This window comes from Nocardiopsis trehalosi NBRC 14201 (assembly GCF_001552555.1).
Lineage (GTDB): Bacteria > Actinomycetota > Actinomycetes > Streptosporangiales > Streptosporangiaceae > Nocardiopsis_B > Nocardiopsis_B trehalosi.
Genome location: NZ_BCRK01000002.1, coordinates 1 through 57,126 on the forward strand (window position 1 = coordinate 1; position 57,126 = coordinate 57,126).

Below are 57,126 nucleotides of genomic sequence, written 5' to 3' on the forward strand. Positions count from 1 at the left end.
CCCGGCTCCGGGCCGCCCGCCGGATCAGGGCAGGGGCACGCGCACCCGCTCCGGCGCGGGGGCCGGCGCCGGCGCCAGCCACTCCCCGGACAGCAGCACCGCCAGCGTGTACAGGTTCCACACCTGGCTCGGGCGGACCAGCGGTTCGGCGGACAGCAGCTCCTCGGCGCGCCGCCGGTCGACCAGCTCGAACAGCTCCGGGGTGGCCAGGACGCGGTCGCGCATCAGCGCCACGTACTCGGGTCCGGGGCGGCGCCGCCAGTCGAACCCGCCCGCCGCCGTCGCCGCGCGCAGCACGCCCCGGCGGGTCCGGGCGCGGCGGTGCAGCGGGTTGAGCATGCGCCGGTGGTCGAACCGCCACGGGCGGTCGGCCACCGGCAGCCGCGCCAGCGGCGGCGCGAGGTCGGCGATCAGCCGGAACACCACGTCCTCCGACCAGCGCCACGTCGGGTCGAGGCGCATCGCCTCCCAGCGCACCCGGTGGTCCAGGAACGGGTGGTACATGAAGTAGCCGATGAGGGTGGCCGTGCGCGACCCCGGCAGCCACCGCCCGCTGCGGTAGCGCAGGAACATCCGGTCCAGGCCGCGGACGAGGTCGCCGCCGCAGCCGTCGAGGTGCTCGGCGTGCAGCCGCTCGGCGGTCGCGGCGGCCTCGGGGGCCATCAGCGCGGACTGCGCGAGCGTGATGGTGCGCAGCCGGGCGGCGAGCGACGCGGGGTCGAGGTCCTTCTGGTCGTTGAGCCAGCCGCCGCGCAGCGCCTCCCCGCCCGACCCGGACAGCCGCGCCTCGGGCAGGAACGCCGTCGGCGAGATGACGTTCTCGAACGCCGAGTTCATCCCCTCGGTCATGCGGACCAGCCGCAGCGTGCGCGGCAGCGGGTGCTCGGCGAGCAGCGTCGACGCGTCCTCGCGGGCCGGTTCGGCCACCCGGTGGTCGGCCACCCCCAGGGCGGCGCAGATCCGGCCGGCCAGGATCACGTCGGGGTGGTCGGGCAGCCCCCGGGTGGTGGCCCGGAACGGGATGCCGGCGGCGTGCAGCACCGCGGCCACCAGGCGGCTGTCGCGGCCGCCGGTGAGGGACAGCGCGATGGCCTCGTCGTGCCGGCGCACGGGCACCACCGACGCGGTGAGGGCCTCGGCCAGCGGGCGCAGCCGGGCGCGGCGGGCGCGCGGGGTGCCCGGGTCGGGCTCCGGCTCGGGCAGCGGCCGGCGCAGCACCTCGGCCCGCCCCTCGCGGACGCGCAGCGTGGCCAGTTCCGGCAGCGCCGCCACCCCGGCGAACGGCGTGTCGTCGCTGATGTAGAAGCCGTGCCGGACCAGCGCCTGCATCGGGGCGATGTCGTAGCGGGGGGCGGGCGGCAGCGGCGCGCCCGGCCCCTCCTCGGCGGCGCGGGCGGTCAGGTGGACGAGCGCGGCCCGGTTGCCCGCGATGTGCAGCCCGGCCGCGCGGGTGGTGTACACGGGGTCGGTGCGGGTCAGGGAGGTGACCGCGTCGAAGCCGGACGCGACGGCCCGGAACAGGCCGAAGGCGCCGGAGGTGCGGTCGAGCAGCGGGCCGGGGTCGGCGGCGGTGCGGAGGCGGTCCAGGTCGGCGGGGTCGGCGAGGTAGCCGGTGGTGCCCAGCACGCCCGCCTCGGCGCCGTCGGCGGCCGACAGCAGGGGGGCGGGCAGCCAGGGGTGGACCGGCTCGTTGGTCCAGGCCAGCAGCGCGGTGCCGCCGCCGGGCGCCGACCACGCGTCGTGGCGCAGCGTGTCGGCGGGCACCGGCAGGACCAGCCGGGCCAGGGCGCGCGCCGCCGCCGTGACGTGCTCGGGGACGGGCGCCCGGCCTCCGGGCGCGGCCGAGCTGATCGCGAGGTAGAAGCGCATGGGGTCCTCCGCGGTCGGGCCGGGGCGCGCGGCCGCCGGCGGTCACACCCCAGTGGACTCCCCCCGCGCGCGCCGGGTTGGCCGGAACAGGCCGAGTTCACGGACCCGACCCGGGAAGTTCACCGCCCCGGCGCGTGCCCGGTCAGGGCCCGTAGCGCTCCTTGACCTGGGCGAGGTGCACCCACGTCTCCGAGAGGCGCACCCCCGGCAGGGCGCGCAGCCGCTCGTAGACGGCGTGCAGCCCGGCGATGGAGCCGGCGGCGACCGTGCCGATCAGGTCGGCGCGGCCCAGGCAGCGGGTGAGGAACTGGACGTCGTCCCACGCGGCGATCTCGGCCGCGGCGTCGGCGGACCCGGTCAGCCGGGCGGCGAACCCGCCGTGCCGGTCGCGGCCCACGGCACCCGGGTCGAGCAGGGCGGTGACGTGGATGGCGCGACCGCGCAGCAGCCGCATCACCCGGGTGCGCACCGCGCCGGCCGACAGGCCGACGTGCCCGGCCAGTTCGGCGAACGACAGCCGGCCGTCGCGCTCCAGCAGGCGCAGCAGCCGGGTGTCGACGGCGTCGGGCGCGATCTCGGGCGGGGCCGTCGCGGCGAGGTACGGGTCCTTGACGACGCGGGTGTAGACCGAGGTGGACACCTCGCGCACCCCCGGCAGGCCGCGCACCCGGTCCACCACCTCGGTCAGCCGCGCGAGGTCGTGCCCGCGCACCTCGGTGATCAGCGGGAACCGGCCTGACGTCAGGCTGACCAGGGTGGCCTCGGGCAGTTCGGCGACCGCGGCGGCGACGGGGGCGGCGGCGCCGTCGACGCCGATCGACAGGTGCGCCAGGGCGCCGATGTCGCGCACCGCCGGGTGGAGCACCCCGACCACGCGCAGCGCGCCGGTGTCCAGGAGCCGCCGCACCCGGAGCCGGGCGGCCGCGCGCGACAGCCCGACCCGCTGGGCCAGCGTCTCGAAGGGCAGCCGGCCGTCGGCCTGCAGCTCCCGGACGAGGGCCGCGTCGACGCGGTCGAGTTCCATGGTGCTCCCGGTTCTCCTCGGGGGATGAACATCCCAATTCTGCCCAAGATCACGCGTGTTCCCGGGAATGGGCGGTGCGGGGCGACTTGACACCCGGCCCGCCCGCTGCTCAGCGGCCCGGCCGGAGCCCGCGCGGTGCGGGCATCGGACGGGCACCGGGCGGGCAGCGGACAGGCACTGTGCCGGCACCGTGCGTCCGCGCCGCTGCGGGGTAGGCCTTCCGGGTGAGGCCCCGGGACCACCGCGCGGGGGACGCGGCGGCGGGACCCCCGCTCCTAACGTGGCGGACACGGCGCCCGCCCGGTGGCCGCGGACGGGGGCGACGGGCGGCGCGCCGCCCCCGGGGGTGCGGACGCACCCCGGCCCGGAGTAGAGCGGGCACCACCCCCGGCCGGGTGGTGACGGTATCGCCCGGCCGCGGGATGTCTCCGTAGCGTTCATCCCGAGGACGGCGCGACGTGCGCACGACCGGGGATCAGGAAGGGGTGACCGTGCCGCAGCGACCAGGGAACGGCCCGCGCCACGGGGCGTGGCGGCCATGATGTGGCCGGTGCTGCTCGCGCTGGCCGGGGCCTTCTGCCTGGCCCTCGGCTCGGCGCTGCAGGAGCGCGACGCCGTGCGCGCCCCCGGCGGCAGCGTGGCGCGCCCGGGCCTCCTGCTCCACCTCGCCCGCCGGCCCCGGTGGATCCTCGGGACGGCCGCCGCCGGAGCGGGGGTCGCCCTGCACCTGGTCGCCCTCAGCGGCGCCCCGCTCACCATCGTGCAGCCGATCGGCGTGTCCGGACTGCTGTTCGCCATCGTGCTGTCGGCCGTGTTCACCCGGCGGCGGGTCCGGATCGGCCAGGTCGCGGCGGGCGCCGCCGTCATGGTCGGCCTGCTCGGGGTGGTCTCGCTCTTCCCGCACACCTCCGTGCCGCCGCACCTGCCGCTGGGCACCGCCCTGGTGCTGGCCGGGGTGGTGGCCGCCGCCGGGACCGCGGCCCACGTCGCCGCCCCGCTGTTGCCCGCCGGGCCCCGCGCCGTCCTGCTCGCCGTCATGGGCGGCGCGGCGCTGGGCACCACCTCGGCCCTGGCCCGCGTGGTCGCCGCAGGGGCGGCCCGCGACCCCGCCGCGGTGCTGAGCTGGCTGACCGTGCTCGCCGTCGCGGTCGCCCTGTTCGGCGGGCTGCTCCAGCAGAACGCCTACCGCACCGGGCACTTCGCGGCCGCCTACGCCACCCTCCTCATCGCCGACCCGCTCACCGGGGCGGGGATCGGCGCGCTGCTGCTCGGCGAGGACCTGCCCGCCGACCCCGCCGCCCAGGTCGTGGCCGCGGGCGCCGCGCTCCTCGCCATCGCCGGCACCGCCGTGCTCGCCCGCGCCCGCGACCGCAACCCCGAAGCCCGAGCGGAGCCGCCGGCTCCGCCGCCGAACCAGGAGAACCGACATGACGCCGTTGACCCAGCGAGCCCGCCTCCGCACCGGCCGACCGGCCGCAGGCGGTGACCGGCTCCGCGTCCTCGTCGCCGCCGACACCTACCCGCCGGACGTCAACGGCGCGGCCTACTTCACCCAGCGCCTCGCCACCGGCCTCGCCGCGCGCGGCCACGACGTGCACGTCGTCTGCGCGTCGCCCACCGGCGCCCCCGACGTCGTCGAGGAGGACGGCGTGGTGCTGCACCGGGTGCGGTCGGCACCCGTCCTCGTCCACCCGACGATGCGCACCGCGGTCCCCCTCGGGCTCTCCGGCCACGTCGCCCGCCTCATCGACCGGCTCGCCCCGCACGTCGTCCACGCGCAGAGCCACTTCACCGTCTGCCGGACCGCCGTCCGACGCGGCCGGCAGGCGGGCGTGCCGGTCGTGCTGACCAACCACTTCATGCCGGACAACCTGTTCGCCCACGCGCACATCCCCGGCCCGCTGCACACCCTGGCCGGCACCCTGGCCTGGCGCGACATGGTGCGGGTGGCCTACGACGCCGACCACGTCACCACCCCCACCGAGCGGGCGGCGGCGCTGCTCAACGGCAAGGGCTTCACCCGCCCGGTCGAGGCCGTCTCCTGCGGCATCGACCTGCGCCGCTTCCACCCGCGCCCGGCCGAGCGGGCCGCCGCGCGCGCCCGCTTCGGCCTGCCCGACCGCGACACCATGGTGTTCGTCGGCCGACTCGACGCCGAGAAGCGCATCGACGAGCTGATCCGGGCCCTGCACCGCGTGGTGGCGGTGCGCGACGCCCAGCTCGCCCTCGTCGGCACCGGTCAGCGCGAGGGGGAGCTGCGCCGCCTCGCCGCCGACCTCGGGGTGGCCGACCGGGTCCACTTCCTGGGGTTCGTGTCCGACGCCGACCTGCCGCTGGCCTACGTCGCGGCCGACCTGTTCGCCATCGGCGGCGTCGCCGAGCTGCAGAGCATCGCCACGCTGGAGGCGATGTCCAGCGGGCTGCCGGTCGTGGCCGCCGACGCCATGGCGCTGCCGCACCTGGTCGAGCAGGGCGGCAACGGCTACCTGTACCCGCCCGGCGACGTGGACGTCCTCGCCGAGCGGCTGCTCGCGGTGCTCGGGGCCGGACCGGCGCGGGCGGCCATGGGCGAGGCCAGCCGGCGCATCGCGCTCACCCACGACCTCGGGCGCTCCCTGGACCGCTTCGAGCGGATCTACGCCGAGGTCCGCCCCCTGCCGGTGGCCGGCCTGGTGCGCGGCCGCCCGCCGCGCACGCGCAGCGGCACCGCCATGGCAGCGTGAGGGGCGCGCCACGCCAGGCAGAATAGTCGCTTTTAGTGTTCTTTACGGCGCGTTCGGTGACCATGGTGCATAGGCGGATAGACGCCCCGTGTGTGGTTCGTAGGGACAGAGCGGACGAACGCGGCGGCGCGCCTCGGCGGCGTCGCCGCCCGGCTGCGGCGGCTCGAAGAGGAGGCGGACCGGCACGACACCGCGCTCGACCGGCACCGGCGGGCGCACGGTGAACTGGACGTGCGGGTCCGCCGCCTCGAAGTCGAACTCGAGGAACTGCGCCGGGAGCGGCTGGAGGCGTTCACCGGGCTGTGGAACGCGCGCCAGGACCGCGACCGGTGCCGGCACGTCGCCCGCCGGCTGCGGCGCCGCGCCGAGCGCCTCCGGCGCCGGACCGGCCCCCTCGACCCCGGTCCGGGGTAGGGCGGCGCCGGTCAGTCCAGCACCTCGCCCAGTCGGCCGCGCACCTCGGCCGCCGCGCCCTCCAGGGCGCGCAGCGTGGCGCTGACCGCGGGCCGGCGGACGCTCGCGGACCGCACCACCGCGTAGACCTCGCGTGCCGGCGCCGTCTCCGGCAGCCGCCGGAACGTCAGGCCGGGGGCGCCCCCGATGAGCGCCAGGGCGGGCACCGCCGCGATGCCGATCCCGCGCGCCACCAGGCTCAGGATGGTGCCCAGCCCCTCGAACTCCCAGGCCGCCGCCGGGGCCCCGCCCACATCGGCGAGCAGCCGGTCGGTGGCCGCGCGCGACGGCTCGCCCTGGGGCGCCGCGATCCACGCCTCGTCCACGAGGCCGCGCAGCTCCACCGGCCGGTCGGGGTCGGCCAGCCGGTGCCCGGCGGGCACCGCCAGCACCATCGGGTCGTGCAGCAGGTGGACGTGGCGCAGCCGCCCGCCGGCGTGGTCGGGGCGGCGGCCGGACCAGTCGTCCACCAGGGCCACGTCGACCTCGGCGGCGCTCACCTGGCGCACCCCGGTGTTCTCGGCGGCCTGGCGCAGGACCAGCTGCATGGCCTCGTGCCGACGCAGGCTCTCGGCCAGCAGCGGGGCGAACGCGACGGCGGCCGTGGGGAAGGCGGTCACCGTCACCCGGCCCAGCGCGACACCGGTCTGCGCGGCGAGCACCGCCTCGGCGGCCTCCACCATGGCCAGGATCTGCTCGGCGTGCGCGGCGAGCAGCCGCCCGCTGTCGGTCAGCTCGGCACTGCGCGCGGTGCGGTCGAGCAGCGCCGCCCCCGCCTGGCGCTCCAGCGCCGACAACTGCTGGGAGACCGCGGAGGGCGTGTAGCCGAGGGCCTGCGCGGTGGCCGCGATGGTCCCGCGCGCCGCGAACTCGGTGAGGATCTGCAGTCGGCGAAGGTCGAGCATAAGTCGACCTTACGGTACCCATCGATAAGACGCGCTTGTACTTATGGCGCATTGTGGGCAGTGTGAGGGGTGCGACCTCCGGGAGACAGGTCCCGGCCTGCGTTTGCGTCGTCCTACGCGCACGGAGTTGATGCGCCCATGTCTGTCACCGTTTCCGCCACCCTCGCCGTCAATGAGGCCCTCGACGACCAGAGGCGGCGGGGGGTGCGCGTCCTGCCACTCGGATTCGGCGAGGCGGGTCTGCCCGTCCACCCGGTCCTGCGCGACGCCCTGGCGGCCGGCGGCGACCGCAACGCCTACGGCCCCGTCGCCGGCGGGCCCGAACTCCGCGCCGCCGCCGCCGGGTACTGGGAGCGCCGCGGCCTGCCCACCGACCCCGGCCTGGTCGTCGCCGGGCCGGGCAGCAAGCCGCTGCTCTACGCGCTGCTGCTGTGCATCGGCGGCGACACCGCCATGGCCGCCCCGAGCTGGGTCAGCTACGCGGCGCAGACCCGCCTCGCCGGGCACCGGCCGATCCCGGTCCCCACCGCCCCGGGCGAGGGCGGCGTCCCGCGCCCCGACCTGCTGGCCGCCGCCGTCACCCGGGCCCGCGCGGCGGGCCGCGACGTGCGCACCGTCATCGCCACCCTGCCCGACAACCCCACCGGCACCGTGGCCGGCGTCGGCACCGTGCGCCGCCTGGCCGAGGTGGCCCGCGACCTGGACCTGGTGATCATCTCCGACGAGATCTACCGCGACCTGGTCCACGACCCCGGCACCGCCGTGCACAGCCCCGCCGAGTTCGCGCCCGAGCGCACCGTGGTCACCACCGGCCTCAGCAAGAGCCTGGCCCTCGGCGGCTGGCGGCTCGGGGTCACCCGGCTGCCCGACAGCCCGCTCGGGCATCGCATCCGCGCCGGACTGCTCGGCGTCGCCAGCGAGATCTGGTCCAGCCCGGCCGCCCCGGTGCAGCAGGCCGCGGCCATGGCGTTCGGCGAACCCGCCGAACTCGCCGACCACGTCGCGCGCAGCCGGCGGCTGCACGGCATCGTCGCCCGCGCGGCGGCCGACCGGTTCACCGCCGCCGGGGCCGAGGTGCCCCCGCCCGCGGCGGCGTTCTACCTCTACCCCGACTTCGGCGCGGCGCGCGACCGGCTGGCCGCCGACCACGGCGTCGCCACCGGCGCCGACCTGGCGGGGCTGCTGCTGCGCGACCACGGCATGGGCGTGCTGGCCGGGTCGGAGTTCGGCGACGACCCGCGCGCGCTGCGCATGCGGGTGGCCACCAGCCTGCTCTACGGCGACACCGAGGCCCAGCGGTTCGCGGCCCTGGCCGCCGACGACCCGGTGGCGCTGCCGTGGATCCGCGCCCACCTCGACCGCCTGACCGAGATCCTGGGCGTGCTGGGCACCGCGCCGCGCGTGCCCGCGGGGTCGGGCGTCTGAGACCCGTCCGCGGTAGGGCCGACCGGGGGGCGGTCCGCCGCGGGCGGCGGCAGCGGGGCCGGTCATCGCGGAAGGGCCGGCCCCGCTCCCGCGCCGCGGGCAACAGTAGCGGGACGCGCCCGGCGCCGCCCACCCGGGTCGGGCGCCGGCCCCGCCGTCAGCGCCGCCCGACCGCCGCCGCGGCCGTCCGCGCCCCGGGCACCGCCGCCGCGGCGGGCACCCCGCCCGGCGCCACCACGGCGCGGTAGTGCCCGATCAGCTCGTCACCGATGACGTCCCAGGTGCGCCCCCGCACCGTCGCCCGCGCCCGCTCGGCCATGGCCTGCCGCAGCGGGGCGTTGTGGACGAGCCGGCCCACCGCCACCCGCAGCTCGCGCACCGAGTCCGGCGCGTACAGCAGGCCGTTGTGCTCGGGGATGACCAGGTCCAGCGGGCCGCCCGCCGCGGGCGCCACCACCGGCACGCCCGACGCCAGCGCCTCCTGCACCGCCTGGCAGAACGTCTCGTCAGCGCCGGTGTGCACGAACACGTCCAGCGAGGCGTGCAGCCGCGACAGCTCCGACCCGGTCCGCTGCCCGGTGAACACCGCGCCGGGCAGCCGCCGCCGCAGCCGTGCCCGGTCCGGGCCGTCGCCCACCACCACCAGCCGCACCCCGCGCAGCCGCGCCACGTGCGCGAGCAGGTCGACCCGCTTGTCCCGGGCCAGGCGGCCCACGAACCCGACCAGCACCTCGCCGCCGGGCGCCAGCCCGCGGCGCAGCTCCGCGTCGCGGTGCTCCGGGGCGAAGCGGACGGTGTCCACCCCGCGCTGCCACACCGCCAGCCGGGGGAAGTCGCGGTCGGCGAGCTGGCGCAGCGTCGCCGACGACGGCACCAGCGTCCGGTCCACGGCGGCGTGCAGTCGGCGTAGCAGCGGCCACAGCACCTCGGGCGCCGGGACCCGGTTGCGCGCCGCGACCCCCGGCAGGTCGGTCTGGAACACCGCGACCGTGGGCAGCGCCCACCGGCGCGCGGCCTCCACCGCCGTGGACCCCAGCAGCGCGGGCGACGCCAGGTGCACGACATCGGGGGCGAAGCCGCGCAGCGCGGCGGCCACCAGCCGGCGCGCGGGCAGGCCCAGCGCGAACGACCGGTAGCCGGGCAGCGGCACGCTGGGCACCCGCACCACCGGGAACCCGGCGAACGACGCGGGCCCCGCGCCGGGGGCCAGGATCATGGCGCGGTGGCCGCGCTCGGCCAGGTGCTCGGCGATCCGGCACACCGAGTTCGTGACGCCGTTGACCTGCGGCAGGAACGACTCGGCCACGATCGCCACGCGCAGCGGGGCGTCCGGGCCGGGGACGGAGGACGGGGGGACCGGGGGCATGACGCTCTCCCAACGCCGGGGGCACTCCTGGCCGCAGGCTAGGCACGGCGCGTGAATGCGCCCGTACCTGCGGTGGGCGCCGGGGCGACGGTTCCCCGCCCGGGACGCGACGGGCGCTCCGGCGGCGTCCGCCCCCGGCGCGGGGATTGGCCGTAGGATCGCCAACTGTCGTCCCACCCGCCACCCGCGACCCGTCAGGAGCCGACGATGACCCTGGTCGAATGGGCGCAGCACGTCTGCGCGGAACTCGAACTCCCCGAGGAGATCGTCAAGGCCGACGTCGACCGCATCCTCGACCTCGCCAAGGACGCCGCCCACTCCGTGGCGCGGCCCGCCGCCCCCCTCACCACCTACCTCGTGGGCATCGCGGTCGGCCGCGGCGCCGACCCGGTCGAGGCCGCCGAGCTGATCGGCCGCCTCTCCCGCGCCCAGGCGACCGGCGACGGCGCCTGAAACACGCTGGTCATCCGGCCGCCGCACGGCGGCGGCGCAACCAGCGTGTGGAGCAAACGTGACGCGTATGTGACGAATCGCTGTGAGCCTTTCCGTGTGCGGCACGCCCCGCGCCCGAGCGCCGCCGCCACCCTCCGGAGCACCGCGCACGGGCGGCGGCGGCCGCCCGTCCCCCCACCCCGGACATCTCAGGGAGTACCACCATGGATGCGCTCCAAGCACTACTCGACCGGATATCAGGCATCGTCTGGGGTCCGTTCGTCCTCATCCCCTTGCTGCTGATCACCGGCGTCTACCTGACCATCCGGCTGCGCGGCCTCCAGTTCCGCGTCCTCGGCCACGCGCTGTGGCTGGCCCTCGTGCGCCGCACCGAGGGCGACAAGGAGGGCAAGGGCGTCGACGGCGACGTGTCGCACTACCAGGCGCTGAGCACGGCGCTGGCCGCCACCGTCGGCGTCGGCAACATCTCCGGCGTCGCGCTGGCCATCGGCGTCGGCGGCCCCGGCGCGCTGTTCTGGATGTGGGTCACCGGCGTCCTGGGCATGGCGACCAAGTACAGCGAGGCCCTGCTCGGCGTGAAGTACCGCCGCCCCGACAACGCGGGCGAGATGAGCGGCGGCCCGATGTTCTACCTCAGCCGCGGCCTCGGCGGCGGGCTGGGCAAGACCCTCGGCCTGCTGTTCGCCCTCTTCGGCGCGGTGGCCTCGTTCGGCATCGGCAACATGACCCAGGCCAACGCGGTCGCCGGGCAGATCGACGAGGTGTGGAACGTCCCCACCTGGATCACCGGCATCGTCCTCGTGGTCATCGTCGCCGCGGTCGTCCTCGGCGGCATCAAGAGCATCGGCCGGTTCGCCTCCGGCGTCGTGCCCCTGATGATCGTGCTCTACGTGGTCGCCGCCCTGTTCGTGCTGATCGTCAACGTCGGCGCGCTCCCCTCGGCCATCGCCCTCGTCTTCACCGACGCGTTCACCGGCACCGCCGCGGTCGGCGGCTTCGCCGGGTCGGCGTTCATCATCGCCGTCCAGCAGGGCATGGCGCGCGGCATGTTCTCCAACGAGTCCGGCCTGGGCACCGGCGGCATCGCCGCGGCCGCCGCCAAGACCGCCCAGCCGGTCCGCCAGGCCATGGTGTCCATGACGCAGACCTTCATCGACACCATCATCGTCGTCACCATGACCGGCATGGTCATCATCGTCACCGGCGCGTGGAGCGCCGACGCCAACAGCGGCGACGGTGCGCTGATGACCTCGTGGGCGATGCGGGAGGCGTTCGGCAACGTGTCGTCGGGGCTCGCCCCGGTCGGCTCCTACGTGGTCGCCATCAGCCTCATCTTCTTCGCCTTCACCACCCTCGTCGGCTGGTGCTACTACGGCGAGCGCTGCATGGACTTCCTCATCGGCCGCCGCGCGGTGGTGCCCTACCGCCTGGTCTTCGTGGCGGTCGTCTACGTCGGCGCCACCACCGAGCTGACCATCGCCTGGGGCTTCAGCGACATCGCCAACGGCCTCATGGCGCTGCCCAACCTCGTCGGCCTGCTGCTGCTGTCGCCGATCGTGGTGGCGGAGACCAAGAAGTACTTCGCCAACCCCGACTGGAAGAACCCCGAGAGCGCGGTCATCAGCGACGTCCGCGACTGACCCGCCCGCCCGCGACGGGGTGCCCCGCCAGCCGGCGGGGCGCCCCGCCGCGCGTTCAGGCCGCCGCCCACCAGGCGTGGAAGTGGTGGACCGGGCCCTTGCCGGTGCCCGCGTCGAGGAGGTCGGCGTGGCGCAGCGCCTCGGTGAGGTAGGCCTTGGCGTCGCGGACCGCCGCGGGGAAGCCGTCGCGCCGGGGGCGCAGGGCGGCGATGGCCGACGACAGCGTGCACCCCGTGCCGTGCGTGTTCCGCGTCGCCACGCGCTCGGCGGAGAACAGCTCGGCGGTGCCGTCGCGCCCGACGAGCAGGTCGGTGCTGCGCGGGCCGCCCAGGTGGCCGCCCTTCAGCAGCACCCGGCGGGCGCCCAGCTCCAGCAGCCGGTCGGCCTGGCGGCGCATGGCGTCGAGGCCGTCCGCCTCGGCCGTGCCGAGCAGGTCGGCGGCCTCGGGCAGGTTGGGGGTGACCAGGTCGGCGCGCGGCAGCAGTTCGGCGCGCACCGCCTCGACCGCCTCCGCCGCCAGCAGGCGGTCGCCGCTCTTGGCGACCATGACGGGGTCGAGCACGACGTGCGGCGGCCGGTAGGTGTCGAGCGCCTTGACCACGGCGGCCACCACGTCGGCCGTGGCGAGCATGCCGATCTTCACGGCGTCCACCCGGGCGTCCGCCAGCAGGGTGTCGAGCTGGTGGGCGACGAAGTCCGCCGGCACCTCCAGCACCCCGGTCACCCCGCGGGTCGACTGGGCGGTGAGCGCCGTGATCACCGTCATGCCGTACCCGCCGAGGGCGGAGAACGCCTTCAGGTCGGCCTGGACGCCGGCACCCCCGCTGGGGTCGCTGCCGGCGATGGACAGGATGTTGGGTCCGCTCACGGGCGTTCCTTCGCTAGTACGAGCTAGATCAGGTTCGACGGGTGTGTTCTCAGCCGGAGAGGTCTGGCCCTCCGGCACCCCGCGCCTTGGTTCGCGCCCACAATGTCTCACACCGCGTGTCCCGCACCGCCCTCGGGGCGGCGCAACGGGGGGGAGGGCCTCCGGGGGGTCCGCGTCCGCCCGGTCAGGCCGGGCGCAGCGTCTCCAGGACGGCGGCGCGCTGGTCGGCGGTGGCCTCCCAGCGGTCGGCGGGCGCGCTGAACAGCGCCATCGCCGCGCGGCCGTCCGCCGCGCGCACCAGCACCGCCGTCGACACCGCGGCCCGGCCGTCCTCGGTCGACTCGTACGTCCAGCGCGCGGCCGCGCCGCCGGGGGAGTCGTCCTCCTCCAGGGTGATGGTGCGGAACCCCGGCGCGCCGGTGCGCGCGTCCGCCGCCGCCTCCAGGTGCTCCAGCGGGGACCGGTCGGCCAGGTCGACCGGTTCCAGGCGGACGGTCGCGGCGCCGTCGGGGGCCGCGGCGGTGAGGACGCCGTCGGCGTCGTCGTGCGTCCAGTCCTCGGGCAGCGCCAGGCGGAACCCGGCGCCGGCGCGCTCCGCGTAGCCGTCGGGGACCGGGGGCCGGACCGCGTTGGCGCTGTCGGCCTCGGTGCTCTGCGCGGAGGGCTCGGGCTCCGGCTCGTCGGGGATCAGCACGCTCGACAGGTACTCCACCAGCAGCGGGGCCAGGATCAGCGTGATGAGCCCCGCCACCAGCGACACCAGCAGCCGGACCCAGCCGCGCCGGCCCAGCCCGCCCGCCGCGGGCGCGGTGGCCGGGGAGGCCGGAGCGGGGGCCGCCGGGCCGGAGGCCGCGGCGTGCACCGGCAGGCCGCCGGAGACGTCCAGCCGGGTGGGCGTGGCGTCGTCGGCGGAGGTGCCGTCGACCACCCGTGCCAGGGCGGCGTCCAGCGCCGACCCGCCCAGCCGGTGGTCGGGGTCGCGCTGCAGCATGCCGTTGAGCACCGGTCGCAGCGGGCCCGCGCGCCGCGGCGTGTCGGGCAGCTCGGCCATCGCCGCGTTCAGCCGGGCCGCTGTGGACGGCCGGTCGTAGGCGGCCCGCCCCTCGACCGCGTAGTACAGGGTGGCGCCGAGCGACCACACGTCGGCGGCCGGGGTCATGGCGTTCTCGGCCAGCCGCTCGGGCGCCACGTAGCCGGGGGAGCCCGGGAGGCGCCCGGTCAGGGTCAGCCGGTCCTCGCTGTCGGACACCGCGATGCCGAAGTCCGACAGCACCGCGCGCCCGTCCGGCAGCAGCATGACGTTGCCCGGCTTCACGTCGCGGTGCAGCACCCCCGCGCGGTGCGCGGTGCGCAGCGCGTCGAAGAGCTGCCGGCCGATCTCGGCCGTCCGCCGCGGCGACAGCGGGCCGTCCTCGGCCACCACCCGGTCCAGCGGGCGGCCCGTCATCAGCTCCATCACGATCCACGGCCGACCGCCCTCGCGCAGCACGTCGTGGACGGTCACGATCGAGGGGTGGCCGCTCAGCCCCGCGCAGATGCGGGCCTCGCGCATGGTCCGCGCCAGCAGCTCCTCGCGCGTGGCCGGGTCGAGGCCGCGGGCGACCCGCACCTCCTTGATCGCCACCCGGCGGTGCAGCAGCTCGTCCTCGGCCCGCCACACCGTGCCCATGCCGCCCTGGCCTATCGGTTCGAGGAGCCGATAGCGGTCGGCGAGGACGTGGGAGGCCATGGTCCCCGACCTTAGCGTCCGGGGCCGCCCATGGGCACGGGCGGCCGCCCCCCTTCCCGGTCGCCCCGCGCGGCGCCGGTCAGCCCCGCGCGGCCCCGCCGCGCGCCACCCCGGCGGCCCACCGGTAGTCCTGCTTGCCGACGGCCGTGCGCCGCACCTCCGCCACGACGTGGACCGATCGCGGCACCTTGAACCCCGCCAACCGGGTGCGGCAGAACGCCCGCAGCGCCTCGTCGCCCGGCCGCCGCCCCGGGGCGAGCGCCACCACCGCCGCGACCCGCTGGCCCAGCCGCTCGTCCGGCGCCGCCACCACGATGGCGTCGTCCACGCCCGGGTGGGCCTTGAGCACCGACTCGACCTCCTCGGCGTACACCTTCTCCCCGCCGGTGTTGATCACCGCCGCACCCCGGCCGAGCAGCACGATCGTCCCGTCGGCGGCGACCGTCCCGTAGTCGCCGGCCATCACCCAGCGCCGCCCGTCGGGCCCCGTGGGGAACGTGGCGGCCGTCTTCACCGGATCGTTGTAGTAGCCGAGGGGAATCCGCCCCGTGCGGGCGATGCGGCCGATGCGCCCCGTGCCCGCCGGCAGCGGGCGCAGCCGCTCGTCGAGGACCGCGACGCTGTGCCCCATGGTGAACCGGGGCTCGGCGCCGCCGCCGTCGGCCGCCCCGCACACCCCGGTCTCCGTTCCGCCGTAGCTGTCGTGGACCGCGACGCCGCCGCGCCACGCCCGCCACAGCTCGCGCACGGCCGGGGTCAGCGGGGTGCCGCCCGAGGTGACCCGGGACAGCCGCGGGCACCGGTCGGGGGCGGTGAGCAGGTGCCGCGCGAGCGGCCGGGCCATGGCGTCGCCGACGAGCTGGAGCTGGTCGGCCCCGGTGCGGTCGGCCAGGTCCACCACGCGCGCGGCGTCGAAGGTCCGGTCGGTGTTGAGGACGACCGTGCCGCCCGACAGCAGCACGCTCAGCGCGTTCCACTGCCCGGCCGCGTGCATGAGCGGGCCCAGCACCAGCATCCGGGTGGGGCGGGTCTCCCGCGCCCGCGCCCCGACCTCCTCGGGCGACGCGGCGCGCGGCGCCCCGGGGCCGCGGCGCTCCAGGGCCGCGTGGAACACGTCGGCCTGCCGCCACATCACCCCCTTGGGCACCCCCGTGGTGCCGCCGGTGTAGAGCAGGTAGCGGTCGTCCCCGGAGGTCGGCGGCAGCTCGACCGGCGGCGCCGCGGCGAGCGCGGCCTCGTAGTCGGCGCCCGCCACCGGCGCCGGGCCGGAGCCGTCGTCGAGGAGCAGCACGTGCCGCAGCCGGGGCAGGCCGGGCAGCAGCCCGGCGATCGGGCCGGCCAGCGAGCGCTCGCATACGAGCGCCACCGCGTCGGAGTCGGCGAGGACGTGCCGCAGCTCGCCCGCGACGTAGCGGTAGTTCACGTTGACCGGGACGGCGCCGGCGCGCAGCGCCCCGAACGCGGTCTCCAGCCATTCGGCGCGGTTGAACGCGAGCACGGCGACGTGCTCGCCGGGCCGCACGCCCGACGCGGCGAGGTGCCGGGCGACGCGGGTCGCCCGCGCGTCGAGCGCGGCGTAGTCGAGCCGCCGCCCGCCCGCGAGGACCGCGTCGCGGTCCGGGACGGCGGCGGCCACCGCCGCCAGCAGCCGCGCCAGCGCCAGCGGGCCCGCCTCCGGGCGGTCGCCGCCGCCTGCGCTGTCGGCGTGGCCGGTGCCGCCGGTGCGGTCGGTGCGCGAGGTCGTGTCGGTCATGGCTCCCCCAGTCCTCCGGTGTACCCGCCGAGGGTCATGAGGTCCGATCCTGAGGCTATGGAGCACGTCACAGCAGGGCGGGGGGTGCCTTGGCGGTCCGCGCCGGGGCCCGGAGACGCGCGGCGGAGCGCGGAGCCGCCGCCCGCCGCCCGCCGGGAGCGGCCGACCGGCGCGGCCCCCGGGGCGCCCGGCCCCCCTTGATTCGCGCGGTGCCTTCTGTTCTCCTGCTGGAGGCCGCCCGCGCGGGCGCTTCGCAGGATCACCGAGCGGGTATCCACGTGATCGACACCACGATCAACGGCGATCGAAGGGAACCTGGATGAGCGACACCCGCCCTCTGGGACGACGGGACTCCGGCGGCGACCCCGCCGGTCCGGCCATCTCGACCACCGACCACATCGGCCTGGCCGAGACCCACTCCGCCCACAACTACAACCCGCTGCCCGTCGTGATCGCCGAAGGCGAGGGCGCGTGGGTCACCGACGTCGAGGGGCGCCGCCTCCTCGACTGCCTCGCCGGCTACTCCGCGATGAACTTCGGCCACCGCAACCCCGAACTGCTCGCGGCGGCCCACCGGCAGCTCGACCGCGTCACCCTCACCAGCCGCGCGTTCTACAACGACCAGTTCGCCCCGTTCGTCAGCGCCCTGTCCGGCCTGGTCGGCAAGGACCGGGTGCTGCCCATGAACACCGGCGCCGAGGCGGTCGAGACCGGTATCAAGCTCGCCCGCCGGTGGGCCTACGACGTCAAGGGCGTGCCCGACGGCGAGGCCACGATCATCGTCGCGGGCGGCAACTTCCACGGCCGCACCACCACCATCATCTCCTTCTCCGAGGACCCCGAGGCCTACGGCGGCTTCGGCCCCTACACCCCCGGCTTCCGCGTCGTGCCCTACGGCGACGCCGCCGCCATCGCCGCCGCCATCGACGCCACCACGGCCGCCGTCCTCATCGAGCCCGTCCAGGGCGAGGCCGGCGTCATCGTGCCGCCGCCCGACTACCTGCCGCGCGTGCGCGAGCTGTGCGACCGCGAACGCGTCCTGCTCATCGCCGACGAGGTCCAGTCCGGCCTCGGCCGCACCGGCACCGTCCGCGCCTGCGAGCACACCGGTGTCACCGCCGACGTCTACCTGTTCGGCAAGGCCCTGGGCGGCGGCATCCTGCCGGTGTCGGCGGTGGTCGCCGACACCGACGTGCTCGGCGTCATCCGCCCCGGCCAGCACGGCAGCACCTTCGGCGGCAACCCGCTGGCCTGCGCCATGGGCCGCACCGTCGTGGGCATGCTCGCCGACGGCCCCTACCTGGAGAACGCCCGCCGCCTCGGCGAGGTGCTGCGCGCCCGCCTCAAGGGCCTCGTCGGCGACGGGGTCGTGGCCACCCGCTCCATCGGCCTGTGGGCGGGCATCGACGTCGACCCCGCCCTGGCCGGCGGGCGCGAGCTGTGCGAGCGCCTCCTCGCACGCGGCGTGCTGGTGAAGGACACCCACGGTTCGACCATCCGGCTGTCGCCGCCCCTGTCCATCAGCGAGGACGACCTCGGCTGGGGCCTGGACCAGCTCGACGCGGTCCTCACCGACCTGCGCGCCGCCCGCGCCTGACCCCGCGCGGCGGAGGGGCCCGCCCCTCCGCCGCGCCCGGCCGGCGCGGGTCAGTCGGTCTCGGCGGCCAGCACGTCGGGGCTCGCGTTGGCCACCGTCGCGCGCGACGCGTACAGCTCGCGGCCCGGGCCCTCCTCGATCCGGGTCCCCACGCGCCCGGCGAGCGCGTTCTGGCCGTCGGCGGTGGGGTGGAAGGTGCTCCGGTCGACGGTGACGCCCTCGGTGAGGTCGCGCAGCAGGATGCCGTTCAGCCACGGCTCCTCGCTGCCCAGCTCGTGGCCCTTGAGCGCGGTGAACACGTCGACGTACTCCACGCTGCCGACCTGCCCGGCGTCGGTGATCTGCGCGTCGATCTCCTCGGCGGCGTCGCGCACCTGCCCGTTGAACCGGTCGAGGGTGGTGTTGAGCCACTCCTGGTCGTTGGCGGTCAGCGTGTAGTACATGCCCTCGGGCGCCTCCGGGAACAGTCGCGGGTAGCCCAGCACGAGCACCCGGGCGTCGGGCGCCCGGTCGCGGATCTCGGCGACCAGCTCGGAGAAGGTCTCCTCGAACCGCCGCATCCGCCGGTCGATGTCCTCCTCCTGGTCGACGCAGGCCGTCGTGTCGACCAGCGGCAGCCGCACCATGCAGGTGCGCAGCACCGACGTGAAGCCGAGGTCGTTGCCGCCGATCCCGATGGTCACCAGTGAGGTGTGCGGGGTGATCCGGTCGATCTGGGAGTCGTCGGTGCCCAGCTCGTCGAGCATCGCGTGGCCCCGCTGGCTGCTGCACGCGTAGAAGCCCAGCTCGCCCGCGAAGTCGAAGGTGTCCGCGACCCGTTCGGGGTAGGCGTTGGCCGACCGCCAGCAGCCGCCCGCGACGGCGGTCTCGCGCGCGTAGTCGTCGGCGCCGTCGCCGGAGGAGTAGGAGTCGCCCAGGGCCGCGTAGTGCCCCCACGTGGCGGCGTCGACCGGCGCCATCCGCAGCCGCCAGCCGGACTCGCCCGGTTGCGGGCCGCGCTCGCCGGGGAGCTGCGGGCAGCCCGCCCCCGTCAGCTCGCACCACAGGTCGAGGGCCCCGCCGCGGGTGGCGGGCACGGCGAGGACCGCGGCGCAGACGAGGGCGAGGACGACCGCGACGGCGCCCAGCAGGCCCCTGCGCGTCCTGAGGTGGCGCATGCTGCCGCTCCGCGTCTCGGTCTCGGGGTCCTCCACCCGTCGGCGTGCCATCAGCACGCAGATTACCCGCAGCCCGGCCCGCCGCGCCCGCACCGCGGCCCGCACGCCGCCGGTGCCGCCGCGGCGGCCGGAACCGGTCACGCGCGCAGGGCCCGCGGCCGGGTGGCGCCGACGATGTGCAGGACCCGGGCGACCGCGGTGTCGTCCAGGTCGGCGCGCGCGGTCAACCGGAGCCGCGACCGGCCGTCGGGCACCGACGGGGGGCGGAAGCAGGCCACCCGCAGCCCGGCCGCCCGGCACCGGCCCACCCACGCGACCGCCTCACCCGGCGACGGCGCGGCGACCGCCACCACCGCGGCGTCGGGGGTGCTCGCCCGCAGCCCCAGTGCCCGCAGCCCCGCCGCCAGCCGGCGCGCGGCCCGCCGCACCCGCTCGGCGCGCTCGGGTTCGGCCCGCAGCACCCGCAGGGCCGCCAGGGCGCCGGCGGCCGCCGCCGGCGCCAGACCGGTGTCGAAGATGAAACTGCGCGCGGTCTCGACCAGGTGCCGCACCACCCGCCGCGACGCCAGCACGACCCCGCCCTGGGCGCCCAGCGCCTTGGACAGCGTGGCCGTGGCCACCACACCCGGCGCCCCGCGCAACCCGGCCGAGGTGAGCGAGCCCCGGCCGCCGTCGCCGACCACCCCCAGGCCGTGCGCGTCGTCGAGCAGCAGCCCGGCGCCGTCCTCGCGGCAGACCCGCGCCAGCCCGGCCACGTCGGTGCGGTCGCCGTCGACGGAGAACACCGCGTCGCTCACCACCAGCCGCCGCGCCTCGGCGGCCGCCGCCAGCGCGGACTTGGCGGCCGTGGCGTCGGCGTGGTCGAACAGCGTCATCCGCGCGCCCGCCGCGCGCGCCAGCCGGGTGGCGTCGATCAGCGAGGCGTGGTTGTGCCGGTCGCACACCAGGTGCGCGCCGGAGCCCGACAGCGCGGTCACCGCGCCGAGGTTCGCGGTGTAGCCGGACGAGAACACCAGTGCCGCCTCGGCGCCGTAGAAGTCGGCGAGCTCGGCCTCCAGCTCCCCGTGCAGCGCGGTGTCGCCGGTGACCAGGCGCGAACCGGTGGCACCCGCCCCCCAGCGCGCGGCGGCGGCGGAGGCCGCCGCGGTGACCTCGGGGTGGCGGCTCAGCCCCAGGTAGTCGTTGCCGGCCAGGTCGAGCACGCCGTCCTCGGGGGGCCGCGGGCGCAGCACCCGGGTCAGCCCGGCGGCGGCCCGCTCCCGCGCCGCGTCGTCCAGCCACCCGAACGGATCGGAACTCGCCCACCCCATGCCGCCGTCTCCCGTCATCGCGTCCCTCCCGGACGCCTCGCCGCGTCCCCTCCGGCGGTGCCGCCGGAGCCCGCCCGCGACGCGTCCACCGCGGTCCGCGCGCGGGCCCGATCCTTTCTCTCGGTCGGCCGCCGCGGGCCGGACCGACCGTCACCCCTTATGCGGCGCCATGATCCCTACGCGGCTCGACGATCACCATGGGCGCGACAACCCTCACACAACGCAGTCCACCCGTCACTCCACGGGGGGGACAAAGACCACCGCGCGACTCTGGCGGGAAACCGCATCCCCGCCGCGCCGCGCGCGCGGCAGGATGTCCGGTCGGGCCGCGCCCCCGCGCCGCCCGGAGCCCCCGGTGCCCGCCGCGTCAACGGCCGGCGCCCCCACCGCCGGGCGCGCCGGTGTGTGCCGCGCGCACGGTCCGGCGCACCTGCCCCACCCGGCCGCGCCCGCCCCGCCGGCCGTGCTGTTAGATGAGGGACGTCACACCCGCCGGTCGGCCGCCCCGCTGAACAGGCCGGTCGGCGGCACGCGTGCAGTCGATCAGGGAGGCGCGGAAATGACGGAGCGGACGCAGCCACCGGTGCTCTGGGAACCCGGCGAGCGGCGGCGCGAGCGGGCCAACATCACGGCGTTCGCGCGGTGGGCCGCCGAGCACCGGGGCGCCCCCGCAGCGGCCGCGGACGACTACCGCGCGCTGTGGGAGTGGTCGACCACCGACCTCGACGCGTTCTGGTCGGCCGTCTGGGACTACTACGGGGTCCGCTCCGACACCCCCTACGACGCCGTCCTCGCCGACGACGCCATGCCCGGCGCCCGCTGGTTCCCCGGCGCCACCCTCAACTACGCCCGGCACCTGTTCACCGACCGCGACGACGACGCCGTCGCCATCCGGCACGCCTCCGAACTGCGCGTGGCGGGGGAGTGGACGTGGGGCGAGCTGAAGCGGCGCACCGCCGCCATCGCCGCCGGGCTGCGCCGCCTCGGCGTCGGCCCCGGCGACCGCGTCGTCGGCTACCTGCCCAACATCGCCGAGACCGTCGCCGCGTTCTACGCCTGCGCCGCCATCGGCGCGGTCTGGTCCTCCTGCTCGCCCGACTTCGGGGTGCGCAGCGTCATCGACCGGTTCGCCCAGATCGAGCCCAAGGTGCTGCTCGCCGTGGACGGCTACCGCTACGGCGGCCGCGATTTCGACCGCACCGGCGTGCTCGCCGAGCTGCGCGCCCAGCTGCCCACCGTCGAGCACACGGTCGTGCTGCCCTACCTCGGCGCCACCCCCGTACCCGACGCGCTGGCGTGGGCGGACCTGGAGGCGGCCGGCGAGGGGGCCGCACTCGACTTCACGCCCGTCCCCTTCGACCACCCGCTGTGGGTGCTCTACTCCTCGGGCACCACCGGCCTGCCCAAGGCGATCGTGCACGGGCACGGCGGCATCCTGCTGGAGCAGCTGAAGAACCTCCACCTGCACCTCGACGCCCAGGACGACGACCGGGTGTTCTGGTTCACCACCACCGGGTGGATGATGTGGAACTTCCTGGTCAGCGTCCTGCTCACCCGGGCCTCCATCGTGCTCTACGACGGCAGCCCCGCCCACCCCGACCTCGGCGCGCTGTGGGACCTGGCCGAACGCACCGGGGTGACCGTCTTCGGCACCAGCGCCGGCTACCTGGCCACGTGCATGAAGGAGGACGTGCACCCCGCCGAGGGGCGCGACCTGTCCCGGCTGCACGCCATCGGCTCCACCGGCTCCCCGCTCAGCCCCGAGGGGTTCGCCTGGTGCTACCGCGAGTTCGGCGACCGCCTCTGGCTGTTCTCCACCAGTGGGGGCACCGACGTGTGCAGCTGCCTGGTCGGCGGGGTGCCCACCCTGCCGGTGTACGAGGGCGAGATCCAGGCGCCCGCCCTGGGCATGGCGGTCGCCGCCTGGGACCCCGAGGGCCGCCCCGTCGTCGGCGAGGTCGGCGAACTCGTCGTCACCCGCCCCGCGCCCTCCATGCCGATCCGCTTCTGGAACGACCCCGGCGGCGAGCGGCTGCGCGACAGCTACTTCGCCGTGTACCCGGGCGTATGGCGGCACGGCGACTGGATCGAGATCACCGACCGCGGCACCGCCGTCATCTACGGCCGGTCCGACTCCACGATCAACCGCGGCGGTGTCCGCATGGGCACCAGCGAGATCTACCGGGCCGTGCTCGCCCTGGACGAGGTGGTCGACGCCCTGGTGGTCGACGTGCCGCAGGAGGGCGGCGGGTCCCGCATCGAGCTGTTCGTCGTGGTGCGCGAGGGCTCCCGGCTCGACGACGACCTCACCCGCCGCCTGGCGCGGCGCATCCGCGAGGACTGCTCGCCCCGGCACGTCCCCGACGCCGTGCGCGCCATCGCCGAGGTGCCCCGCACCCTCTCCGGCAAGGTGCTGGAGGTACCGGTCAAGCGCATCCTGATGGGGGAGGACCCCGCCCGGGTCGCCAGCCGCGACTCCCTGGCCAACCCGGCGGCCCTGGACTACTTCACCCGGATGGCCGGCGGCGCCGACTGACCCGCCGCGGGCGGCGGGCGGCCCGCGCGGCCGTCCGCCCGCCCCGCGCCGGCCAACGACAAACCCCGCCAAGACGCCCTAGTCTGGGCGGCGTGTCCCAGCGAACCCCCCAGCCGGCGGCCGACACCACCACGGCGCCCCGGACCGGCCGGCTCCCCGGCGTGGACGTCGCCCGCGCCCTCGCGGTCTTCGGCATGTTCACCGTCCACCTGGGCGTCGCCGCCATCGGGGTCGCCGAGGGCGCCACGGCCGACGCCCTCCACGAACTGGCGCGCGGCCGCTCCTCCGCCCTCTTCGCCTTCCTCGCCGGGATCTCCCTGGCGCTGATGACCGGCCGCACCGCACCGCTGTCCGGCACGGCACTGCAGCGGGCCCGGCTGCGCATCCTCGTCCGCGCGCTCGTCCTCGCGCTCCTCGGCGGCGTCCTGGACCTCCTCGACGCCCCCATCGCGATCATCCTCACCTACTACGGCGGGTTCTTCCTGCTCGCCCTGCCGCTGCTGCGGCTGCGCGCGCCCGCGCTCGCGGCGGCCGCTGCGGCGGTCGGCGTCCTCGGCCCCCTCGCGTCGTTCGCCGTGCGCGCGGCCATGGGCGGGGACACCCCGCTGCGCCCGGCGTCGATCAACGGCCTCACCGACTTCTTCCTGACCGGCTACTACCCGGCCGCCACCTTCATGGCGTTCGTCCTGGCCGGGATGGCCGCCGGCCGGCTGGACCTGCGCTCCGCCCGGGTGCGCGGCGCGCTCGCCGCAGCGGGCGCCGCGCTGGCCGTCGCGGGCTACGGCGGGTCGCGGCTGCTGATGGGCGCCTTCGGCGTCCTCGACCGGCTGCTGGCCGCCCAGGCGGCGGGCGCCGGGGGCATGGCGCCCGCCGACGCCGACCCCGCCCTCCTCGACCCGCTCCGGGAGTGGATGGCCGCCCAGGTCGGCGACCTGCACGGGCAGGTGCCCGTGGACTCCCCGTGGTGGCTGCTCGTCGCCTCACCGCACAGCGGCACACCGTTCGAGGTCGCCGGGGCCACCGGCACCGCGCTGCTGGTACTGGCCGGGTGCCTGGTCCTCGCCGACGCCGCCGGGTGGCTGCTCTACCCGCTCGCAGCCGCCGGGTCGATGTCGCTCACCGTCTACACCGGGCACATCGTGGTGATCGCCGCGCTCGGCATGTCCTTCCAGGACGTCGCCCCGTTCCGGCTGGAGGCGTTCGTGCTCGGCTCGCTGGTGTTCGCGTCGCTGTGGCGGGCGGTGTTCCGCCGCGGCCCCCTGGAGGCCCCGCTGGCGGCCCTCGCCGACGTCACGGCCGCCGCGGTGCCCGACCCGCCGGGCCCGCCCGGCCCCGCAACGGGTCCCCCGCGCGGGTAACCGGTCACGCGCTCAGCGCGGAGTCCGCCCCGGAGCCGGCCGGCGCACCCGACCGGGGCGCGGGGACGGCCCGGTCCGGCCGCGCGGCCAGGAGCGCCTGGAGCCGCGCGACCACCTGCCGCAGGTCGAACGGGACGGCCAGGTAGTGGTCGGCGCCGCCCGGCGCGGCGGCGCGCGGCTCCGCGCGCGTCGCCAGGAACAGCACCGGCAGGTCCGGGACGGCGGCGCGCAGCAGGAGCGCCGCAGCGGCGCCGTCGGCGCCGGTCGTGGTGTCGACGAGGGCGGCCTCGGGCGGCGCGGCGCGCACGGCGGCCTCCGCCGCGGTGAGGTCGGCGGCTCCGGCGGCGCGCAGCCCGCTCAACGTCAGGACGGCGGTCAGCACACCGCGCAGGGTCGGGTCGGCCTCGACCACGAGCACGCGCGCGGGGACGGTCTCGGGGGGTGTCACGCGGGCCCCTCCTCCGGGTGGCATCCGGTCATGTCCCGACCCTAGGGCGCCCGCGTTGGAGCCGGGTAAGAGCGGGGTGGGGGCCGGAAGAGCGGGTCCGGGAGCCCGCCTCAGGCGCCGCCGGTCGGGGCCGGCCCGCCGCCCCACGGCTCGGTGAGGGCGGGGGCCAGGTGCCGCAGGCAGGTCCGCACCGACTCCAGAAGGTCCTCGACCTCCGTCCCGCCCAGGCGGCAGCAGCGGGTGACCGCCACGTGCACCGCCGACCCGAACGCCGCCGCGAGCAGCTCCGGTCGGGGGTCGCGGGCGTCGGCGCCGGTGCGGCGGGCGATCACCGCGGCCAGCAGGCGCAGGTGGGTGGCCGAGCGCTGGAGCCGGGCCGCCGACAGGCGCGGGGTGCCGTCGCACAGCCGCAGCAGCCGCACATGGGTCTCCAGCGCGCGCGAGTCGAGGTCGCCCCAGGTGGCGTCGGCGGCGTGCACCAGCGCCGCGAACGGGTGCTCGGCGGCGGGCCGGGCGGCCACCTGCAGCCGGAACGCCTCCTCGGCGTCGTCCACCACGGCCAGGACGATGTCCTCCTTGGACGCGAAGTAGCGGAACAGCGTCCGCTGCGACACGTCGGCCTCGGCGGCGATCGCCTGTGTGGTGGTCTCCGTGAACCCGTGCTCGGTGAACAGCCGGAGCCCGGCCTCCAGCAGCGCCTCGCGCGTGCGCGCCTTCTTGCGCTCGCGCAGTCCGCACGGCTCGTCGCCGCCCACCGTGATCACGCTCACGCCCGCCGGCGGGGGCCGGAACTGTCGCTGCCGTGGTCGATGCTGGTCACCGCATCCTCCTCGTTCGCCTCGTTCCTCCGCCGGGATCCTACCCACCGGTCGGGGGAACAGTCAGTCGTTGCCGTTTGTCAGCGGCTGTCATTACTGTGGACGCGGCCACGCCGGGCGGGTGCGGCCGCCACCCGAACGGAGCAGGGGAACCCACATGACAATGACCAGTACCATCCCGGCCGCCGCCGCGCCGGCGCCACCGGCCCCGCGCTTCCGCGGCGGCCCCTGGGCCACCCTGGTGGCCATCGCCTTCGGCGTCATGATGGTCGCCCTCGACGGCACCATCGTCGCCGTCGCCAACCCGGCCATCGGCGCCGACCTGGACGCGTCGCTCGCCCAGCTCCAGTGGGTCACCCACGGCTACCTGCTCGGCCTCGCGGTCTTCCTCATCACCGCGGGCAAGCTCGGCGACCGGTTCGGCCACCGCCGCGTCTACCTCATCGGCATCGTCGGCTTCACCGCCACCTCGGTCGCCATCACCCTCGCCGCGACCGTGCCCGCGCTCGTCGGCCTGCGCATCCTCCAGGGCGTCTTCGGGGCCACCATCGCCCCGGCCGCCATGGGGCTGCTCCGCTCGAACTTCCCGCCGCACATGCTCGGCCGCGCCTTCGGCGTGTTCGGCAGCCTGCTCGGCGGGGCCATGGCGGCGGGCCCCATCCTCGGCGGCGTCCTCGTCACCGCGTTCGGCTGGCACTCGGCGTTCCTCATCAACCTGCCGGTCGGCGCCGTCGCCGTGGCCTCCGCGCTCTGGCTCATCGGCCCCAACCGCCCCACCGACCCCGGGTCGCGGTTCGACCTCGTCGGCATGGTCCTGCTGAGCACCGCCATGTTCGCCCTGGTGTGGTCGCTCGTCGAGGGCCCCGTCGCGGGGTGGACCCACCCCGAGACCCTGGGCGTCCTGGTGGCCGCGCTGGTGGTCGGCGCCGGGTTCGTGTTCTGGGAGCTGCGCGTGGCCGACCCGCTGCTCCCCATGAGCATCTTCCGCCGCGCGCCCATCTCCATCGGCACCGTCCTCATGGTGCTCACGGCCCTCGGCCTCATGGGCTCGCTGTTCTTCGTCACCTTCTACCTCCAGGGGGTGCGCGGCCTCAGCCCCATGCAGACCGGCCTCCAGCTGCTCCCGCTCACCCTCGTCATGGGCGTCGCGGGCACCCCGGTCGGGCGCCTCATGGACCGGTACGGCACCCGGGTCCCGACCGTCGCCGGACTGCTCTTCGCCGCAGCGGGCATGTTCATGCTCTCCCGGCTCACCTTCGACACCGGGCTGGTCTGGACCTCCACCGCGTTCCTGCTCCTCGGCATCGGGCTCAGCCTGGTCATGACCGGCGCCACGGCCGCCATCATCACCAGCGCGCCCATGTCCCTGGCCGGCGTCGCCTCGGGCATGCAGCAGGCCGCCATGCAGCTCGGCGGCTCCCTGGGCACCGCCATCCTCGGCGCCGTGCTGTCGCTGACCATCGTCGGCGCGGTCCCCGGCCACTACGCCGACGCCGGGCTCGACCGGCCCACCGCCGCCGAGGCCGCCGCCATGCAGAGCACCATCTCCCAGGGCGGGGCGGTCGTCCCCGAGGGCGCCACCGAGCAGGTCGCCGCCGCCGTCACCCGCGCCAGCAACCTCGCCTTCATCGACGGGCTGCACCTGGCGTTCGGCATCTCCGCCGCCGTCATGGTCGCCGCCGCCGTGCTCGCGTCCTTCATGAAGCCCGCGCCGCGCACCGGCGAGGGCTCCGGCGAACCGGTCGTCCACATCTGAGCCGGGCGGTGCCCGCCGCGCAGCGGGCACCGCGCCGAGGCCGGCGCCGCCCCGGGCGGGGGCCCGCCGCGCTGTTCCAGGGCCGGCGGCTCCGCACGCCGGGCGTCGCCGTCAGGCGGGGGAGCGCCGTGCCCGGGCGCGCCGCCGCACCGCCACCACCGCGCCGGCCGCGGCGGCCAGGCCCGCCGCCAGCGCGGCCGCCGCGGCCGCCGACCCCGCGGCCGTGACCCCCGCCAGGGCGCCCGCGCCCACCTCCAGCACCGCCCAGCCCGCCGCCCCCAGCAGCGCGCCCGGCGCGACGTCGCGGTACCGCCGGCCGCCGAGGCCCACCACATGGGGCGTCAGCGTCCGGACGAACGGGATGAACCGGCCCACCAGCATCGCCCACGCGCCGTAGCGGGCCGCCAGCGCCTCGGCGCGCCGCCAGTGCCGGACCGCCGCCGGGCGGGCCGCCGCGCCGCGCCGCAGGCGCGGGCCCAGCGCCCGCGCGGTGTGGAACCCGATGGCGTCTCCCGCGGCGGCGGCCGCGGCGGCGGTCAGCAGCACACCGGGCAGCCACAGCGTGCCGGCGGCGGCCAGGTACCCGGCCGTCAGCAGCAGGGCGAGGCTCGGGACCACCACCCCCGGCAGCACCGCGGTCTCGGCCGCGACCAGCAGCGCGAGAACGGGGTACACGGCGGCCGGCGGGAGCCCCGCCAGGACCTCCGCGGGCGATGTCACCTGCGGCCTCCCCCCGGCGGCCGCGCCCCGCGCGCGGCCGTGTCCGTCCGCCGCCGATCCTAGCCCCGGCCGCCCCGCCGCCTCCGCCGCCGCACCGCGCGGGCGGTGCGCCCGCGCGCGGCCGCGGAAGGGAGGTTTCCGCCATTCCCGGGTGAATGCGCAACAGGCCGCCGGGAAATTGCTCCGTGATGACGCAGCGGAAAACTCGCGGACGCTTTCGGCGGTTAGGATTCGCCTGCGGCCACGGGCCGCCGGGCGTCGTTCGCCCCGCGTTCCGGATGTCGCCGCGTCAATTCCACGGAGTCCCCGCCGTTCCGGCGGGGGAAAGGAGTGGAGACCATGCCTCACCGGGTGGAATTCCGTGTTCTCGGCCCATTGGAGGTGACCGCCGACGCCCGGCCGGTGCGGGTCCCCGCGGGGAAGCAGCGCGTGCTGCTGGCCGCGCTGCTCCTCGCACCCAACACCGTGGTGGCGATGGACGACCTGGTCGGCCTGCTGTGGGACGACGGGCAGCCGGACAACCCGCGGGCGGCCCTCTACACCTGCCTCACCCGCCTGCGCACCGCGCTCGGCCGCCACGAGAAGGGGACGGCCGCCCGGTTGCGCACCACGGCGGCCGGCTACCTGTTCGAGGCCGACCCCGACACCCTCGACCTGCTGCGTTTCCGCGCGCTCGTCGCCACAGCGGGGGTGGCGGCGCGGCGCGGCGACACCGCCGCCGAGTCCGCCGCGCTCACGCAGGCGCTGTCGCTGTGGCGCGGACCCATGCTCCGCGACGTGCGCTCGGCCACCCTGCACCGCGACGTCGTCCCGCGCATCGACGAGGAGTGCCTGCGGGTGCGCGAGCGCTGCCACGAGATCGGCCTGGCCCGCGGCCGCCACGACGAGCTGGTCGGCGAGCTGCGGTCCCTGGTGCGCCGGTACCCGTTCCACGAGCGGTTCTGGCACCAGCTCATCGTCTGCCTGTACCGCTGCGGGCGGCGCGTGGAGGCGCTGGAGGCGTTCGGCGAGATCCGCGGCCGGCTCCGCGAGGAGATGGGCATGGACCCGGGCGAGCAGCTCCGCGAACTGCACGTGGCCATCCTGCGCGGTGACCCGGGACTCCAGACATGCGGCGTCGGAGGCGTTAATTCCGGACGTCACGGACATTCGGCTGCTTCGTAGAGATAACCGCGATGTCTGGAATTCCGGCTTATACGCGAACGGAGGGGCCCGCGTTTTCCTGCAAGTCGCAAGAAAGGCGAGTGAAAGGATCGGCCGCTTATATTTGCCTTGCACGCACCGAGGCAATGGGTAAACGCGGGGCCGGCCCGACACCGGGTGCCCCCGTGATTACAGGAGGAAGGCCGCCGATGGACGTCAAGCCCCCCACTATCTACGAGGGCGTCCACACGATCCGCCAGGTGCAGAACCTGATGGTCCTGTGCTCCCTGCTCCCTCCCGACGGAAAGCTCGCCGAGGCCCTGCGCCTCGCCCTCGACCTCCACGAGGAACCCCTGCTCGCACGGACCGAGCCCATGACGGACCTCCACCCCCACGCCGTCAAGACGTGGCTCGAAACCTTCTGGGACCGGGACGCCCTGTCCCCCGAGGCGAAGGAGTTGGTCGACTGGCAGAGCCATAGCCGGAACATGAGCGCCGCCATCCACGAGCTCACCAACGTGCAGCAGCAGATCGGCGTCAACCTGACCGCCGAGCAGACCGCGTGACCCACATCATCGCAGCACCACACAGGAGGAATGCCATGTCCACCACCATGACCCTGCAGCAGGCCGTCGTCGACGCCGACTTCCGCAGCGCCGTCCTCGCCGACCCCGCCGCGTTCGGGCTCTCCGCCGCCACGCTGCCGCCGGCGGTCGAGCAGCAGGACGCGGACGCCTTCGAGGCCATCACCGAGGGCATCGTGGCCAGCGAGGTCTACGCCTGCGAGTCCACCTGCAGCTTCGGCCCGTTCACCTTCGTCTGCGACGGCACCAGCAAGTAGTCGCGGTACGCGCGGCGGCACCGCCCGCCGCGCCGCACCGGCGGCGGCCCCATCCGGGCCGCCGCCCCCGCCCCTCTGCCACCCCTACCGGAGGAGCCCTCCCGCCCATGGGCAACCCCTACCCCGTCGACATCGCGGCCGGCGCCAGCAACCTCGCCGAGCGCACGCGCGTGGCCGACACCCTCGGCCCGCCACCGGCGGACGCCCCGGCGCTCGACCCCGTCGACGCCTGGAAGGTCGACCACCTCGCGGGCCGGCTCGCCCTGAAGTTCGCCCGCGCGTCGGTCAACGGCTCCGTCCCCGACCGGCACACCAAGGCCGATCTCACCCGGCTCCTCACCGACTACCGCCGGCACGAACTCGCCCTCGGCGCCGCCCCCGACCCCGGATCGCCCGCCGCGCGGCTGCTCACCGACCTCCACCGCGACTGGCTCCCCACCTACCGCTCCGCGCTCGACCGCTTCGGCGCCGGCCCCGCCGAACCCGACGCCGACTGGCGGCACCGCGACACCTACTACGGCCGGCTCGCCAAGGCGTGCGAACCCTTCCTGCTCGAACTCGGCCGGCTGCTGCGCGAACCCCCCGCCCCCCACCCCGGCCTCATCGGCCCCGGCATCGTCCGCGATTTCCAGCACCACCTCCTCGACCGGTTCGAACTCGCGCTCGCCTGGGCGGTCGAGGCCGACGCCAAGGTCCACTGCACCCTCGCCGGCATCGACCCCGCGCGCGCCTCCCGCGACGACTACCTCCACTACCTCGACACCACCTTCGGCGACACCGCCGCCTACCACGCCTTCTACCGCCGCTTCCCCGTCCTCGGCCGCTGGCTCGCGCACGTCACCCGGCTCCTCGCCGACTACGGCCGCGACCTCACCACCCACCTCGCCGCCGACGCCGACGACCTCGCCGACGCGTTCTTCGACCGCCCCATCACCCGGTTCCGCACCGCGCGCATGGGCCGCTCCGACCACCACGCCGGCGCCCGCAGCGTCGTCTTCGTCGACGTCGACCTCGCCGGCGGCGGCACCGGCACCGTCGTGTACAAGCCCCGGTGCATCGCCGCCGAATCCGCCATGCAGGACCTGCTGCGGGTGCTCGCCGACGACGGCGTCGTCGACTTCGCCGCCCGCGGCCTGCTGCCCCGCGACGGCTACGGGTACGAGGCCCTCATCCCCACCGGGCGCAACCGCGTCCGCACCCCCGACCAGGCCGCCCGGGTCTACCGCCAGCTCGGCGGCTTCCTCGGCGTCTTCTACGTCCTCGGCGGCGGCGACCTCCACTTCGAGAACGTCATGATCGCCGACGGCGACGCCCACATCTGCGACTGCGAGACCGTGCTCGGCGTCCGCCCCAAGGGACAGGGCGGCCGCGCCGACACCCTCATGGACTCCGTGTTCGGCACCGGCCTGCTCGAATGGCCCGACCCCCGGGTCCGCGACGGCGGCGACTCCGCGGCCATGCGCATCAGCGGCTACGCCGGCGGCACCAGCTACGAGATCCCCATGCCGGTCCCCAGCCTCAGCGCCGACCGCCTCAGCTTCCGCAGCTCCGTCGCCCACCGCACCGGCGTCACGGTCCGCCCCGACGCCGCCAACCGGGTCTTCCTCGGCGACACCCTGGTCCAGCCGGCCGACCACGCCGACGCGATCGCCGACGGCTTCTCCCGCGTCTACGCGTGGTTCCGCCGCCCCGGCGCGGACCGCCGCGTCGCCGCCCTGTTCGCCGACGCCTCCATCCGGTTTATCAACCGCGGCACCCAGGTCTACGCCCAGTCGCTGATGTCGGCCCGCCACCCCAAGGCCCTCGCCGACCCCCTTGAGGTCGATCTGCTCACCAGCGTGGTCCGCGCCTCCCCGCGCGCCTGGGACGACACCGGCGTCCTCGCCGAACGCGAACTCGACTCCCTGTGGCGCATGGACGTCCCCCTGTTCACCGTCCGCGCCGGAAGCCGCGACCTCGTCCACGACCACCGCACGGCCGTCCCCGGCCACCTCGAACTCTCCCCGCTGGAGCACGTGGCCGACCGCATCGCCCACCTCTCCGACGCCAACCACACCCGGCAGCACCACTACATCTCCGCCAGCCTCTCCACCGGCGAGATCACCAGCCCCGCGTTCGTGGCCGCCTGCCTCGACAAGGCCGCCCAGATCGGCCAGCGCCTCTGCGACACCCAGCGCGAGGCCGGGGCGTCCGCGCCGTGGACCTCCTACGACCTCACCGAGGGGCGTGCGGCCACCGCCGACGTCGAGGGCGACCTCTACCTCGGCTCCGCCGGCATCGCGTTCTTCCTCGCCTACCTCGACTCCCTCGTGCCGCGCCCCGAGTTCCGCGCCGCCGCCGAACGCGCCGCAGCGCACGCCATCGCCGCCTGCGACACCAGCCGCATCGGCGCCTTCCAGGGCATCGGCGGGCTCATCTACCTCCTCACCCACCTGCACGCCCTCTGGGGCGACTCCGCGCTGCTCGACCGCGCCGTCCGGCTCAGCCGCGGCCTACCCGACCGCATCGACACCGACACCCGGCTCGACGTCCTCGGCGGGTCCGCCGGGCTCGTCCCGGTCCTCCTCGGCCTGGCGGGGGCCACCGACGGCCACGGCCTCGACTCCGCCCGAAGGTGCGCCGACCGCCTGCTCGCCACCGCCCGGCCCGACGGCGACGCGCTCGTCTGGCCGCCCTCCCCGCCGGGCGCCAACGACGTGCCGCTCACCGGGTTCACCCACGGCACCGCCGGCTTCGGCTGGGCGCTCATCACGCTCGGCGCGTTCCTCGACCTCCCCGAGCACATCGACGCCGGCCGCCGCGCGTTCGCCTACGAGGCCCGCCACTTCGACCACGTCGACCAGGACTGGTACGACCTCCGGACCTCCTCCGGCGGGGTCGCCAGCAACGGCCGCCACTACGCCAACGCCTGGTGCAACGGCGCCGCGGGCATCGGGCTCAGCCGCATCACCGCCTGGGACGCCCTCGGCCGCGACGACGACACCCTCCTGCGCGAGGCCCGCCAGGCCCTCGCCGCCACCACCCGCAACTTCCCCAAGCTGCGCAACGACACCCTCTGCCACGGCCGCTCCGGCAACGCCGAACTCCTCCTCCGGTTCAGCGAACTCCGCGACGAGCCCGCCTTCCGCATGGAGGCCAACGTCCAGGCGCAGAACCAGTGGCGCGACCTCGTCGTCGGCGAGGGCGGCGCCACCGGCTTCTTCCCCGGGCTCATGCTCGGCTTCACCGGCGCCGGCCTGCACATGCTCCGCCTGGCCGCACCCGACCGCGTCCCCTCCGTCCTGCTCCTCGACCCGCCGGCCTCCGCCACCACGAAGGGCTGACCCCATGTCGATCGAATCCTGCACGGAGTTCCTGCACACCGTGCACGCCTCCCAGGACCTCATGCGCACCCTCCGCGCCATGACCGGCCCCAAGGAGATCATCGCGCTCGGCCGCCGGCACGGGTACCACTTCCAGGTGGCCGACCTCGCCACCGCGTCGCGCACCTTCCCCACGCCCGCGCCCACCGCCGCGCCCGCACCGCCGGCCCCCGCGGCGCCACCCGCCGACGACGGCTCCGGGTTCCTCCACCACGAGTACGACATCGCCGACATCCCCGGTTTCGACGCGGTGCTCCACCAGCTCCCGCGGCTCAAGGCCACCCCGTCCACCGTCGACCTCGCCGCCTTCGCCGAGCGCTACCGCGACGACGACGCCCGCTCCACCGACCTCGCCCCCACCAGCGACGACTTCCGCCGCTGGCAGGCCGAGGTCCGCCGCGCCGACCGCGCCGACCCCGGCAGCGGCACCCGCCGCGGCTTCCACCTGGTCAACCTGGACGAACACGTCGACCACCCCGGCTACGGCGACTACCTTGACGCCAAGAGCGCCACCGTCGCCGCGCTGGAGTCCGCCTTCGGCACCGAGGTCCGCTTCTCCGGCTCCATGTGGTATCCGCCGTCCAGCTACCGGCTGTGGCACACCAACGAGACCCAGCCCGGGTGGCGCATGTACCTCATCGACTTCGACGCCCCCTTCGACGACCCCGGCCACACCTCGTTCTTCCGGTACCAGAACCCCGCCACCGGTGAGCTCGTCACCCTGGGCGAACGCCCCCGCATCGCCCGCTTCTTCAAGATCGAGCAGGACCCCGACCGCCTGCTGTGGCACTGCATCGTCAACCGCACCGAGCGCCACCGGTGGAGCTTCGGGTTCGCCGTCCCCGACGACTGGCGCGAACGCCTCGGCCTGCCCGCCTGACCCCGCCGGGGCGGCCGCCCGCGCCGCCCCGCCACCGAAGGGACACCCACCCCGTGCTCCGCACCCGTCGCAGCCCCGGCCGCGCGGTCGCGCCCCCGTCGGCGGACGGCCCGCCCGCCATCCACGCCGACGGCGTCCGCAAGACCTACCCCGGCGGGGTCGAGGCCGTCCGCGGGCTCGACCTCACCGTGGGCCAGGGCGAGATGTTCGGCTTCCTCGGCCCCAACGGCTGCGGCAAGACCACCACCATCGCCATGATGTGCACGCTGGCGCGGCCGACGGCGGGCCGCATCGCCATCGCCGGCCACGACACCCGCACCGCGCCCGGCCTGGTCCGTCGCCACATCGGCCTGGTGTTCCAGGAGTCCACCCTCGACCACGACCTCACCGCCGACGAGAACCTCCGGTTCCACGCCGACCTCTACGCGCTGCCGCGCGCCGCGGTACCCGCCCGCGTCGACGCCGTCCTCGGCCTCGTCGGCCTCGGCGACCGCCGCCACCACTACGTGCGCACCTTCTCCGGCGGTATGCGCCGCCGGCTGGAGATCGCCCGCGGCCTCATGCACGGCCCCCGGGTGCTGTTCCTGGACGAACCCACCCTCGGGCTCGACCCCCAGGCCCGCGCCGACCTCTGGCGCCACCTCGGCGAGGTCCGCCGGGCCGAGTCCACCACCCTGTTCGTCACCACGCACTACCTGGACGAAGCCGAGCAGTGCGACCGCATCGCCATCATCGACCACGGCCGGATCGTCGCGCGGGGCACCCCGGCCGAACTCAAGTCGGTGATCGGCACCGACCGGATCGACCTCCGCACCGGCGACGACCCCGCGGCCGCCCGCGGGCTGCGCGACCGGTTCGGGCTCACCTCCACCGTCGGCGACCACGGCGTGACCGTCCGCGCCGCCGACGGCGCGCGGCTGGTGCCGCGGCTCTGCGCGGGGCTCGACGTCCCCGTCTTCTCCGTCACCGTCACCCGGCCCACCCTCGACGACGTCTTCCTCCACCACACCGGGCACCGCATCCGGCCCGCCGACCCCGCGTCCACCACCACCCCGGGAGGTCCCGCATGACCGGCACCGCACCGGTGGCCGCCACCCCCGGCCGCGGCCCGGCGGCGGGCACGACCGCACGTCCGCCCGGGCCCGCCGCCGGCCCGGGCGGGCCCCTCGCCGAACTCCGCGCCGCCCGCATGGTGTGGCGGCGCGAGATGCTGCACTTCCTGCGCGACCCCGTCCGCACGGCGGTGTCGCTGCTCCAGCCGATGGTGTTCCTGTTCATCCTCGGGGTGGGCCTGTCCCGCATGTACGCGCAGGCGGGCACGGGCGCGGGCGTCGGCGGCTACCTGGTGTTCCTGTTCCCCGGGGTGCTCGTCATGGCGGTGCAGGCCCCGGCCGTCTCGGTGGGGGCGTCCATCGTCTGGGACCGGCAGAGCGGGTTCCTGCGCGAGATGCTCGTCGCCCCGGTCCGCCGCTCCACCCTGCTGCTGGCCAAGTGCCTGGGCGGTGCCACCGTCGCCACCTGCACCGGCCTCGTCGTGCTCGCCTGCTGCGGGCTCGTCGGCATCCCCTACCGGCCCGACCTCGTCCTGCTGCTGCTGGTGCAGTCCGGGCTCACCGCCCTCGTCATGACCTCGATCGCCGCGCTCGTGGCGTGCACCATCCGCCGCCTGCAGACCTTCAACACCGTGCTGACCGTGCTGATGACCCCGGTGCTGTTCCTGTCCGGCGCCATGTTCCCGGTCAGCGCCATGCCCGCCTGGATGGCGCCCGCCGCCCTGGCCAACCCGCTCACCTACGCCGTCGACGCCATGCGCCGCACGATCGGCGCGCGGCTGCCGCAGGGCCAGGCCGAGGCGCTCGCCCAGCCGGTGGCGTGGGGCGGGTGGCACCCGACCGTGGCCGTCGAGATCGGCCTGGTGGCCGGGTTCTGCGTGGCCGCCCTGGCGCTGTCGGTGCGCAGATTCGCGCGGATCGAGTGATCCGGCCCCCGGCCGCCGCGCCGGCTCAGGCCCCGCGGCGGGGCGGCCGGCCCTCGCCCGCCGTGGCCGCGGTACGCCGGGCGCCGGGGTCCCACCCGGTGTCCACCAGCCGCTTCTGCACCACGATCGCCCCCACCAGCAGCACCGCCGCCACCGCCAGGGACACCACCACGCCCACCACGTCGCCGCCGCGGAACCCGTAGCCCACCGCCATCCCGAACCAGCCGAAGTCGGCGTCGCCGAACGTGGTGTTTGCGTTCCCGAACGTGCCCAGCACGCCCAGCAGGAACGCCGGCAGCAGGGTGATGATCACGCCGTTGACGAACGCCCCGAGCACCGCGCCGCGCCGCCCGCCCGTGGCGTTGCCGTACACCCCGGCGGCGCCGCCCGTGAAGAAGTGCGGCACCAGGCCGGGCAGGATGAGCGCCAGCCCCAGCACCGGGTTGAGCCACACCGCCATGACCGCCAGGGTGGCCAGCCCGCCGACGAAGCTGGAGATGAACCCCACGAGCACGGCGTTCTGCGCGAACGGGAACACGATCGGGGCGTCCAGGGCGGGTACCGCCCCGGGCACGATGCGCTCGGCGATCCCCTGGAACGCCGGCACCAGCTCGCCGAGGATGGTCCGCACCCCGTACAGGATCACCGCCACGCCGATCCCGAACTGGAGGCCCTGCATGACCGACTGCATCACGAAGTGGCCCACGGTGGGCTCCACGCCCTCGGGCGGGGGGAACATCTCCAGGGCGGCGGCGGTGCCCAGACGCGCCCAGTAGAGCAGGGCCACGGCCACATAGACCAGCACCATCGACAGCGCGGTGGCCACCATGGAGTCGCGGAGGAACCGCAGGCCCTCGGGCAGCTTCATGTCCTCGGTGCTGCGGCTGGTGCGGCCCACCACCTGCCCGGTCACCCCGGCCGCGATGTAGCCCAGCGTCCCGAAGTGGCCGATGGCGATCTTGCCGTCCCCGCCCACCCGCCGGGTCCACGGCTGGGCCAGGGCGGGCAGCGCAACCATGACCACCGCCAGCAGGACCGCGCCGAGCGCGACCTTCGCCAGGGTGGGCAGTTCGGTGGTCGCCAGCACCATGGTGAGCAGGGTGGCCATGAACAGCGTGTGGTGGCCGGTGAGGAACACGTAGTGCAGCGGGGTGAACCGGGCGAGCAGGAGGCTGAGCACGAACCCGGCGATCATGATCCACGCCACCTGGGCGCCGAACCGCTCCTGGGCGATCGCGACGATCGCCTCGTTGGTCGGCACCACCCCTTGGGCGCCGGCGGCGCCCTGGATCATCACGCCCAGCGGGTCGAGCGCGGCCACCACGATCGCGGCTCCGGCGCCGATCAGCAGGAACCCGAGGACGGCCTTGATCCCGCCGCCGATGATCTGCCCGACCGACCTGCGCAGTGCGATGAGCCCGGCTGCGGTGATCAGGCCGACCATGTAGGCGGGGACGCTCAGCAGCTCGTTGACCACGAACTGGGCGACCGCGACGATCCACTCCATCATCTGCTCCTTGGTCGGGGCTCGCGGGGCGCGCGGGCGGGGTCGGGGAGGAGCGTGCGCCGCCGGCCGGGGCCGGCGCCGGGTCAGCCGACGGCGGCGCCGAGCTTCTCGCGGACCTCGTCGCCGTCGATGAAGTTGTCGATGACCACCACGGGCACCCCGATGTCGCCGAGTTCGGCGGCGAGTTCGCCCGAGGTCAGGACGACGTCGGCGGTGGCGGCGGCGCCGCGGGCGGTGCCGATGTCGGCCACCTCCACGTCGGCGTCCAGCCCGAGGTCCTGGGCGGCGCGTTCGGCGTTGCTCTTCAGCAGGACGCTGGTGCCGATTCCCATGCCGCACACGGCGAGGATCTTCATTCCTGGCTCGTCTCGTACTCGGTGATGATGGCGTGGATGCGTCGGGCGTCGGGGGCGGAGGTCAGCGCCTCCAGCCGGGTGGGGTCGGCGAGCATGCGGGCCAGCCGCGACAGGGCGGAGGAGTGCCCGTCGTGGTCGACGGCGGCCAGGCCGATCACGAGGTGGACGGGGTCGTTCTGGGCGTGCCCGAACGCGACGGGCGTGGCCAGCCCGGCCCACGACAGCCCCGTGCGCAGCACGTCGGGCGAGGGGCGGGCGTGGGCGAGCGCGAGCCCGGGGGCGATGACGATGTAGGGGCCGTACTCCTCGACCGCGTCCTGCATCTGCCGGACGTAGGGTTCGGTGCTGACCCCGGTCGCGACGAGGAGTTCGCCGGCGGCGCGGATCGCCCCCCGCCAGTCGGGCACCTGGATGCCGGTCACGATCGCCTCGACCGGCAGCAGCCGGGACAGCGATGGTTCCCCCATACGGCGCCCTCCAGACGACGAACCGCGCGCCACGGCCGACGCGCGGGCGTTCTACCACGTTCCCCACGCTATGCCGTGATCGCCCGAATGTAACGTAAGGCGGTCTGCGGTGTCGCGGGCGGATCCGCCCGTTTCGACCGCGGACGGGGTGCGGGACGGAACGGGAGCGGAGCGGCCATGCGGCAGAACCTGATCTTCGACGCGGACGACACGCTGTGGGAGAACAACGTGCTGTTCGAGCGGGCGGTCGAGGGCTACATCGACCACGTCGACCACCCCGCGCTGACGCGGAAGCAGGTGCGCGCGGTGCTGAACGACGTGGAGCGCGAGAACTCCGCGCTGTACGGCTACGGGGCCCGGGTGTTCGAGCGGAGCCTGACCGACGCGCTGGCCCGGCTCCGCCCGGACACCCCCGTGGGGGAGGACGACCGGGCGGTGCTGCGCGGGTTGTGCGCGGCGATCCTCGACAGCGAGGTGGAGCTGATCGCGGGCGCCGCCGAGACCCTGCGGGCGCTGGGGGAGCGGCACCGGCTGTTCCTGCTCACCAAGGGCGACCCCGCCGACCAGCGGCGGAAGATCGACGCCTCCGGGCTGGCCCCGCTGTTCGCCGGGGTGGGGATCGTCCGGGAGAAGGACGCGTCCGCCTACCGCGACTTCACCGCCCGCCACGCGCTGGACCCGGACACCACCTGGATGATCGGCAACTCGGTGCGCTCCGACGTGCGCCCCGCGCTCGACGCCGGTCTGGGCGCGGTCCTGGTGCCGCACCCGCTCACCTGGGCGCTGGAGCGCGCCGACCCGCCGAGCGGCCACCCGCGCTTCCGCGAGGTCGACCCCATCACCCGCCTGACGGCCGTGTTCTGACGCCGGCGGCGCCCGCGCTCACCCGGAGCGCGCCACCCGGAACCCGAGGTCGTCGATGCGCAGGGTGGGGTGGCTCTTGCGGCGGCACGCCGCCCGCAGCGCGCGCGGCACGTCCTGCCACCCGCCGCCCCGGAAGACCCGGTAGGGGCCGTAGACGGCGGGGTCGTAGACGTCCCAGCACCACTCCCACACGTTGCCGATCATGTCGTGCAGGCCCCACGCGTTGGGCGCCCGGGTGGCGACGTCGTGCGCGGCGCCGCCGGAGTTCCCCCGGTGCCAGGCGATCGCGTCCAGGTCGCCGTAGCGGTCGCCGGCCGTGCCGGCCCGGCAGGCGTACTCCCACTCGGCCTCGGTGGGCAGCCGGTAGCCGTCGGCGCCGGGCACCGCGGCGGTGCCCACCGCGTCCGGGTCGGTTCCGGGCCGGTAGCAGGGGGTGCGCCCGGCCGCCCGCGACAGCGCGTTGCAGAACCGGACGGCGTCGGTCCAGGAGACCTCGGTGACGGGTGCCAGCGGACCCGCGGCGGCCCCGGGGGCGGTGCCGAGGACGGCGCGGTACAGCCCGCGGGTCACCGGGACGGCCGAGAGGCGGAACGCCGCGACGGCGGCGGTGCGCTCGGTGCGGGCGCGCTCGTCGCGCAGGACGACCTCGCCCGCGGGAATGGGGAGCAGCAGCTCCTCGACCGCGTCGGGCGCGGTGCTCAGGGGGACCATCCCCTATTCCTACCGCAACGGTGGACATCGCGTCCGGGCGGGTGGGGCCGGGCGGCGCTCAGCGGGGCGGGCGGGCCATGCGCGCGGAGGTGCGGTCGCGGTGTTCGAGGGTCTCGCTGGTGGTGCGGGTCTGCGCGCGCATCAGCCGCCGGGCGTCGTCGGCCGCCGCCCGCGCGGTCGCGGGGCTGGCGGCCTGCCGCCGGACCGGGGCCTCGTCGTCGGGCAGGCCGATGTCGGGCGGCAGGCCCACCCGGCCGACGACGCGCAACTGGGCGCTCTCCTGGGACACCGACGGGCGGATGTCGCCGGTGTCCGACTTCCAGTTCCGCAGCCGGTGCTGGAGCCATTCGACGCCCGCGTAACCCTCGCCCAGCGGCCACGGCCGGCCGTCGTGCCGGTGGCTGAGGGCGTGCAGCAGGTCGGCGATGGACCAGCCCGCCGAGAAGAACCGGGCGGCCTCGTCGCGCAGTTCGGGGAACGCCACCCCGCGCAGCGACGGGTCGCGGTGGCGCAGCAGTTCGCACGCGCGGTGCACGTCGCTGCGGGTGTGCACGGGGCGGCGCATCGGGTCGGGCGTCGACGGGGCCAGCAGGGCGTCGTCGACGGTGATGACGACGTCGTTGCCGCCCCGGTTCTCCCAGATGCCGACCTGGTCGCGCGGCCAGCCCTGCGACTCGGTCAGGGCCGCGGCCAGGCGGCGGAGGTCGAAGCCGTCGTCGGAGCTGATCCGGATCTCGGCCACCGTGGTCATCCCCCCTCGAACGCGCCCGGCGCGGCCGGGCGGGCGGCGCGGCGCCCCCGCACCCCATCATGCATGATGGGTGGGACGCCGACGGCCGCGCCCGCGACCGGATGAACCGGGGCATATCCCGTGGTCGGGGCGTGCCACTATGGTGGCCGTGCTCTCCGGCGCCGGGCCACCGGCGTCCCCGCCGAGATTGCCTGAGGGTGGTTGCCTCCGTGCCAGATTCCGCATTCGCGCCCGAGACGGCGGCGTCCAACGCGTCGCTGCGGGCGTTCCTCCACGGACTCCCGGGGGTCGACGAGGTGGGGGCGCGCGCCCGCGCCGCCGACCTGTCGACCCGGTCGATCAAGACCACCGCCAAGGCGCGGGCCATCGACCTCGCCATCCGCATGGTCGACCTCACCACCCTGGAGGGCGCCGACACGCCGGGCAAGGTCCGCGCCCTGTCCGCCAAGGCCGTCCACCCCGACCCCGCCGACCCCTCGGTGCCGCGCGTCGCGGCCGTGTGCGTCTACTCCGACCTGGTCGGCGTGGCCGTCGAGGCCCTGGCCGGCAGCGGGGTCAAGGTGGCGTCCGTGGCCACCGCGTTCCCCGCGGGCCGCGCCCCGCTGAGCGCCAAGCTCACCGACACCCGCCGCGCCGTCGCCGACGGCGCCGCCGAGATCGACATGGTCATCGACCGGGGCGCGTTCCTCGCCGGCGACTACCGCAAGGTCCACGACGAGATCATCGCGGTGAAGGAGGCGTGCGGCGACGCCCACCTCAAGGTCATCCTGGAGACCGGCGAACTCGCCACCTACGACAACGTGCGCCGCGCGTCGTGGCTGGCCATCCACGCCGGCGCCGACTTCATCAAGACCTCCACCGGCAAGGTGGCGCCCGCCGCCACCCTCCCGGTCACCCTCATCATGCTGGAGGCGGTCCGCGACCACCACGCCGCCACCGGCCGCCGGGTCGGCGTGAAGCCCGCGGGCGGCATCCGCACCACCAAGGACGCCGTCCGCAACCTCGTCCTGGTCAACGAGGTCGCCGGGCCCGCCTGGCTCGACCCCGACCTGTTCCGGCTCGGGGCGTCCAGCCTGCTCAACGACCTGCTGATGCAGCGCACCCGGCTGACCACCGGCACCTACCCCGGCCCCGACTACTACACGCTGGACTGAGAGGCCGAGCCGTGGACCAGATCTTCGAGTACGCGCCCGCGCCCGAGTCGCGCTCCGTGGTGTCGCTGCGCGACACCTACGAACCGTTCATCGACGGCGCCTTCACCCCCGCCGCCACCGGCGAGTACCTCACCACCGCCAACCCGGCCGACGAGGAGCCGCTGGCCCGGGTCGCGGTGTCCGGCGCCGCCGACGTCGACCGGGCGGTGGCCGCCGCCCGCCGCGCCTTCGACACGGTGTGGGGCCCGATGCCCGGCCGCGAGCGCGGCAAGTACCTGTTCCGCATCGCCCGCATCCTCCAGGAGCGGTCGCGCGAACTCGCGGTGCTGGAGTCGCTCGACAACGGCAAGCCCATCAAGGAGACCCGCGACGTCGACCTGCCCCTGGTCGCGGCGCACTTCTTCTACTACGCCGGGTGGGCCGACAAGCTGGAGCACGCCGGGTTCGGCCCCCGCCCCCGGCCGCTCGGCGTCGCCGCCCAGATCATCCCGTGGAACTTCCCGCTGCTCATGCTGGCGTGGAAGATCGCGCCCGCCCTCGCGACGGGCAACACCGTGGTCCTCAAGCCGGCCGAGACCACCCCGCTCACCGCCCTGGTGTTCGCCGAGATCTGCCAGGAGGCCGACCTGCCCCCGGGCGTCGTCAACATCCTGCCGGGCGCGGGCGAGACCGGGCGGGCCCTGGTCGCCCACCCGGGCACCGACAAGGTCGCGTTCACCGGGTCGACCGAGGTCGGCCGCGAGATCGCCCGCGCGGTCGCGGGCACCGACCGGCGGGTGAGCCTGGAACTCGGCGGCAAGGGCGCCAACATCGTCTACGACGACGCGGCGCTCGACCAGGCGGTCGAGGGCATCGTCTCCGGCATCTTCTTCAACCAGGGGCACGTGTGCTGCGCCGGGTCGCGGCTGCTGGTGCAGGAGTCGATCGCCGAAGAGCTGCTGCCGCGGCTGCGCGCCCGCATCGAGCGGCTCCGCCTGGGCGACCCGCTCGACAAGAACACCGACATCGGGGCGATCAACTCCGCCGCCCAGCTCGACCGCATCCGCGACCTGGCCCGCTCCGGCGCCGACGAGGGCGCCGAGGGCTGGTCGCCGGCCTGCGAACTGCCCGAGCGCGGGTACTGGTTCCCGCCCACGGTGTTCACCGGGGTGACCCAGGCCCACCGCATCGCCCGCGAGGAGATCTTCGGGCCGGTCCTGTCGGTCCTCACCTTCCGCACCCCCGAGGAGGCGGTCGCCAAGGCCAACAACACCCCGTACGGGCTGTCGGCCGGGGTGTGGACCGAGAAGGGCTCCCGCATGCTGTGGACCGCCGAGCGGCTGCGCGCCGGTGTGGTGTGGTCCAACACGTTCAACAAGTTCGACCCGGCCAGCCCGTTCGGGGGCTACAAGGAGTCCGGCTACGGCCGGGAGGGCGGGCGGCACGGACTGGAGGCGTACCTTGGCTGAACCCGTCGCACACGACGGCCCCGCGCCCGTGCCGTCCTCGGCACGGCTGGCGGTCCGCAAGACCTACAAGCTCTACCTGGGCGGGGCCTTCCCCCGCTCGGAGTCGGGGAGGTCCTATCCCGTGGCGTCGCACCAGGGCGACCACCTGGCCAACGCCGCGCTCGCCTCGCGCAAGGACGCCCGCGACGCGGTCGCGGCCGCCCGCAAGGCGTTCGGCGGCTGGTCGGGGCGCACCGCCTACAACCGCGGGCAGATCCTGTACCGGGTGGCGGAGATGATGGAGGGCCGCTCCGCCCAGTTCGCGGCCGAGCTGGCGGACGCCGAGGGCATCGGGGCGGCCGCCGCCGAGGCGGCCGTCGCGGCCGCCGTCGACCGGTGGGTCTACCACGCGGGCTGGGCCGACAAGTACGCCCAGGTGCTGGGGGCGAGCAACCCGGTGTCGGGGCCGTACTACAACCACTCGGCGCCCGAGCCGACCGGTGTGGTCGCGGTGTTCGCCCCGCAGGACTCCCCGCTGCTGGGGCTGGTGTCGGTGATCGCCCCGGTGATCGCCACCGGCAACACGGCGGTCGTGGTCGCGGCCGAGCGCGCCCCGCTGCCCGCGGTGACCCTGGCCGAGGTGCTGGCCACCTCCGACCTGCCGGGCGGGGTGGTCAACATCCTCACCGGGCGCACGGCCGAACTCGCCCCGCACCTCGCCTCGCACGCCGACGTCAACGCCCTCGACCTGGCGGGCGCGGGCGACGACGCGGTCGATCTGGAGCGCGCGGCCGCCACCACCCTCAAGCGCGTCCTGCGCCCCGACCCGGCCCCCGACTGGACGGCGGACCCGGGGATCGCCCGCCTGGCCCACTTCCTGGAGACCAAGACGGTCTGGCACCCGATCGGCATGTGACCGGCGAGGCGTGGGCCGGGGCGCGAGCCTCGGCCCCACCCCTCGCGGCGGCCCCTCCGCTCACCGGAGCCTGGTGGCGTTCCGCCCCTCGGTCGGCCGGTCGGGGCCTCGGCCCTTGGCGGGCGGCGGTGGCCGGCCGGGAAGCGGTGTGCCTCCACCCGGAACCCGCCCGGAGCCCATAGCGCCCAGGGCGTGTGTCGAAAGTGCTGGTCGTCGGCGTGACACCGCTCGAAATGGCATGCGATCTTCGCTCGGCCCTGCTGGGATTGATCACCATGAATGATTATTTCTCTCATGCAGCCGACTTGATGGGCAAGATGGAACAGAACCTGGCGGAACACGCCTGCCATCTGCACCGAAGCATGTCGAGCGCGACCGTCACGGAGACCGACGACCTTCTGGTCGCGGACAGCGGCCTGGACGACGACACGTTCAACATCGTCGCCGGCGCCCGCTTCACCGCAGCCGACGCCGCAGCGCGCGTCGCCGAAACCATCAGCAGGTTGACCCGCACCGGCCGCCCATTCTCCTGGTGGGTCGGCCCGGCCTCGACGCCACCGGACCTCTCGGCGGGGCTGACGGCAGCAGGTCTGCCGGCCGCCGAGACCGAGGCGGCGATGTGGGCCGAGCTCGACGGGACCCTGGCGTCGCCGGCTGTCCCCGGCCTCGACATCCAGCAGGTGACCGAGCCCGGACAGCTCGCCGACTACGCCCTGGTCCTCGCCGCGAACTGGGACCCGCCCGCCGACACCGTCCGCAGCTTCTTCGCCCGCAACGCCGCGCAGGCACTGGCCGAGGACTGCCCGGCCCGGTACCTCGTCGGCTACGTCGGGGGCCGGCCGGTCTGCTCCGCCGAGGTGTTCCTGCACGCGGGAGTCGCCGGCGTCTACAACGTCTCCACCCTGGCCTCCCATCGCCGACGCGGCTACGGCGGTGCCATCACGCTCGCGGCACTCCACACGGCCCGAGACCGTGACCACCACATCGCGGTTCTCCAGGCGTCGGCCGATGGTGAGCCCGTCTACCGGAGCCTGGGGTTCCGCTCCTGCGGCCGGTTCGTCGAACATGCCATCACCCCCTGAGTCGTCACGACGCCGCGGGCCGTCGGGGCGATGGCCCCGCGCTGAGAGTCCGATTGCCTGCGGCCGACTGGGGCGCTGGGGGTCGTTTCGGGGCGTATGGGCTCTCGGTCGGTCGGGGGTCATGGCCATTGGCGGGGGCCGTGATCGGACGGGGACCGGCGCCTCCCGCGCCGGTTGTCCGCCCGCCCGGAGTCGACGAGCGACGCAGGCCGGGTCGGCGGCCATCCCGAAGCCGGAGCGGGCCCCTTCTCGGGGCCCCCATCCCGCCCGCACGACCGGTGCAACGCCCCACCTGAGCCGATCGGTGGGGCGTCCGCCTGCCCACGCAGCAGTCCGAGGCCCACGCCCGCGCCCTGGTGTCCGGTCCGTTTAGCTCTGGGCGATTCTGCCCGCAGCGTGCGATCATTCCCCTCGACCGTCCGGGACGGCACAATCGCCGCCATGAGATTGCTGCTGCTGGGTGGGACGGAATTCGTGGGGCGCGCCGTCACGGAGGAGGCGCTGGGCCGGGGCTGGGAGGTGACGGTCTTCCACCGGGGCCGGCACGCGCCGCCCGAGGGGGCCGCCGCCCTGCACGGCGACCGCACCGCCCCCGGCGGGCTCGCCGCGCTGGAGGCCGGCACCTGGGACGCGGTCGTCGACACCTGGTCGGGGGCGCCGTCGGCCGTGCGCGCCACCGCCCGGCTCCTCGCCCGGCGGGCCGGCCACTACGGGTACGTGTCGAGCCGGTCGGTGTACACCTTCCCCACCCCGGCGGGGGCGGACGAGGACGCCCCGGTGGTCGAGGGAGCGCCGGACGCCGACGCCGTCGACTACGCGGCCGACAAGCGCGGCGGCGAACTCGCCGCCGTCGAGGCGTTCGGCGACCGGGCGCTGCTGGCGCGGGCCGGGCTCATCATCGGCCCGTACGAGAACATCGGGCGCCTGCCGTGGTGGCTGTCGCGTGCCGCCAAGGGCGGCCCGGTGCTCGCCCCGGGGCCGCGCGACCTCGGCCTCCAGTACATCGACGCCCGCGACCTCGCGGCGTGGATGTGCGACGCCGCCGAGCGCGGGCTGGGCGGCGCCTACAACACGGTGAGCCCGCGCGACTTCACCACCATGGGCGGCCTGCTGGAGGAGTGCGTCCGCGTCACCGGCTCCGACGCCGAACTGCGGTGGACGTCGCCCGAGGTGATCGCGGCGGCGGGCATCGAACCGTGGGTCGAGCTGCCGCTGTGGCTGCCGCCGGGTGACATCTACGACACCCTCCACCAGGGGGACGTGTCCAAGGCCCGCGCGGCGGGGCTGCGCGCCCGGCCCATGGCGGAGACCGTGGCCGACACCTGGGCGTGGCTGCGGTCCATCGGCGGCACGGCCCCGCAGCGCCCCGACCGCCCGTCGGTCGGCCTCGCCCCGGACGCGGAGGCGGCCGCCCTGCGCGCGTGATCGGTGAAGCGGCGGTCGGAACGGCGGCCGGGCATCGCACGCGGTGCGGGAGGCACGGGGAACGGGGCCGGGGCGGCGGGCAGGGGCAGGAAGTCCTCGGAAGCTCCGAGGACGGCCTGGCCAGGCACCGCCCCCGCCCCCTCGCCCGGCGCCGTTTTCTGAGCGCCTTTGGCGGCAGACCCCCTTGATTCGTCTGGAATAGAGCCTTTAAATGCTCAATCCTTCACGTGCCATGACTGCGGATAAGTGGTACGGCATTCTGTCGCGGCCGGAGGTCGGCCTCGTATGGCCAGTCCGGTACCGGATCACCGCGTCCAGCGGCGTGGCGCCCCGGCGGTAGCGGCGCGGAGTGGCCCTCGCTCGGCGGCCGCTGCGATGCCGAAGCGGTGCTGCGGTGTTCCTGACCTCGCTCGGGGCCGTGTGGCGGGTTCGACAGCCGTTCGCCGGTGGCCATGGCGCGGCGCGCCTGCGCCGCCGCAGAGCCCCGGGGTCTTTTCGGCGTCGCAGGCGGCGCGGAAGCGGCGCTCCTCGCTCGGGGCCGTGTAGCGGGTGCGACAGCCGGTCGCCGGTGGCCGGTGGCCATGACGCGGCAGGCCGGAACCGCCGCAAAGCCTCGGTGGCTCGTCCGGCCCGTGTGACACCGGAACAGTGCGAGGTCGTGCCGTGCATGGGCCGCGCCTCGCCGGTTCGATGTCCGGCCGCCTTTCGCCCGCGAGGCTGAGCACGGTGTCGGTGCGGCGGTCACGCGCCGCGCTCCACCGCTCCCGCTGGGCCGATGCGCCATGGCCGCTACATCTTCGCTCCGGGCGGCGACCGGAGCGTCGGCGCCGACGCGCCCGGACGTCACCCGTACCGTCCGCGCAGCCCTCGCAAGGCGGCAGCATCGCGGTCCGGATCGTCCCACCCGGGACTTCGGGAAGGCGGGCGGACGAGCCTCCCGCCGGGGCGCCTCTGCGAGGGCGATGGGGCTGCCTGCCACACTGGGAGGAATCGTGCATTCCAGTGATTCCCCCGGCCTGTGGCCATGGGGGAGAGGGCCGGGTCGGCGACGGAGGTGGTCCGCGTGGGGAGCGGCGGGGCGGCGGAGGCCGGCGCCCGAGGGGTCGTCCTGCGGAGGCTCGACGGCGACGGCCCCGACATCCCCGCTCTGCGATCGGCCGTGCTCCGGCTGCGCCTCGCGCCCGGTCAGCGCTCGTTCACCGCCGACGCCACGGCCACCCTCCCGCGCGCCGACGCCGACCCGAACCGGACCCCGTTCGCTGTGGTGCGGCACGGCACGGCGGTCGGGTTCGGCATCCTGGACCGGCTCGGGTCGCTGGCGGCCATCGCCGACGAACCGGCGCGCGCGGTGATGTTCCGCGCGTTCTACATCGCCCCGGAGTGGCAGGGGCAGGGCATCGGTCGCGCCGCCTGCGCTGCCCTGGACCCCCTCGTCCGCGAGGCCGCCCCGGCGGCCACCGAGGTCCTGGTCACCGTCGACCCCACCAACCACGCGGCCATGCGCTGCTACCTCGCTGGCGGCTTCACCCCCACCGGCCGCCACCACCACCCCTTCGACGCCGCCCCCCACCCGGTCCTCCGCCGTCCGGTGGTACTGACATCGCAGTAGCTCCTCACCGTCGTTCGACGCACTACTAAGGCGCGAATCAGTCTGCGAATCTTCGGTGACTCAGGTTGAAATCTGCAAACTCGAACTTTCGTGGATTTGCCGTCGAATCACTGTGTCGAAAGTTCACAAGGAATAATTTGTGGAAATCGAGCGGATTTTCATCGCGGAGATCGATGAAATGATTCGGCGGAAGAAGATGAGCTCGAGGGTTCGAGGAGAGTGCCTTCGGTTCAGTGTCATTCCAGTTCAAGTGGCTACGGCTTCGATTCTTCGTGCCGCGATAGCGGATGGGTCGATGAACTCGATGACATGCGGGTTCGAGTTGGTGTAGGTTCCCGATTGGGGTCGATAAAGGCCAGTGAGAACCTCTGATATGGAGAAGTCATGTCGCGTAACTTCGCAGTAGCGGGATTGGCCTTGGGGGCGATCGCTGTCGCCTGCATCGCCATCCACGGCTCTGCCCGTGTGCCTGGTGATGGGTCGAGTGTCGATCAGCGGCTCCGCCTGTTGTTCCGCGGGCGGCGTGTGGCGGGACGGCACCGCAGGCGCACAGGGGTGAGCCCGTCATAAGGGTTGTCGCTGGGAAGGGGGAACATGGAGAACATGAGTGACGAGACGCAGCTCGCGGCGCGCGCCGACGTGGACCATCTGGCGGCCGTACTCGAACGCCGCCGGTCAGAACTGGCCGGTGCCAACGCCGTGATCGGCGGCGCCACGGTGGTGCACGCGGTCACCGAGCACGTCTGGGTCGGGGTCCGCGTCCCGGCGGTCGTCTGCGGAGCGGCGACCGACCCCCTCCGCCTCCGCGCCACCACGGCCCCGATCTCCTGCCGCCGCTGCACCCGCCGCCTCACGGGCTCCAGTGCAGGCGTCTCCGATGGCCAACTCACCCTGGACTAGCGCTACGCCCCGCCCGTTCCGGGCCGCCCGGCATCACTCAACGCCTATGGGGGGCGGCAACCATCCGATGGGATCGCCTCAACCCTCACCCACGGCCCTACCGAACCGAGTACCGTTCCCTGCCCAGCCCCCAACACAAGTTGCAAAAATCGCCCCGACCCACCGGTATGTCCGCAGGTCATCAAGTCTGCTCCCCGCGCACGCGGGGATGCTCCCGGTCACCCGCCGTCGTAGCTGGTGAAGGGGCCCTGCTCCCCGCGCACGCGGGGATGCTCCCCGACTTCGTGAAAAAGACGAGTCGGTTGAAAGCTGCTCCCCGCGCACGCGGGGATGCTCCCAGGGACAGGTCCGGAATCGACCGGATGGCCTTCTGCTCCCCGCGCACGCGGGGATGCTCCCATCCCCAAATCGGTGTCGGTTCTGTACGGGATCTGCTCCCCGCGCACGCGGGGATGCTCCCCGGTGCTGGACGCCGTGCTGCGGGTGGAGGTCCTGCTCCCCGCGCACGCGGGGATGCTCCCAAAGCGCCCCCGGCCTGCTGGCCGGGGGCGGACTGCTCCCCGCGCACGCGGGGATGCTCCCGCCGCGGCCGAGGCCGAGGCGCCCGCCGCCCACTGCTCCCCGCGCACGCGGGGATGCTCCCGATCCGACTCGTGGGCGGCGGACCGCTGGATGCTGCTCCCCGCGCACGCGGGGATGCTCCGAGATGGCCATGGCCACGTCGCCGGAGATGAAGCTGCTCCCCGCGCACGCGGGGATGCTCCCAGGCGTCGTAGCATGGCGGGTGCCTCCTAGGTCTGCTCCCCGCGCACGCGGGGGTGCTCCCACCCGGTCGCGCCAGACGCTGAACGGCCGGGCCTGCTCCCTGCGCACGCGGGGATGCTCCCAACATGATGAGCGCCTCCGACACCGCCGCGTTCTGCTCCCCGCGCACGCGGGGATGCTCCCTGGGACCGGGTCCGCACCGACATGCTGAAGATCTGCTCCCCGCGCACGCGGGGATGCTTCCCGACCTCCTGCGCGGTGCCGTCATCGCGCCCCCTGCTCCCCGCGCACGCGGGGAATTCGGTGGCGTCACCTGGTGGGTTGGGGGGTGTGGGCGGTTCGGCGTTGCCTCTTGGGGGTGGGACGGGACAAGATCGCTGCGCGGGCCATCGGCGCCGTGTGTTCCGAACGTGAGGAGAGCGACAGTGATCACCGATCCCCAGCAGGCCGCGCAGGAGGCCGCCGACGAGCTGCGCACGCGGACCGGAGTCGACTCCTACGACGTCGCGCTCGTCATGGGCTCGGGCTGGGCGCCCGCCGCCGACGCGCTGGGGTCCGCCGGGACCGAATTCCCCGTGACCGACCTGCCCGGGTTCGTTCCGCCCGTCGTCGCCGGGCACGCCGGCACCGTGCGTAGCGTCATCGAGGGCGGCCGCGACGTCCTCGTCTTCGTCGGCCGCACCCACCTCTACGAGGGCCACGGCGAGGCCGCCGTCGTGCACAACGTGCGCACCGCCGCCGCAGCGGGCGCGTCCACGATCATCCTCACCAACGCCGCCGGGTCGCTCCACCCCGACCTGGGCGTCGGCCGCCCCGTCCTCATCACCGACCACATCAACATGACGGGCCGCAGCCCGCTGGTCGGCGCCACCTTCGTGGACCTCACCGACACCTACAGCACCGCGCTGCGCACCATCGCCCGCGAGGCCGACCCCGGTGTCGGCGAAGGCGTCTACGCCGCGATGCCCGGCCCGCACTTCGAGACTCCTGCCGAGATCCGCATGCTCCGCGCCATGGGCGCCGACCTGGTGGGCATGTCGACCGCGCTGGAGGCCATCGCTGCGCGCGAGCAGGGCATGAACGTGCTGGGCGTGTCCCTGGTGACCAACGTCGCCGCCGGGCTCACCGGCGAACCGCTCGACCACGCCGAGGTCCTCGCCACCGGCCGCGCCGCAGCGGGCGACGTCGGCGAACTGCTTGCGGCCGTCGTCAACCGGCTCTGACCCGGTGGCCGGGGCCGCCAGGCTGCCCGCCCCGCGCCGACAGCCCCGGGCCGCGCACCGGCCCGGCGTGCACGGCGGGCCGGTCGGGGTAGTCGCCACCGGAGGTCCGGTGGCCCGCATCGGGGCCTGCCGGCTCGCGGGTCGGTCCGTCGACCGACCGGCCTTCGACCGACCCGGCCGTCGGCCCGCTCCGAGTCCGCCACCCGGCCGCGCACCGGCATCCCGGCCCCGGGCACCTCACGGGGCACCGCAACACGCACGGAAGGACGGCCCACGCCATGGGCGACACGCTGCACGACCAGGCCCGCGCCTGGCTGGCGCAGGACCCCGACCCCGCGACCCGCGACGAACTGCACGCCCTGCTCGACGCGGGCGACGACGCGGCGCTGGCCGACCGGTTCGGCACCCGCCTCCAGTTCGGCACCGCCGGGCTGCGCGGCGAACTCGGCGCCGGACCGAACCGGATGAACCGGGTCACGGTCATGCGCGCCGCCGCCGGGCTCGCCGCGTGGCTGGGAGCGGGGCGGACCGTCGTCATCGGCTACGACGCCCGCCACAAGTCGGCCGACTTCGCCCGCGACACCGCCGCCGTGCTCACCGGCGCGGGCCTGACGGCGCTGCTGCTGCCCGAGGCGCTGCCGACGCCGGTGCTCGCGTTCGCCGTCCGCGACCTGGGCGCCGACGCCGGGGTGATGGTCACCGCCAGCCACAACCCGCCGCGCGACAACGGGTACAAGGTGTACGTCGGCGGGTCGGGGCCGGACGCGGGCGCGCAGATCGTGCCGCCGGCCGATGCCGAGATCTCGGCGGCGATCGACGCCGCCGGGCCCGTCGACCGGCTGCCGCTTGGCGGCGGCGGAACCGTCCTCGGCCGGGAGGTGGTCGACCGCTACCTGGAGGCGGTGACCGCCCTGCCGATCGGCCCGGAGCGCGACATCACCGTCGCCTACACCCCGCTGCACGGCGTCGGCGGGGAGACCCTGCGGCGCGCCTTCGCCTGGGCCGGGTTCCCGCAGCCCGGCACGGTGATCGAGCAGGCCGAACCGGACCCCGACTTCCCCACGGTGGCGTTCCCGAACCCGGAGGAGCCGGGGGCGATGGACCTCGCCCTGGCGGCGGGCCGGGACCTCGGCACGGACCTCGTCATCGCCAACGACCCCGACGCCGACCGGCTGGCCGTCGCCGTCCCCGGGCACGGGCTGCTCACGGGAGACGAGGTGGGCGGGCTGCTCGCCGAGCACGTCCTGCGGTCCACGTCGGGGCCGGGGCGGGTGGTGGCCACGACCATCGTGTCGGCCGGGCTTCTGCCGAGGATCGCCGCCGCGTACGGGGTGCGGTGCGCCGAGACGCTGACCGGGTTCAAGTGGCTGGCGCGCGCGGCGGAGTCGGGGGAGCGGCCGGTGTTCGCCTACGAGGAGGCGCTGGGGTACTGCGTCGGCGGCGATGAGGGGCGGCCGGTCAACGACAAGGACGGGATCAGCGCGGCGCTGGCCATCGCGGCACTGGCGGCGGAGGCCAAACGGGACGGGCGCACGCTGCTCGACCTGCGCGACGACCAGGCGCGCCGATACGGGCTGCACCTCACCGGGCAGGTGGCGGTGCGGGTCTCCGCCCTGGACGCGATGACCGAGACGATGCGCCGGCTGCGCGCCGAACCGCCGAAGGCGTTCGGGCCCGCGCGGGTGGCGGAGGTGGTCGACTTCGCCCCGGGCGTGAAGGGGCTGCCGCCGACCGACGCGCTGCGCTACATCCTCGACGGTCCGGTGGAGGGGCGCGTGACCCTGCGCCCCTCGGGGACGGAGCCGAAACTGAAGGCGTACGTGGAGGTGGTCACCGACCCGGGCGACGACCTCGCCGCCGCCCGCACCCGCGCGACCGCCCACTTGGAAGGCCTGAAGGAGGCCGTGCGGGGGCTGTTCCCCTAGCCGGGTCGACGCTCTGACTGGTGGTTGGCCGAAGGACAACGGTGTCTGTCGGGTGCCTCGTCCGAGGTACCGTCCCGACATTGCCGCCCTATTTGTCCGAGTCGCCACTAGTTGCTAAAAACGGCGATGCCGTAGCCTGAACGCCCAGTTCAGCAAGGGTGCTCCCCGCGCACGCGGGGATGGTCCCCCGGAACCCGACCCGACCGCCGACCCGAACCCGTGCTCCCCGCGCACGCGGGGATGGTCCCGCCCCCGCGGTGGCCGCCGCTACGGCGATCCCGTGCTCCCCGCGCACGCGGGGATGGTCCCGAGCTGAGGGTGGCGACTCCGGCGCCGACCATGTGCTCCCCGCGCACGCGGGGATGGTCCCGGCGGGCGCACGGCCACCCCGACCGGCGGCGGGTGCTCCCCGCGCACGCGGGGATGGTCCCCCGGGTGCGCGCCCAGACGGAGAACCGCGTGGGTGCTCCCCGCGCACGCGGGGATGGTCCCAGCCCGGTCAACGCGGCGTTGTGGTTGTCGCGGTGCTCCCCGCGCACGCGGGGATGGTCCCTCAGGGCGATCGGCCCCGGCGGACTCTTCGCGGTGCTCCCCGCGCACGCGGGGATGGTCCCCCCCACGGCCGTGCGGGACCAGCGCCGGGTCGGTGCTCCCCGCGCACGCGGGGATGGTCCCGGTGGCTCACCGGTCGGGCTAGTCACTCTGCGGTGCTCCCCGCGCACGCGGGGATGGTCCTGACCGTCCCCAGCGACGACTTCACCGTGAGCGGTGCTCCCCGCGCACGCGGGGATGGTCCCGCCCTGACCAGGGCGTTCACTCACGTACAGGGGTGCTCCCCGCGCACGCGGGGATGGTCCCGCCGAGCGCGTCGCGTTCCGGCGCGGACGGGTGCTCCCGCGCACGCGGGGATGGTCCCCGGGGTGATCCGCCCCGCCGGGGCCGGTGGCGGTGCTCCCCGCGCACGCGGGGATGGTCCCACGGCAGGCCCAGGCCGCAGCCCCGCAGAGGGGTGCTCCCCGCGTCACGCGGCGGGGATGGTCCCCGGCTTGGCTTTCGCCGTTCCGCACGCGGTGCGTGCTCACCGCGCAGGCGGGGATAGGGGCGTGGGGCTGGGTGGGTGGCGTGGGTCAGGTGGGTGGGATAGGGGAGTTTTCGGTTGAGGGGATGTGGGCTTTCTCGGGGGGTGGGGGTGTGATGGGGAAGTGGATGGGGCTGATGAGGTACTGGGTGCGGTCGGGGGTCGGTTCGTTGGGGAGGTGCGGGGCGATCGCCATTCGCATGCCGTCGATCATCTGGTCCAGTTCCCCCGGGCTGAGCCAGACGGCGTGTTGGCGGTAGCCGACCTGGTCGGCCGCCGGGTCGGCCTCGTCGTTGCCCAGGTAGGTCTCGTACTCGGCCGCGAGGACGGCGAGGGCGGTGGTGAAGAGGCGCCGATGGTCGCCGCGCGATAGTGAGGCGGCGGTGTCGGCATCGATCGACGCGCGGTCGTTGCGGAGCCGGTAGCGCCGCTCGACCGCGCCGCGCACCCGCCGCTCCTCGGCCACCTCCAGGACGCCACCGGCCGCGAGCACGTCGACGTGCCGGTAGACCGTGGCCTTGGAGACGTCCGCGACGCGCTCACACAACTCGCCGGTCGTCAGCTCCCGCCCGCCGCGCAGCGCGTGGATCACCCGCAGCCGCACCGGGTGCGCCAGAAGTTCGAAGCCGTCCATCCCGTGATGATCTCATGGCGTGCTAACGTTCGCACATCTTGAGAAAGGTTGTGCCGATGCCCGACGCCGCCGCCCCCGAGGCCACGCCCGCCGCGTGGACTCCGCCGCCCTACACCGACCCGAGCCGCTTCACCGAGTACGACGTCACGGTCGGCACCGGCCCGTTCGCGGTCCCGGGCACCGTGAGCGTCCCGAAGGGCCGGGCGCCCGCCCCCGGTGTGGTGCTCCTCAGCGGCGGCGGACCCTTCGACCGCGATGCGACCATGGGGCCGAACAAGCCGCTGAAGGACCTCGCGTGGGGCCTCGCCGGGCGCGGGATCGCGGTGCTGCGCTTCGACAAGCCGACCCACGTCCACAGCGGGTTCGCGGCCGCCCCCGACCTGACCATGTCGCGGGAGTACGTCCCCTTTGCCGTCGACGCGGTCGCCCTGCTGGCGCGCCGCCCCGAGGTGGACGCCGAGCGGGTCTTCGTCGTGGGCCACAGCATGGGCGGCAAGGTCGCCCCGCTGGTCGCGGCCACTGACCCCGCCGTCGCCGGCCTGGTGGTCATGGCCGGCGACGCGCAGCCGATGCACCACGCCGCCGTCCGCGTCATCGGCTACCTCGCCTCGGTGGTCCCCGACCAGGTCCCGGACTCGCTCGTCGCGACCTTCACCCGGCAGGCCGCGCTCGTGGACGGCCCCGAGCTGACGCCCGCGACCCCGGCCTCGGACCTGCCGTTCGGCCTGCCCGCGTCGTACTGGCTCGAACTGCGCGACTACGACCCGGTGGCGACGGCCGCCGCGCTCGACAGGCCGATGCTGATCCTCCAGGGCGGACGCGACTACCAGGTCACGGTCGCCGACGACCTCGCCCGGTGGCGGGAGGGCCTGGCCGACCGCCCCGGCGTCGACTTCCGCGTCCATGACGCGGACGACCACCTGTTCTTCCCCGGCACCGGCCCGTCCACCCCGGCCGACTACGCGTCGCCGCAGCACGTCGGCCCGGCCGTGGTGACCGATATCGCCGACTGGCTGCTGCACCGCGCCCCGCTGCGATGATTCGGTGGGTGGTCGGGCGGTCCGCTGTCCGCCGGGATGAGGCGCGGATCGCCCTCGTCGCACGGGGAGCCGCCCCCGCGCTGGTAGGCCGCCCGCGGGTGGGAAGGGGAGACGCGGGTCACGTTCCGGCGTGTCACAGGGGATCGGGCCATCTCGTCTCAGGGGGTGAGTCACCGACGACCGCAAAGGAGCACATCATGACCGCGCGACTGGACTACTTCGCCAGCCCCTCCGCAGGCAAGGTCATCAAGTACCTCATGTCGGCGGGGCGGGCGCTCAAGGAGGGGCCGCTGCCGACCGCGACGCAGGAGCTGGTGTCGCTGCGCGTCAGCCAGATCAACGGCTGCGCCGTCTGCATCGACATGCACGCCAAGGAGGCGGTCGCCGCCGGCGAGACCCACGTCAGGCTGAACCTCGTCCCCGGGTGGCGGGAGGCCACGGTCTTCACCGAGGCCGAGCGCGCCGCGCTGTGGATCGCCGAGGAGGGCACCCGGGTCGCCGACGCCGGCGAGGGGATCAGCGACGAGGCGTGGGAGTACGCCCGCAAGCACTACGACGACGAGCAGCTCACCTTCCTGGTGGTCCTGGTCTCCATGATGAACGCCGTCAACCGGCTGAACATCCTCACCCGGCAGCCGGCCACCGGCGACTACCAGGCCGGACAGTTCCACTAGGGGGCGGCGGCCCTCCCGGTCCCCGGAGCCGGGAGGGCGGGCCCCCGCGCCCGGGCGCCGGGCCGGGCGGGCCCCCGGGCCGCCCGTGCCGATGAGGTGCGGGCGGCGGATCTCATGGAAGGGAAGTCGTGTGAGCAAGGCTGAGGAGTTCGAGGAGCTGCGCCCCCTGCTGTTCTCGATCGCCTACCGCATCCTGGGCAGCGTGAGCGAGGCCGAGGACGCGGTGCAGGAGACGTGGCTGCGTTTCGACGCCTCGACCACCCGCCCCGAGTCGACCAAGGCGTTCCTGTCGGCCGCGGTGACCCGCATCTCGATCGACGTCCTGCGGTCCGCCCGGGTGCGGCGCGAGGCGTACGTCGGCCCGTGGCTGCCCGAACCGCTGCTCAGCGACCCCTACCAGGACCCGGAGCGGTCGGCCGAGCTGGCCGACTCGGTCTCGATGGCGACCCTGCTGGTGCTGGAGCGCCTCAGCCCGCTGGAGCGGGCCGTCTTCCTGCTCCGCGAGG

Annotated in this window: 48 protein-coding genes, 2 CRISPR repeat arrays and 1 riboswitch (1 of these 51 only partly in view); of the genes, 30 read left to right on the plus strand and 18 right to left on the minus strand. The window is 75.3% G+C overall.

Annotated features, from left to right (window positions below):
• Positions 1 to 24: 24 nt before the first annotated feature.
• Positions 25 to 1,869 (minus strand): asparagine synthetase B family protein, encoded by a 1,845-nt coding sequence (locus NT8_RS00625; protein WP_067962751.1) that lies wholly within the window; start codon positions 1,867 to 1,869, stop codon positions 25 to 27.
• 142 nt (positions 1,870 to 2,011) lie between these two features.
• Entirely contained in the window at positions 2,012 to 2,893 is an 882-nt protein-coding gene (locus NT8_RS00630) for an Lrp/AsnC family transcriptional regulator (protein ID WP_067962755.1), read from the minus strand.
• A 538-nt stretch (positions 2,894 to 3,431) separates the two neighbouring features.
• Here NT8_RS00630 and NT8_RS00635 point away from each other — a divergent pair.
• The 3 genes from NT8_RS00635 (at position 3,432) to NT8_RS00645 (ending at position 6,030) form a co-directional block, all read left to right on the plus strand.
• Positions 3,432 to 4,379, plus strand: coding sequence for a DMT family transporter (locus tag NT8_RS00635; RefSeq protein WP_169805177.1), 948 nt, complete (start codon positions 3,432 to 3,434; stop codon positions 4,377 to 4,379).
• Positions 4,321 to 5,616, plus strand: coding sequence for a glycosyltransferase (locus NT8_RS00640; protein WP_084468531.1), 1,296 nt, complete (start codon positions 4,321 to 4,323; stop codon positions 5,614 to 5,616). The genes NT8_RS00635 and NT8_RS00640 overlap by 59 nt, the downstream gene beginning before the upstream one ends.
• 90 nt (positions 5,617 to 5,706) lie before the next feature.
• Positions 5,707 to 6,030, plus strand: coding sequence for a hypothetical protein (locus NT8_RS00645; protein WP_067962756.1), 324 nt, complete (start codon positions 5,707 to 5,709; stop codon positions 6,028 to 6,030).
• A gap of 11 nt (positions 6,031 to 6,041) precedes the next feature.
• Here the strand turns inward: NT8_RS00645 and NT8_RS00650 are convergent, their stop codons facing one another.
• Positions 6,042 to 6,974: a LysR family transcriptional regulator gene (locus tag NT8_RS00650; RefSeq protein ID WP_067962759.1), complete on the minus strand. Its 933-nt coding sequence runs from the start codon at positions 6,972 to 6,974 to the stop codon at positions 6,042 to 6,044.
• A gap of 138 nt (positions 6,975 to 7,112) precedes the next feature.
• Between NT8_RS00650 and NT8_RS00655 the strand changes: the two genes are divergently transcribed.
• On the plus strand, positions 7,113 to 8,399 hold the full coding sequence (locus NT8_RS00655) for a pyridoxal phosphate-dependent aminotransferase (protein ID WP_067962762.1): 1,287 nt from the start codon (positions 7,113 to 7,115) through the stop codon (positions 8,397 to 8,399).
• 157 nt (positions 8,400 to 8,556) lie between these two features.
• On the opposite strand, the gene NT8_RS00660 is transcribed toward NT8_RS00655, so the two are convergent.
• Positions 8,557 to 9,765 carry a glycosyltransferase family 4 protein gene (locus NT8_RS00660; protein WP_067962765.1) on the minus strand — a complete coding sequence of 403 codons (1,209 nt, stop codon included), beginning with the start codon at positions 9,763 to 9,765 and terminating at the stop codon, positions 8,557 to 8,559.
• A 207-nt stretch (positions 9,766 to 9,972) separates the two neighbouring features.
• Between NT8_RS00660 and NT8_RS00665 the strand changes: the two genes are divergently transcribed.
• Both NT8_RS00665 and NT8_RS00670 read left to right on the plus strand, forming a co-directional pair.
• Complete coding sequence (locus NT8_RS00665) at positions 9,973 to 10,218, plus strand: DUF6457 domain-containing protein (protein WP_067962769.1); 246 nt, start codon at positions 9,973 to 9,975, stop codon at positions 10,216 to 10,218.
• Positions 10,219 to 10,421: 203 nt separating this feature from the next.
• Positions 10,422 to 11,858: an alanine/glycine:cation symporter family protein gene (locus tag NT8_RS00670; protein ID WP_067962772.1), complete on the plus strand. Its 1,437-nt coding sequence runs from the start codon at positions 10,422 to 10,424 to the stop codon at positions 11,856 to 11,858.
• Between the two features lie 55 nt (positions 11,859 to 11,913).
• Here NT8_RS00670 and thiD read toward each other — a convergent pair whose 3' ends face one another.
• The 3 genes from thiD to NT8_RS00685 all read right to left on the minus strand — a co-directional run bounded on the left by thiD (position 11,914) and on the right by NT8_RS00685 (position 16,208).
• Entirely contained in the window at positions 11,914 to 12,726 is an 813-nt protein-coding gene (gene thiD, locus NT8_RS00675; protein ID WP_067962931.1) for a bifunctional hydroxymethylpyrimidine kinase/phosphomethylpyrimidine kinase, read from the minus strand.
• A riboswitch (TPP riboswitch) is annotated at positions 12,715 to 12,818 on the minus strand. Its footprint overlaps the gene before it by 12 nt.
• 92 nt (positions 12,819 to 12,910) lie before the next feature.
• Positions 12,911 to 14,455 carry a serine/threonine-protein kinase gene (locus tag NT8_RS00680; RefSeq protein ID WP_067962775.1) on the minus strand — a complete coding sequence of 515 codons (1,545 nt, stop codon included), beginning with the start codon at positions 14,453 to 14,455 and terminating at the stop codon, positions 12,911 to 12,913.
• Positions 14,456 to 14,534: 79 nt separating this feature from the next.
• Positions 14,535 to 16,208, minus strand: a complete 1,674-nt coding sequence (locus tag NT8_RS00685; protein ID WP_084468532.1) for an AMP-binding protein — start codon at positions 16,206 to 16,208, stop codon at positions 14,535 to 14,537.
• A gap of 319 nt (positions 16,209 to 16,527) precedes the next feature.
• Here NT8_RS00685 and rocD point away from each other — a divergent pair, with 319 nt between their 5' ends.
• Positions 16,528 to 17,805: an ornithine--oxo-acid transaminase gene (gene rocD, locus NT8_RS00690; RefSeq protein ID WP_067962778.1), complete on the plus strand. Its 1,278-nt coding sequence runs from the start codon at positions 16,528 to 16,530 to the stop codon at positions 17,803 to 17,805.
• A gap of 50 nt (positions 17,806 to 17,855) precedes the next feature.
• On the opposite strand, the gene NT8_RS00695 is transcribed toward rocD, so the two are convergent.
• Positions 17,856 to 19,013 (minus strand): SGNH/GDSL hydrolase family protein, encoded by a 1,158-nt coding sequence (locus tag NT8_RS00695; protein WP_245645980.1) that lies wholly within the window; start codon positions 19,011 to 19,013, stop codon positions 17,856 to 17,858.
• 86 nt (positions 19,014 to 19,099) lie between these two features.
• Positions 19,100 to 20,290: an aminotransferase class I/II-fold pyridoxal phosphate-dependent enzyme gene (locus NT8_RS00700; RefSeq protein ID WP_217999041.1), complete on the minus strand. Its 1,191-nt coding sequence runs from the start codon at positions 20,288 to 20,290 to the stop codon at positions 19,100 to 19,102.
• Positions 20,291 to 20,831: 541 nt separating this feature from the next.
• On the opposite strand from NT8_RS00700, the gene NT8_RS00705 reads away from it, so the two are divergent.
• Entirely contained in the window at positions 20,832 to 22,808 is a 1,977-nt protein-coding gene (locus NT8_RS00705) for an acetoacetate--CoA ligase (RefSeq protein ID WP_067962784.1), read from the plus strand.
• Between the two features lie 92 nt (positions 22,809 to 22,900).
• Entirely contained in the window at positions 22,901 to 24,166 is a 1,266-nt protein-coding gene (locus tag NT8_RS00710; protein WP_067962787.1) for a heparan-alpha-glucosaminide N-acetyltransferase domain-containing protein, read from the plus strand.
• A gap of 4 nt (positions 24,167 to 24,170) precedes the next feature.
• Here the strand turns inward: NT8_RS00710 and NT8_RS00715 are convergent, their stop codons facing one another.
• On the minus strand, positions 24,171 to 24,614 hold the full coding sequence (locus tag NT8_RS00715; protein WP_067962790.1) for a response regulator: 444 nt from the start codon (positions 24,612 to 24,614) through the stop codon (positions 24,171 to 24,173).
• Between the two features lie 110 nt (positions 24,615 to 24,724).
• On the minus strand, positions 24,725 to 25,384 hold the full coding sequence (locus NT8_RS00720; RefSeq protein ID WP_067962793.1) for a TetR/AcrR family transcriptional regulator: 660 nt from the start codon (positions 25,382 to 25,384) through the stop codon (positions 24,725 to 24,727).
• 211 nt (positions 25,385 to 25,595) lie between these two features.
• On the opposite strand from NT8_RS00720, the gene NT8_RS00725 reads away from it, so the two are divergent.
• Positions 25,596 to 27,188, plus strand: a complete 1,593-nt coding sequence (locus tag NT8_RS00725; RefSeq protein WP_067962796.1) for an MFS transporter — start codon at positions 25,596 to 25,598, stop codon at positions 27,186 to 27,188.
• A gap of 111 nt (positions 27,189 to 27,299) precedes the next feature.
• Here NT8_RS00725 and NT8_RS31135 read toward each other — a convergent pair whose 3' ends face one another.
• Complete coding sequence (locus NT8_RS31135; RefSeq protein WP_067962798.1) at positions 27,300 to 27,908, minus strand: DedA family protein; 609 nt, start codon at positions 27,906 to 27,908, stop codon at positions 27,300 to 27,302.
• Positions 27,909 to 28,259: 351 nt separating this feature from the next.
• Between NT8_RS31135 and NT8_RS00735 the strand changes: the two genes are divergently transcribed.
• The 7 genes from NT8_RS00735 (at position 28,260) to NT8_RS00765 (ending at position 36,112) form a co-directional block, all read left to right on the plus strand.
• A complete protein-coding gene (locus NT8_RS00735; RefSeq protein ID WP_169805172.1) occupies positions 28,260 to 29,072 on the plus strand; it encodes an AfsR/SARP family transcriptional regulator in 813 nt (270 codons plus the stop codon).
• Positions 29,073 to 29,260: 188 nt separating this feature from the next.
• Complete coding sequence (locus NT8_RS00740) at positions 29,261 to 29,617, plus strand: DurN family substrate-assisted peptide maturase (protein WP_067962804.1); 357 nt, start codon at positions 29,261 to 29,263, stop codon at positions 29,615 to 29,617.
• Positions 29,618 to 29,652: 35 nt separating this feature from the next.
• Positions 29,653 to 29,892 (plus strand): cinnamycin family lantibiotic, encoded by a 240-nt coding sequence (locus NT8_RS00745; RefSeq protein ID WP_067962807.1) that lies wholly within the window; start codon positions 29,653 to 29,655, stop codon positions 29,890 to 29,892.
• A 107-nt stretch (positions 29,893 to 29,999) separates the two neighbouring features.
• On the plus strand, positions 30,000 to 33,215 hold the full coding sequence (locus tag NT8_RS00750) for a type 2 lanthipeptide synthetase LanM family protein (RefSeq protein ID WP_067962808.1): 3,216 nt from the start codon (positions 30,000 to 30,002) through the stop codon (positions 33,213 to 33,215).
• 4 nt (positions 33,216 to 33,219) lie between these two features.
• On the plus strand, positions 33,220 to 34,134 hold the full coding sequence (locus NT8_RS00755; protein ID WP_067962810.1) for a Nif11-like leader peptide family natural product precursor: 915 nt from the start codon (positions 33,220 to 33,222) through the stop codon (positions 34,132 to 34,134).
• A gap of 53 nt (positions 34,135 to 34,187) precedes the next feature.
• Positions 34,188 to 35,204, plus strand: coding sequence for an ABC transporter ATP-binding protein (locus NT8_RS00760; protein WP_084468536.1), 1,017 nt, complete (start codon positions 34,188 to 34,190; stop codon positions 35,202 to 35,204).
• Positions 35,201 to 36,112 carry an ABC transporter permease gene (locus tag NT8_RS00765; RefSeq protein WP_084468537.1) on the plus strand — a complete coding sequence of 304 codons (912 nt, stop codon included), beginning with the start codon at positions 35,201 to 35,203 and terminating at the stop codon, positions 36,110 to 36,112. Before NT8_RS00760 ends, NT8_RS00765 begins: the two co-directional genes overlap by 4 nt.
• Before the next feature lie 25 nt (positions 36,113 to 36,137).
• Here NT8_RS00765 and NT8_RS00770 read toward each other — a convergent pair whose 3' ends face one another.
• The 3 genes from NT8_RS00770 to NT8_RS00780 all read right to left on the minus strand — a co-directional run bounded on the left by NT8_RS00770 (position 36,138) and on the right by NT8_RS00780 (position 38,442).
• Positions 36,138 to 37,622: a PTS ascorbate transporter subunit IIC gene (locus NT8_RS00770; RefSeq protein WP_245645981.1), complete on the minus strand. Its 1,485-nt coding sequence runs from the start codon at positions 37,620 to 37,622 to the stop codon at positions 36,138 to 36,140.
• Between the two features lie 80 nt (positions 37,623 to 37,702).
• Positions 37,703 to 37,975 carry a PTS sugar transporter subunit IIB gene (locus NT8_RS00775; protein WP_067962816.1) on the minus strand — a complete coding sequence of 91 codons (273 nt, stop codon included), beginning with the start codon at positions 37,973 to 37,975 and terminating at the stop codon, positions 37,703 to 37,705.
• A complete protein-coding gene (locus NT8_RS00780; protein WP_067962820.1) occupies positions 37,972 to 38,442 on the minus strand; it encodes a PTS sugar transporter subunit IIA in 471 nt (156 codons plus the stop codon). Before NT8_RS00780 ends, NT8_RS00775 begins: the two co-directional genes overlap by 4 nt.
• Before the next feature lie 177 nt (positions 38,443 to 38,619).
• Here NT8_RS00780 and NT8_RS00785 point away from each other — a divergent pair, with 177 nt between their 5' ends.
• Entirely contained in the window at positions 38,620 to 39,306 is a 687-nt protein-coding gene (locus NT8_RS00785; protein WP_067962823.1) for an HAD family hydrolase, read from the plus strand.
• A gap of 18 nt (positions 39,307 to 39,324) precedes the next feature.
• Here NT8_RS00785 and NT8_RS00790 read toward each other — a convergent pair whose 3' ends face one another.
• The gene (locus NT8_RS00790) at positions 39,325 to 40,017 is read right to left on the minus strand and encodes a formylglycine-generating enzyme family protein (protein ID WP_174549493.1); all 693 of its coding nucleotides are present in this window, start codon (positions 40,015 to 40,017) and stop codon (positions 39,325 to 39,327) included.
• A 58-nt stretch (positions 40,018 to 40,075) separates the two neighbouring features.
• The gene (locus NT8_RS00795; RefSeq protein WP_067962947.1) at positions 40,076 to 40,759 is read right to left on the minus strand and encodes a hypothetical protein; all 684 of its coding nucleotides are present in this window, start codon (positions 40,757 to 40,759) and stop codon (positions 40,076 to 40,078) included.
• Positions 40,760 to 40,977: 218 nt separating this feature from the next.
• On the opposite strand from NT8_RS00795, the gene deoC reads away from it, so the two are divergent.
• The 9 genes from deoC (at position 40,978) to NT8_RS00845 (ending at position 53,194) form a co-directional block, all read left to right on the plus strand.
• Positions 40,978 to 41,922 (plus strand): deoxyribose-phosphate aldolase, encoded by a 945-nt coding sequence (gene deoC, locus NT8_RS00800; protein WP_067962827.1) that lies wholly within the window; start codon positions 40,978 to 40,980, stop codon positions 41,920 to 41,922.
• Positions 41,923 to 41,933: 11 nt separating this feature from the next.
• Entirely contained in the window at positions 41,934 to 43,370 is a 1,437-nt protein-coding gene (locus NT8_RS00805; protein WP_067962829.1) for an aldehyde dehydrogenase family protein, read from the plus strand.
• On the plus strand, positions 43,363 to 44,265 hold the full coding sequence (locus NT8_RS00810; RefSeq protein WP_067962832.1) for an aldehyde dehydrogenase family protein: 903 nt from the start codon (positions 43,363 to 43,365) through the stop codon (positions 44,263 to 44,265). Before NT8_RS00805 ends, NT8_RS00810 begins: the two co-directional genes overlap by 8 nt.
• 194 nt (positions 44,266 to 44,459) lie before the next feature.
• On the plus strand, positions 44,460 to 45,347 hold the full coding sequence (locus tag NT8_RS00815) for a GNAT family N-acetyltransferase (RefSeq protein ID WP_245645982.1): 888 nt from the start codon (positions 44,460 to 44,462) through the stop codon (positions 45,345 to 45,347).
• A 441-nt stretch (positions 45,348 to 45,788) separates the two neighbouring features.
• A complete protein-coding gene (locus NT8_RS00820; RefSeq protein WP_067962835.1) occupies positions 45,789 to 46,772 on the plus strand; it encodes an NAD-dependent epimerase/dehydratase family protein in 984 nt (327 codons plus the stop codon).
• Between the two features lie 1,063 nt (positions 46,773 to 47,835).
• Positions 47,836 to 48,381: a GNAT family N-acetyltransferase gene (locus tag NT8_RS00825; RefSeq protein WP_245645983.1), complete on the plus strand. Its 546-nt coding sequence runs from the start codon at positions 47,836 to 47,838 to the stop codon at positions 48,379 to 48,381.
• A gap of 603 nt (positions 48,382 to 48,984) precedes the next feature.
• Positions 48,985 to 49,281 carry a hypothetical protein gene (locus NT8_RS00835; protein WP_174549494.1) on the plus strand — a complete coding sequence of 99 codons (297 nt, stop codon included), beginning with the start codon at positions 48,985 to 48,987 and terminating at the stop codon, positions 49,279 to 49,281.
• 187 nt (positions 49,282 to 49,468) lie between these two features.
• Positions 49,469 to 50,290: a CRISPR direct-repeat array (repeat unit 29 nt; unit sequence CTGCTCCCCGCGCACGCGGGGATGCTCCC).
• Positions 50,291 to 50,471: 181 nt separating this feature from the next.
• Positions 50,472 to 51,269, plus strand: coding sequence for a purine-nucleoside phosphorylase (locus NT8_RS00840; RefSeq protein WP_067962848.1), 798 nt, complete (start codon positions 50,472 to 50,474; stop codon positions 51,267 to 51,269).
• A gap of 278 nt (positions 51,270 to 51,547) precedes the next feature.
• Entirely contained in the window at positions 51,548 to 53,194 is a 1,647-nt protein-coding gene (locus tag NT8_RS00845) for a phospho-sugar mutase (RefSeq protein ID WP_067962851.1), read from the plus strand.
• A 164-nt stretch (positions 53,195 to 53,358) separates the two neighbouring features.
• Positions 53,359 to 54,171: direct repeats of the CRISPR family, unit length 23 nt; unit sequence CCCGCGCACGCGGGGATGGTCCC.
• A gap of 150 nt (positions 54,172 to 54,321) precedes the next feature.
• Here NT8_RS00845 and NT8_RS00850 read toward each other — a convergent pair.
• Positions 54,322 to 54,906, minus strand: a complete 585-nt coding sequence (locus NT8_RS00850; protein WP_067962854.1) for a helix-turn-helix domain-containing protein — start codon at positions 54,904 to 54,906, stop codon at positions 54,322 to 54,324.
• A 56-nt stretch (positions 54,907 to 54,962) separates the two neighbouring features.
• Between NT8_RS00850 and NT8_RS00855 the strand changes: the two genes are divergently transcribed.
• From NT8_RS00855 to NT8_RS00865, 3 genes are all read left to right on the plus strand, one after another.
• The gene (locus NT8_RS00855; protein ID WP_084468539.1) at positions 54,963 to 55,946 is read left to right on the plus strand and encodes an alpha/beta hydrolase family protein; all 984 of its coding nucleotides are present in this window, start codon (positions 54,963 to 54,965) and stop codon (positions 55,944 to 55,946) included.
• Positions 55,947 to 56,143: 197 nt separating this feature from the next.
• A complete protein-coding gene (locus NT8_RS00860) occupies positions 56,144 to 56,620 on the plus strand; it encodes a carboxymuconolactone decarboxylase family protein (RefSeq protein WP_067962856.1) in 477 nt (158 codons plus the stop codon).
• Positions 56,621 to 56,750: 130 nt separating this feature from the next.
• Positions 56,751 to 57,126: the start of an RNA polymerase sigma-70 factor gene (locus tag NT8_RS00865; protein WP_067962858.1), read on the plus strand. The gene runs 554 nt beyond the window's last position; the window shows 376 of its 930 coding nt (coding positions 1–376); its start codon is at positions 56,751 to 56,753; its stop codon lies beyond the right edge, outside the window.

Bases quoted from the DNA above. Each gene is read 5' to 3' on its own strand.
- NT8_RS00655 (WP_067962762.1), top strand. From the start codon at position 7,113: ATGTCTGTCACCGTTTCCGCCACCCTCGCCGTCAATGAGGCCCTCGAC.
- NT8_RS00790 (WP_174549493.1), bottom strand. From the start codon at position 40,017: ATGGTCCCCCTGAGCACCGCGCCCGACGCGGTCGAGGAGCTGCTGCTC.
- NT8_RS00850 (WP_067962854.1), bottom strand. From the start codon at position 54,906: ATGGACGGCTTCGAACTTCTGGCGCACCCGGTGCGGCTGCGGGTGATC.
- NT8_RS00835 (WP_174549494.1), top strand. From the start codon at position 48,985: ATGAGTGACGAGACGCAGCTCGCGGCGCGCGCCGACGTGGACCATCTG.
- NT8_RS00780 (WP_067962820.1), bottom strand. From the start codon at position 38,442: ATGGGGGAACCATCGCTGTCCCGGCTGCTGCCGGTCGAGGCGATCGTG.
- NT8_RS00740 (WP_067962804.1), top strand. From the start codon at position 29,261: ATGGACGTCAAGCCCCCCACTATCTACGAGGGCGTCCACACGATCCGC.
- NT8_RS00770 (WP_245645981.1), bottom strand. From the start codon at position 37,622: ATGATGGAGTGGATCGTCGCGGTCGCCCAGTTCGTGGTCAACGAGCTG.
- NT8_RS00635 (WP_169805177.1), top strand. From the start codon at position 3,432: ATGATGTGGCCGGTGCTGCTCGCGCTGGCCGGGGCCTTCTGCCTGGCC.
- NT8_RS00650 (WP_067962759.1), bottom strand. From the start codon at position 6,974: ATGCTCGACCTTCGCCGACTGCAGATCCTCACCGAGTTCGCGGCGCGC.
- NT8_RS00860 (WP_067962856.1), top strand. From the start codon at position 56,144: ATGACCGCGCGACTGGACTACTTCGCCAGCCCCTCCGCAGGCAAGGTC.
- NT8_RS00775 (WP_067962816.1), bottom strand. From the start codon at position 37,975: ATGAAGATCCTCGCCGTGTGCGGCATGGGAATCGGCACCAGCGTCCTG.
- NT8_RS00625 (WP_067962751.1), bottom strand. From the start codon at position 1,869: ATGCGCTTCTACCTCGCGATCAGCTCGGCCGCGCCCGGAGGCCGGGCG.
- NT8_RS00725 (WP_067962796.1), top strand. From the start codon at position 25,596: ATGACCAGTACCATCCCGGCCGCCGCCGCGCCGGCGCCACCGGCCCCG.
- NT8_RS00765 (WP_084468537.1), top strand. From the start codon at position 35,201: ATGACCGGCACCGCACCGGTGGCCGCCACCCCCGGCCGCGGCCCGGCG.
- NT8_RS00755 (WP_067962810.1), top strand. From the start codon at position 33,220: ATGTCGATCGAATCCTGCACGGAGTTCCTGCACACCGTGCACGCCTCC.
- NT8_RS00640 (WP_084468531.1), top strand. From the start codon at position 4,321: ATGACGCCGTTGACCCAGCGAGCCCGCCTCCGCACCGGCCGACCGGCC.
- NT8_RS00855 (WP_084468539.1), top strand. From the start codon at position 54,963: ATGCCCGACGCCGCCGCCCCCGAGGCCACGCCCGCCGCGTGGACTCCG.
- NT8_RS00695 (WP_245645980.1), bottom strand. From the start codon at position 19,013: ATGGCACGCCGACGGGTGGAGGACCCCGAGACCGAGACGCGGAGCGGC.
- NT8_RS00630 (WP_067962755.1), bottom strand. From the start codon at position 2,893: ATGGAACTCGACCGCGTCGACGCGGCCCTCGTCCGGGAGCTGCAGGCC.
- rocD (WP_067962778.1), top strand. From the start codon at position 16,528: ATGAGCGACACCCGCCCTCTGGGACGACGGGACTCCGGCGGCGACCCC.
- NT8_RS00700 (WP_217999041.1), bottom strand. From the start codon at position 20,290: ATGACGGGAGACGGCGGCATGGGGTGGGCGAGTTCCGATCCGTTCGGG.
- NT8_RS00745 (WP_067962807.1), top strand. From the start codon at position 29,653: ATGTCCACCACCATGACCCTGCAGCAGGCCGTCGTCGACGCCGACTTC.
- NT8_RS00785 (WP_067962823.1), top strand. From the start codon at position 38,620: ATGCGGCAGAACCTGATCTTCGACGCGGACGACACGCTGTGGGAGAAC.
- NT8_RS00680 (WP_067962775.1), bottom strand. From the start codon at position 14,455: ATGGCCTCCCACGTCCTCGCCGACCGCTATCGGCTCCTCGAACCGATA.
- NT8_RS00685 (WP_084468532.1), bottom strand. From the start codon at position 16,208: ATGACCGACACGACCTCGCGCACCGACCGCACCGGCGGCACCGGCCAC.
- NT8_RS00660 (WP_067962765.1), bottom strand. From the start codon at position 9,765: ATGCCCCCGGTCCCCCCGTCCTCCGTCCCCGGCCCGGACGCCCCGCTG.
- NT8_RS00750 (WP_067962808.1), top strand. From the start codon at position 30,000: ATGGGCAACCCCTACCCCGTCGACATCGCGGCCGGCGCCAGCAACCTC.
- NT8_RS00845 (WP_067962851.1), top strand. From the start codon at position 51,548: ATGGGCGACACGCTGCACGACCAGGCCCGCGCCTGGCTGGCGCAGGAC.
- NT8_RS00820 (WP_067962835.1), top strand. From the start codon at position 45,789: ATGAGATTGCTGCTGCTGGGTGGGACGGAATTCGTGGGGCGCGCCGTC.
- NT8_RS00670 (WP_067962772.1), top strand. From the start codon at position 10,422: ATGGATGCGCTCCAAGCACTACTCGACCGGATATCAGGCATCGTCTGG.
- NT8_RS00665 (WP_067962769.1), top strand. From the start codon at position 9,973: ATGACCCTGGTCGAATGGGCGCAGCACGTCTGCGCGGAACTCGAACTC.
- NT8_RS00705 (WP_067962784.1), top strand. From the start codon at position 20,832: ATGACGGAGCGGACGCAGCCACCGGTGCTCTGGGAACCCGGCGAGCGG.